Source organism: Mycetocola manganoxydans (assembly GCF_003667545.1).
Classification (GTDB): Bacteria; Actinomycetota; Actinomycetes; order Actinomycetales; family Microbacteriaceae; genus Mycetocola_A; species Mycetocola_A manganoxydans.
Genome location: NZ_RCUV01000001.1, coordinates 228369 through 286039 on the forward strand (window position 1 = coordinate 228369; position 57671 = coordinate 286039).

Below are 57671 nucleotides of genomic sequence, written 5' to 3' on the forward strand. Positions count from 1 at the left end.
TGCAGGAGAGCACACGCGCCGAAACGCGCGCCGTGCCACAATCGGAGCATGACCGGGCGACTGATGCTCCTCGACACCGCTTCGCTGTATTTCCGCGCGTTCCACGGACTCCCTGACACTTTGCGGGCGCCGGATGGCACTCCCGTCAACGCTGTGCGCGGGCTCCTCGACTTCATCGCCAGGCTCGTGACCGATTACGAGCCTGACGCGCTCGTCGCCTGCTGGGACGACGACTGGCGGCCGGGCTGGCGAGTTGAGCTCATCCCGAGCTACAAGCAGCACCGCGTCGAAGAGTCGCGGACCGGTGCACCGGATGTGGAGGTCGTCCCCGAACTGCTCGTCGCCCAGATCCCACTCATCCGCAAGACCCTCGACGCCTTCGGCATCACCATCGTCGGTGCCGCGGATCACGAAGCCGACGACGTCATCGGGAGCCTCGCAACACAATCGAAAGGCCCGGTCGACGTCGTCACAGGTGACCGCGACCTTTTCCAGCTCATCGACGACGCAACAGACGTCCGGGTCATCTACACGGCTCGCGGGATGAGCAAGCTCGAGGTACTCACCGAAGAAACCGTCCGTTCGAAGTACGGGATCTCATCGCACCAGTACGCCGACTTCGCCGCGCTCCGCGGGGACACGTCGGATGGCCTGCCCGGGGTCGCCGGTGTCGGCGACAAGACCGCGGCGGGGCTGCTCAGCACGTTCGGTTCCCTCGACGCCATCGTCGCTGCGGCCGCCGAACCGGGAAAGGGGATGTCGGAATCCGTCCGCGCGAAGATCCTCGCGGCATCCGATTACCTGCGTGTGGCGCCGACCGTCGTTGAGGTGGTTCGCACCCTCGATCTCGAGAAGCCGGACGCCAGGATCCGGCCACTTGAGACCGAATCCCTGACAGCGGCTCGGCAGCTCGCCGCCGAACTCGGGCTCGGAGGAGCGGCAGAACGCGCACTTCGTGCCCTCGGCAATGAGCCCTAGCGCGTTCAGAGAACGTCGTCGCGCCCTGAGAGCTTGAGCGCGTCGACGACACTCTTGACGCGCTGCGCGTTGGCGCTGGTGGTCACGAGAAGCGCGTCCGGGGTATCGACGACCACGATGTCCTTCACCCCGATGAGGCTGATCACGCGGTTGCTCTGACTGACGACGATTCCGCTCGAAGCGTCCGACAGCACCCGGGCGTTCTCCCCGAGGATCGCGAGGTCGGTCTTGCGTCCGCCCGAGTTGAGCTTTGCGAGCGAGGCGAAGTCGCCGACGTCGTCCCAGTCGAAGTGACCAGGCACGACAGCGAGCCGCCCGGCGGCAGCGGCGGGCTCAGCGACGGAATAGTCGATCGCGATCTTCGTCAGCGTCGGCCAGATCCGGTCGACAGCGGGGCCACGGGTGGCTGGGTCGTCCCAAACGGATGCCAGCTCCACCAGTCCGGCATGCAGCTCCGGCTGATTGCGCTTCAGCTCCTCGAGGAGGACGTCGGCGCGGCTGATGAACATGCCTGCGTTCCACAGGTGCGCCCCACCCGACACGTATTTCTTCGCGGTGGCGAGGTTGGGCTTCTCGACGAACGAGTCGACGAGGAGAGCTGACTCGGCACCGGTGATGTCGAGGGGGGAACCGCTGTGGATGTAGCCGAAGCCGATGGCCGGTTCCGTCGGCTGGATGCCGATGGCCGTGATGTACCCGGCGTCGGCGGTGGCGACGGCTTGCGTGACGGCCGCACGGAACAGCCGGTCACCCCGGATGACGTGGTCGGCAGCGAATGAACCGATGATGACATCGGGTTCACGGTTGACGAGGATCGCGGCGGCCAGGCCGATCGCGGCGGAGGAGTCGCGGGGGTCGCTCTCGAGCACGACGTTGTGGTCGGCGAGGTCAGGGAGCTGGGTTTCGACGGCTGCACGGTGCGCCCGGCCGGTCACGACCATGATGCGCTGCTCACCGGACAACGGAGCCAGCCTGTCCCAGGTCGCCCGGAGAAGTGTGCTGCCCGATCCGGTCAGGTCATGGAGGAATTTCGGAGCATCGGCGCGTGACAGCGGCCACAGCCTCGATCCGATTCCGCCGGCTGGGATCACACTGTAGAAGCGCTCAAGGGGACTCGTCATGATCCCCAGAGTAGCGGCAGGGCCGACCGGCGCCAGCGAGGCTCGAACTGTCTCGACGTCAAGATGCTTAGGTTCCCCTTACCGGCGGAGTGAAGCCCCGTCAACGTAGACTATTCAGACGCGCCGTTGTGACGCACGACCGTTGTCGCCAGCGGCCGAGAAGGCTTCAAACAGGGAGGGCCGTTCGTTGTCAGTGAAGACTGCTAGAACACCACCATTGGATTCGACCACCTCGCCACGCCCCGCGGGTACGCTGTACCGCGGCCGCGAGGGCATGTGGTCCTGGGTACTGCACCGCATCACGGGCGTCGCCATCTTCTTCTTCCTCCTCGTTCACATCCTCGACACCGCGCTCGTCCGGGTATCCCCCGAGGCGTACAACGCGGTCATCGGGACCTACCAGACCCCGATCATGGGCCTCGGTGAAGTCGCTCTCGTCGGTGCGATCGTCTTCCACGCCTTCAACGGTCTGCGGATCATCCTCATCGACTTCTGGTCGAAGGGCACGAAGTACCAGAAAGTCATGTTCTACGTCGTGATCGCCCTCTGGGTCATCACGATGCTTGGCTTCACCCCCCGTCACCTCATCAACGTCTTCAGCCACTAGGAAGGGGAGAACGTCATGTCGCAAACCCTCGATGCTCCCCGCACCCCGGTCCGTCCCGCCCGCAAGAAGGGCGTGAACTGGGAGAAGTGGGGGTGGATCTACATGCGCGTCTCGGGCGTCGTGCTCGTCGTGCTGATCTTCGGCCACCTCTTCATGAACCTCATGGTCGGAGACGGCGTCAGCGCCATCGACTTCGCTTTCGTCGGCGGCAAGTGGGCGTCTCCGTTCTGGCAGTGGTGGGACGTGGCCATGCTGTGGCTCGCGCTCATTCACGGCGGCAACGGCATGCGCACCCTCGTGAACGACTACGCCCGCGGCCCGAAGCTGCGCGCAGCGTTCAAGGTCGCCATCCTCGCGTCCGTCGCGATCCTGATCCTCCTCGGCACGCTCGTCGTCTTCACCTTCGACCCCTGCCCTGTCGGACAGCCGGCCGACCTCCTCCCTTCGTTCTGCGCTGCGTAACGACTAACTGAACATTTTGGATGCATCTGTGACTCAGGACCCAAGCGACTCCACCATCATCGATGGAGTGCACTACCACCAGTTCGACATCGTGATCGTGGGAGCCGGTGGAGCCGGCATGCGCGCGGCCATCGAGGCAGGGCCGGGTGCGCGGACCGCGGTGATCTCGAAGCTCTACCCGACGCGGTCCCACACGGGAGCCGCGCAGGGCGGCATGGCTGCCGCTCTCGCGAACGTCGAGGAAGACAGCTGGGAATGGCACACGTTCGACACGGTCAAGGGCGGCGACTACCTCGTCGACCAGGACGCCGCTGAAATCCTCGCGAAGGAAGCCATCGACGCGGTCATCGACCTCGAGAACATGGGTCTGCCGTTCAACCGCACCCCCGAGGGCAAGATCGACCAGCGTCGTTTCGGCGGGCACACCTCCGACCACGGTAAGGCGCCCGTTCGTCGTGCCTGCTACGCGGCGGACCGCACGGGCCACATGATCCTGCAGACGCTGTTCCAGAACTGCGTCCGTCTCGGCATCAACTTCTTCAACGAGTTCTACGTGCTCGACGTCATCATGAGCGACGTCGACGGTGTCGAGCAGCCCGCCGGCGTCGTCGCCTATGAGCTCTCCACCGGTGAGCTCCACGTCTTCCACTCCAAGGCGATCATTTTCGCCACAGGCGGCTTCGGCAAGATCTTCAAGACGACGTCCAACGCGCACACCCTCACCGGTGACGGCGTCGGCATCATCTGGCGCAAGAAGCTTCCGCTCGAGGACATGGAGTTCTTCCAGTTCCACCCGACCGGTCTCGCCGGTCTCGGCATCCTTCTCACCGAGGGAGCGCGCGGCGAAGGCGCGATCCTCCGCAACGCGAGCGGCGAGCGGTTCATGGAGCGCTACGCCCCGACGATCAAGGACCTCGCACCGCGTGACATCGTCGCCCGCTGCATGGTCAAGGAAGTCGCCGAAGGCCGCGGCGCCGGGCCGAACAAGGATTACGTCTACCTCGACTGCACGCACCTCGGCGCTGAAGTCCTCGAGACGAAACTGCCGGACATCACCGAGTTCGCACGCACCTACCTCGGTGTCGACCCGGTGACCGAGCCCGTTCCGGTCATGCCGACGGCGCACTACGCGATGGGCGGCATCCCGACCAACGTGAAGGCAGAAGTCCTGCGCGACAACACCACCGTTGTGCCCGGGCTCTACGCCGCCGGTGAGTGCGCGTGCGTCTCCGTCCACGGCTCCAACCGCCTCGGCACCAACTCGCTGCTCGACATCAACGTCTTCGGCAAGCGCGCGGGCAACAACGCCGTCGAATACGTTCAGACGGCGGAGTTCCTCCCGCTTCCTGAAGACCCGGCGAAAGAAGTACGAGAGACCATCGAAGGCATCCGTGCCAACGCCGGAGGAGAGCGCATCGCCGTTCTGCGCCGCGAGCTCCAGGAACAGATGGACATGAAGGCGCAGGTGTTCCGCACCGACGAGTCTCTCGCCGAGGTCACCGAAACAATCCACCAGCTGCGCGACCGGTACCGCAACATCTCCGTGCAGGACAAGGGCCGCCGGTACAACACCGACCTGCTCGAGGCCGTCGAACTCGGCTTCCTGCTCGATCTGGCCGAGGTCGTCGTCTTCTCCGCACGCAACCGCAAGGAAAGCCGTGGCGGACACATGCGCGACGACTACCCGGATCGCGATGACGAGAACTACATGAAGCACACAATGGCGTACCTGACCGGCGACCCGCTCTCATCGGATGCCGCCGATCACATCCGCCTGGACTGGAAGCCCGTCGTCATGACGCGTTACCAGCCGATGGAGAGGAAGTACTGACATGTCGACAGCCGTTATTGACGAAGCTGCTCCGGCTCCGACGCCCGAGGTCATCGAGTCGTTCACCGTCACCGTGATCATCCGTCGCTTCGACCCCGAGGTGGACGAACAGCCCAAGTGGGTCGACTATGACGTCGAGATGTTCGCCACCGACCGCATCCTCGACGCGCTGCACAAGATCAAGTGGGAGCAGGACGGGTCGCTGACGTTCCGCCGCTCGTGCGCCCACGGCATCTGCGGCTCGGACGCGATGCGCATCAACGGCCGTAACCGCCTCGCTTGCAAGACGCTGATCAAGGACCTCGACATCTCGAAGCCGATCTACGTCGAGGCCATCAAGGGTCTCCCCCTCGAGAAGGACCTGATCGTCGACATGGACCCGTTCTTCGAGTCCTTCCGCGAGGTTCAGCCGTTCCTCATCCCGTCGTCGAAGCCCGGCGCAGGCAAGGAGCGGATCCAGTCCGTCGCCGACCGCGCGCGGTTCGACGACACCACCAAGTGCATTCTCTGCGCAGCATGCACCTCGTCCTGCCCGATCTTCTGGACCGACGGCCAGTACTTCGGGCCGGCGGCAATCGTCAACGCCCACCGCTTCATCTTCGACTCGCGCGACGATGCGGCCAAGGTACGTCTCGACATCCTCAACGACCAGGAGGGTGTCTGGCGTTGCCGCACCACCTTCAACTGCACGGATGCCTGCCCACGCGGCATCCAGGTCACCCAGGCGATCGCAGAGGTCAAGCAGGCCATCATGCGCGGCAAGCCATAACGTATCGCTTCACTGAGCCCTCGCCCTTTCCGGGCGGGGGCTTTGTGCTGTGCCCCGCGGTGTCAGCCGCGCGCCGCTGCGCGCGCCTCGGCCGGAGTCGAGGCGTCGAGGACCCTCACCGCGAGCGCTTTCGCGTGCTCGAGAGTGTGCTGGCGCAGTTCGGTGCGCACATCCGCGAGCGCTGACGGCGCCATAGACAGACTCGTTGCCCCGAGTCCGACGAGCACAACAGCGAGGAGTGGATCCGCTGCCGCTTCGCCGCACACGCCGACAGCTCGCCCGGACTGGGTTCCCGCTTTGCCGATGAGCTGGATGAGTCGCAAAACGGCAGGGTGCCAGGGATCCTGATAGGAGGCGACGGTCCCGAGCTGGCGGTCGGCCGCGAGTGCGTACTGGGTGAGATCGTTGGTGCCGATCGAGACGAAGTCCGCGATTCCGAGGACCTGCCCTGCCATCAACGCGCAGGAGGGGACCTCCGCCATGACTCCGGCGACCGGGATGCCGTGCGAGCGGGCGAGAGTGACGAAGTATTCCGTTTCGGCCGCGTCTGCGACCATCGGCGCCATCACCCCGACCTCGGCGTCGGTCTCGGCGGCCGCCGCGGCGATCGCCGTCAGTTGGTCCCGAAGGATGTGTTCGTGCGCACGGGTCGCCCTGAGTCCGCGCATCCCGAGGGCCGGGTTGTCCTCGTGTCCGGTGGTAAGGAAGGCGAGCGGCTTGTCAGAACCGGCATCGAGTGTGCGCACGAGGACCCTCTTGCCGCCGAACGCCGCGAAGACCGTACGGTAGTGCTCCTGTTGTTCGGCGACGGTCGGTGCTGATTCCGCGCCGAGGAAGAGGAACTCGGTGCGGAACAACCCGACCCCTTCGGCTCCGCACAGCAGCGCATCTGCGATGTCCGAAGGACGGCCGATGTTGGCGAGGAGTGGGATGGCTGTGCCGTCCGCGAGTTTTCCTGGACCGGTCGGAGCCGCAACCCGGCGCGCGGCGAGCCGGCGCTCAGCGGCGGCGATGTCGTCAGGCGACGGGTCGACGGTCACCGTTCCGTCCGATGCGTCGAGAAGTACCGACGTCTCGTCTGCGAGCGTCGCGGCATCCGTCACCCCGACGACGGCGACGATGGCCTTTGAGCGGGCGAGGATCGCGGTGTGCGACGTCGGCCCTCCCCCGATGGTGATGAGCCCGAGTACTTTCGTGATGTCGAGCGACGCTGTGTCTGCGGGCGCGAGGTCGTGGGCGATGAGGACGAACGGATGGTCCACCTCTGGCACTCCCGGGGCAGCAACGCCGCGCAGCCGGGCGATCGCGCGCTGGGCGACGTCGCCGAGGTCGGCCGCGCGTTCCGCCATGTACCCGCCCATCGAGATGAGCATCTGCTGGAAACCGTGAAAGGCTTCGAAGACGGCACGTTCCGCCGTGCGGCCCGTCGAGATCCGCGATCGGATGTCGTCGAGTAACGCCGGGTCCTGGGCCATCATCGACTGGGCGTCGAGAACGCCCTTCGCCTCGCCCCCGGCGCGGTCTGCCCGCTCCGAAAGATCGACCGCCACGGCCTGCAGCGCAGAGACCGCGCGGGAGAACTCCGTCTCGGCGTCGGCGTCGCGATGTTCGGTCCCCGGCTCAGGGATGGGGTCCGGCATGCGGACCACCGGGCCGTGCGCGATGCCACGCCCAACTCCGACTCCCTGTAACCGCATGGGACTCCTTCCGGATCTCCTCGACCTTATCGCGGGCGCCCGCTTCCGGAGGTCAGCGCCGCCGCGTCCGCAGGGATCGCAGCGAACTGGCGGCACGGAACCGTTCTCGTCTCGTACGGCCCGTTCCGAGCGACCTTCTGAGATCCTCGACAGCAGCCCAGACCCGGTCGGCATCCTCGTGGCTGGGGCGCTCGGTCGAGAAGGTGGCACGGTCGGCAACGGATGCCAGAGCAATGGCCCGCTTACCGCCCACGGCAGCGGCGACCTCCCGACGCGTGGACGACGGCGGCGCTTCCAGCCCGTAGTCGAGCGCGGTGTCCTCGAACTCCTGCCAGCCACCCCGGATCCGGTCGGCGGGGTGCACCCGCTTGCGCCGCAGCGCCCTGCGCCGAAGCTTGGCGGCGATCACGGCGAGGAACGGCCCAGCGATGACGGCGACCAGCAGCAGGATCCCGCCCGCGACCTGGGCAATCCGGAGGAGCGTCGCCAGGAACGGATTCAGCGACTCCTCCTCGGTCTGTTCGCTCTCGGTCGGCGGAGACTGCTCGATCTCTTCATCCTCGTCCTCGACGGGCGGTTGGACGATCGCGGGTGGACGCGCGACGAGCTGCGGCTCTTCCGGTTCTTCCTCGGGGATGTCCCGGACGGCAGGCACGGGGTCGGCTGTCCACCAGCGACCCGATGAATCCTGTACTTCGATCCATGCGCTGATGTCCTCTCCCGTGAGCGTGACGGAGCTCGCCGGCCCCTGGTCCGTAGCGAGGAAACCGACGACGACACGGGCGGGGAATCCGAGCTCGCGCGCCATCAGTGCGGCGGCGACAGCGTACTGCTCCGCATCTCCGACCATCGGTTTCGCGGTGAGCAGCTCGTCGATCCGGTCGATTCCATGGCCTGATCTGCTGGCGGGTTCGTCCTCTTCGAGCCCGTGACTGATGTATCCCTCGGTTTTCAACCCGTCGAGCATGGCGACGAGCCGGGCGCCGTCACCCGAAACCCCTTCGGTCCACGTCTCCAGACGGTCGGTGAGGGATTGAGGGACGTCGTCGAACCGCGGCAACTCGGCGGTCCCTGGCCGGAGCTCCCTGAGGGCCGCATCCGACGGAGTGGGGGTGTCGACCGAATCGAGCCGATAGCCGTCTCCCGCGGCCAGCCCGCCGACGACCGCGCCCGTCCCCGTCACGTCGTTGTAGAAGAACGATGCTGTGAGCGCGTCGCTGTTCGCGCCGCTGAACCGGATCTCCGCAAGCTGGCCCGCTCCCGGCAACCAGATCCCCGAGTAACCCGAGATCGAGACGGTCATCGACACACGTTCTCCGAGGGCCGCCTGCTCCAGCCGGTACGGGACGCGCACGAAGGTGCCTGACGCGCTTGAGGCATCCGGCGTTCCCACGCTGTAGACGACTCCGTCATAGCTGTCGAGGGTCGCCAGCCGCACTCTCCTGTCCTGGGGCAGACCGGTGACGGTCAGGAGCGGCTCGTTGACAAGATCCGATCGCAGGAAACGCCGGAACGCCGACAGTGGGCTGGGGTAGTCCCTCGGATTGAAGGCCTGCTCGATTCGAGTCCGGAGTACGTCCCTGTCCGACGAAGGGGGAAGAGCGGATGCCAGTACGGCGCCGCCGCTCACGGCGATGGCCAGAATGATGACCGAACTCACCGTGCCGACGACGGCGGCCCGGCGGCGTTCCCGCCGTGACGGGCTGACGCTGGCGACAGCCACGGCGTGTTGGCGGAGGAGCGCCCGGTGCCGAAAGCCCCGCAGCCAGATCAGCCAGCCAAGCAGCAGAACGAGAAGACTCAGCCCGATCGCGAGCGGGAACCAGGATTCCTCGCGGCCGAAGGCAATGCCGATCACGAGCAGCAGGATCGGGGCGAGAACGGCGACTTCCCCCCGGCTCACCCGCAGGGCGAGTGAAATCGTCAGCGTCGTGGTGCCGAGAATCGCGAGGAACGCCGGGATCAGGAGACCCTGGTAGGTGCCCACCGGAGCGAGGATGGTCACCAGCTCTTTCCAGTCTTCCGCCGTGCCCCTGACGAGGTCGAGGAACGCCTGCGGCTGCGGAAGGATACCGGGGCCCATCCGCTCCGGCATGGTCAGCGGGACACCGGCGGCGAGATACACGATGATCGCGAGGAAGATGACCAGGACTCCGTGGAGCCGGAACAGCCATCCGGTGAGCGCCACCAGGGTGCCGAGGACTATTCCGCCGATCAACACGAGCACGAATTGCGGCGTCTGGTACACCGGCCACCAGACGCTTGCAGCGACGGCGACCGATGCGACGGCGAAGAGCACCGACACGAGGACCGGAATGGGCCGCCGGGTCACGCCGTCGCCCTCGCCATCGACTGCTGGAGGTCCTCGAGATATCCAATGGTGAGCACGGTCAGTTCCCCCGCGTGGCGAGTACGGGGTACGACGTCAGGGTCGCAGATGATCGCGATGACGTGAACCCCGACGGGAAAGTGCCTGGCCGCCTGACGCAGGGTGGAAATCGACACCGCAGCACCGCAGACGAGGAAGGCGAGGGAGACGCCGGAGATGGATGCCGACGCGACGCGCGCGAGGTCGGCGAGAGGGAGGGCGGTCTCGGACCGGTCGACGCCGCTGAGATCATCGAGAAGCCGGGACCCTGTCACCGCGGCGAACTTCTTCACGGCGAGAAGTCGTTTCTTCGCGAAGTCGGGGGTGGACTCGCTGGCGACAACGGAGATGGTCCGTCCGTCGCGGATGGCTCGGACGCCGAGGGAACCGACGACGCTGACGGCCATCTCGAAGTCGTCATCGCCCGCATAGTCTTCCTCGGCGAGACTGAGCCCGATCATCAGGTGGCTTCGTCGAGTCTCCTCGAACTGCCGGACCATGTACTGACCGGTCTTCGCGGTGCTCTTCCAGTGGATGCTGCGAAGCTCATCGCCGGGGCTGTACTCGCGCAGCGCGTGGAACGAAACGTCGCTCGACGTCAGGTCGCGGGTCGGTGTCCCCTCGAGGTCGCGGACGAACCCCATGCTGAGGCTCGGGACGGAGATGGTGCGAGGGTGAACGAACAGGTCGATCTGCTCCTCCCACTGCCGTTCTCGCCGAACGAGGCCGATCGGGTCGGCGCGTACAGCCCGGACGGGGCCGACGGGAATGACCCCGCGGTGCAGCGCGGGAACCGAGAACAGGTCCTCGTACCGGCCTGACGGGGTAAGCACCGGGACCTGGAAATCGGCGAGCCCCTCCCCCACCGGCACTTCGATCCTGGTGCCGGCGAGGAGCCGCCTCGTCGGATTCGTCACGGTGAGTTGCCCCACCGCACTTTCTCCGGTGACCACGCGGTTCACGGGGACCGAGAGCGAGGCGTCATGCGAGGTGCGACCGATGAGGAAGGCGGCGGCGGTGACGATCACGAGCAGCCCGGCCCAGCCGATGGCGACGAGTTCTTCCCACCCCAGTCCGTAGCCGAGCAGGAACGCGAAAGCGACGGCGCACCCGATCGCCCAGCCCAGCGGGGTGACGACAGCGGTTACCGCCGCCCACGCGCGACGCACAGTGCGTCGCATCCGTCGCCACGACCTCACCAGGGCGACAACGACATCGGCAAGGACTCCCTCCCGTGAGCCGACCAGCCGGGTCCTCGCATTCACGATCTGGGTTTCGCCCAGAACGGTCGGAGCGTCAGCGCGGGAGAGGCGAGAACCGTTTCTCCGCGTGGCCGCTCCTCGGTCGCTCTTCTTGACCATCGCGGCCTAGGCCACCTGGCTGTCGCTCGGCGGCGGGGTGTCGATGAGCACCTGAGCGATGACGTTCGACGGATTCACGCCGTCGAACTCTGCTTCGGGGTCGAGGATGAGGCGGTGGGAGAGCACGGTGTCTGCGAGCGCCTTCACGTCGTCGGGGATGACGAAGGAACGGCCCGAGACAGCGGCAAGCGTCTTGGCACTACGGATGAGAGCGAGGGCGCCGCGAACGCTGGCACCCAGACGGATCTCCGACGCCGTCCTGGTCCCCTCGATGATGCGGGCGACGTAATCGTTGATCGACGCGTCGACATGCACCGTCGTCGCCAGTCGGGTCATTTCGGTGATCGTCGCAGCGGATGCCACGGGGCTGAGCACTCCGTCACCGGCGGCATCCGACCCCTCGAGGATCCGGATCGTCGACTGGTGATCCGGATACCCGATCGACGTTTTCATGAGGAAGCGGTCGAGCTGAGCCTCCGGGAGCCGGTACGTACCGGCCTGCTCGATCGGGTTCTGCGTTGCGATCACCATGAACGGGGAGCTCACCGGGTGGGTCACACCGTCGACGGTGACGTGCTGCTCTTCCATGACCTCGAGAAGCGCGGACTGGGTCTTCGGACTGGCGCGGTTGATCTCGTCGGCGAGGACGATGTTGGAGAAGATCGGGCCGCGGTGGAACGCGAATTCGCCACTGCGCTGGTCATAGATGCTCACGCCGGTGATGTCGCCTGGCAGGAGATCGGGGGTGAACTGCACCCGGTTCGAGGTTCCGGCGATGCTCTCCGCCATCGCGCGAGCCAGGGACGTCTTGCCTGTCCCAGGAACGTCTTCGAGGAGCAGATGCCCGCGGCTGAGCAGGGCGGTGAACGACAGCCGGATGACATGGCTCTTGCCGAGGAGGACCTGCTCGACGTTCTCGACGAGCTGGTCGCAGACCCCGGCGAACCAGGTCGCCTGTTCGGGCGTCATCGTCATCTGGCGGGCCTCTCCCGGTTCGGTTCGTTGGGTTGCGGGTGCAAAGACCATCATGGCGTGAAATACCTCGTGGTGAATGTCTCCCCGTTCACGGTGACCGTGACGTTCAACCAGGCCTGGCCGTCGGCAGGCGGAGCGCTCAGGATGCAGGAGTTGGTTCCGGCGGTTCCCTCGATGGTCGCGTCGTTGACGGCGCCACAGGAGTAGCTGGCGGCGTATGCACCGTTCGGTGGATTGCCGGTCCAGGTCCAGGTGGCGGTATCGCCCGAGTAGCTCCGGCCCTCCGGAATCAGCGTGATCGACGGCGCAGGCGCCGTCCTGTCGAGAGCCGAACCGGAGAGTCGGAGGTCTCCGTACTGGCTCACGGCCCTCACCTCGAACGACACGGGCTGTCCGAACGGCGCACCGAGGATCTGTCTGGGGTAACCCGACCCGCTGAAAGGCTGCCATTCCCCTCCTGGTGAGCGAATTTCATAGCTATAGCCGCCCGGATTCACCGCGGAGACGAAGTAGTCGCGAACGGTTTCTGTGGAGTCCGTCCATTGCATAGCGCCAACAATGTCGGTCACGGGTGGAGGTGTGGGCCGGAGAGTGGCGCTGACCGTCTCGGTCGCGACGCATCCGGCCTTGTTGAATCCCCAGACAACGAAGCGGTAGGAACCGTCAGCTGCGGTGAGATCCGTGAAGGTCGTGCTGGTGGTAGCTGCCCCCAGCTCGCGGGGGCCTCCGATCCCACCGCCCGGCGGAGAAGGCGAACCGGGCGCGGGGGACGACACGGTGCACGGGGTCGGGGTGGCGTCCGGTGCGAGCATCTGTACGTAGTAGCCGCCGATGGCATCCCCGTTGCCGCTGAATGGCTCCCAGCTGACCGTCGCTGTCCCTCCCGTCGAATCGGCATTCACGGAGATTCCACCGGCGCGGGGCTGTCCGTACGGAGTTCCCGAACCAGACGAGGAATTCCACGTCGACAACGCGGGGTACGAGTCGTTCCGGGCGGACACCGTGAACGGCACCGGGTTGCCGTTTGCCAGGCCCGTGACCTCTGTCGAGCAGCGCGACGCAGAGCAGTTGCCGGCGAGAACAGTGACCGGCGCTCCCCCGCCCACGGTCACGACATACGATTTCACCGAGCTTCCCCGCTGCGGGGTGACGGTGTCCCAGCCGATGCGGAGTCCGCCGTCGAGCGGCGCCGCCGTCAGCCCGCCCGGAGCTGCCGGCACGACATCGGACCACACCGGGTCCACAAGTCGCTGCGGGTCCGACGCCCCGACCGCGTTGACAGCCGACACCTGCGCCCGCACCGCGTTGTCACGCCCGTTGCCGGGTGTTCCGACCTCGCACGTGGTTGCCGAGCACACCGTGGTGCCGAGCGATTCCCCGGAGCCTGCACGGAAAAGTTCGACGTTGAAGCCGGTAAGCGGTGAATTGTTCGACGCGCCCGGTTCCCACGCCAGGGTCACGGTGCGGTGACCGAATCCGGTCATCCGCACATTCGTGACGGGCTCAGGCCGATCCTGGACCGAGATCCGGACCGTGCCCCACGCGAATCGCGACGGATCGTCCGTGGCATCCGCAACCTGGTACTGCAGCGTCGCGTCCGTTGGCGCGGCGTCCGCGGCGACGCTCACGCTCAACCGGCTGTTGTCGGCGCTCGGCGAGACGACGACTCCGGCGGGCAATGCGCCACCCAGCCCCTGGACCGCGACAACCCGGAGCGGCGTCGACGGGAACGGGTTCGTCGCCGCGTCGTTCTCGAGGACGTCGATCACCTCGGTCGTCCCGCGCTGCACGACCGCCGAATCCGCTGCTGGCACGGCAATCGGTCGCGTCGATGGTGTCACATCCAAAACGAGGCGCCCTGCTTCGCCCTCGTTCACGGCATCCCGAACGCCGATGAGGATGCCCGTCTTCGCCCCGACGGCGATGGACGGGTCAGCCGTCAGCTCGAGCTTCTGACCGGAGATCGACGCGCTGAAGCCCTCGGGTCTCGGATCGAGGATCGAGTAGCTGAGCTCGTCCAGGTCATCGGCGTACGGGTAGGTGGTCAGCCTCGACAACTCGATCGTCTTCTTCTCGCCGGGCTGGAACTCGAGAACCCCACCGGCAAAAACGGGGGGCTGGTTCTCGCGCGGCGTGACGTCGAGCGGCAGAACGATGGTCGCGATGCGCCCGGCAGGATCGGTCGCGCTCGACCCGTCGGTCACCTCGAACGAGATCGACGCCGGGCCGAAGTAGCGCTCAGCGCTCGTGTAGCGGATGGTGTCGTCATCGACCACGAGGTCTGCTCCGTTGGCGTGTGAGGCACGGACCTTCGCGGCATCGGTCAGTCGGACGCTCTTGCGGCCGACGGCCAGGACGTAATCGTTGATGTCGATGGTGACCGCCTCGCCGCTCACCACTGAGATCGGCTTGGTGCCCGGCCGCAGCTGCGGCAGCGCGTCGTCGAGCCCCGGAACCCAGATGAACGCGATCGCGCTGATGCTCGCGTCATCCGGACGACTCACCTGGAACGGAATGATCTGCGATCGAGCGGCGACCGGCACACGCACCCGTTTGCTGTCGAGCACTTCGGCGCCGCTGTTCTCCCTCGGCAGCGAGACGTCGAGCCGCGACACGGATCCTTCGGCGAAGAAGACGCGCGACAGGACATTCACGTCGACGCTCGACCGCTCGAGGATGTCATCGAGAGTGAGGACGATGTCACCGGGGACAGGGCGGGCAAGCGGAGCGTCATCGCGAGTGATGACCGTGAGGAAACTCGTCGACGTGTTGCCCCACTTGTTCTCGATCTCGTAGACGAACCCGAATCGCCCCTCGCCCTCCGGCACGCTCACCCGCACGAGATCCCCATCGACCTCTGCTGTCGCCCCCTCCGACATCGGGTCGACGGATGTCACGGACAGTTCCCCTCCGTCCGGGTCCGAGTCGTTGAGGAGAACCTGTACGGCAATGGTCCGGTCCGGTCGGGAGATCACCTCATCCGGCATGGCGATCGGCATCCGTGACCCGTCGAGCTTCGCGCTGATGCCCACACGCACCGTCCCGGTCGCCTGGCTGCCGAGCGCGTCGATCACCGTGTAGTCGAAGGTGTCCGTGCCGGTCGAATAGGCTCCCGCCTGGTAGTCGAACCAGTCCTCACCCGAGTCGACCACAGCGCCTTTGCCCGGGTTCGATGCCTGCCCGACGAGCTGCACCGAATCACCGTCAGGATCTATGCCGGCCAGGGGGATCGAAATCCGCACACGCTCCCCGCTGAGTACCCTCGCGGTCACGTTCCCCGGGACAGGAGCAGAGTTCGATGCGGCATCGACCTCACGCACGTTGAGCGTCACCTGGGCATCCGCCCACTGACCGTCTGGGGCGACCGCCCGGTAGCTCGCCGTGAAATTACCCGGCTTGTCCGGTGCGAGGTAGCGGAGCACCCGCCCCGAGGCGAAAAGCAGTCCGGAATCGGCGGGCAGTTTCACGCTGAGAGCCGGGCTCAGGGTCAGTGTGTCACCGTCCGGGTGGGTGTCATTGCGGAGCACCGGGATGTCGATCGCGTCGCCCACGCGAACGGAGATCGTATCCGGGTACGCCACGGGTGGCTGGCGTACCTCCGGCGTCGGGATTTCGACGACGGTCACCGTTCCCCGGGCTTCCGACGTTCCGTTCGAGACCAGGTAATTGAACGAGACCGGAGCATCCAGCGGTACCGTCAGCGTGACGCGGAGGATCCTCTGCTCCAGGATCTCCACCTGCAGGCCGGAGTCCTCGGGGACGTTGAGCACCCCGGTGACGACGAGCACCCCACCGGCGGGATCGAAATCGCCGGCGAGCACGTCGACGCGCTCCGTGCTCTGTTCCCTGATGTACGCGGTGTGCGGCACGGTCACCGGCGGTGCGCCCGGTTCAGGTTGCGCCTTCACCTCGATCCGGACCGTCCCGGTCGCCGTGCGGTTGCCGTCGGTCACCGAATACTCGACGTTGTGCGTTCCAGCCTCTGAACTCTGGAAGCGGAAAGTCCCCCCGTCGTAGTCCGGCGTGATTGTCGCTCCGGCTTTGGCCGGAACGTTGGCGAGTCGGAGCGGTCCGGACCCGCCGCGGACGTGCGGGAGCGGAGAGACCAGAACTTCCTGCCCTGCGTAGGTGACCACGGGGAACGGTTCGGTGATGATGGGAACTTCACCGGGTGCATAGACCGTCACCGCGAAGCTTCCGGCACCGTCAGCGGAGCCGTCGGAAACGGCGAGCGCTATCTCCTTCATCGATCCACCGAGACCGGCGTCGGTGTACACGAGGGTGCCGTCTGGCGTGTACTGGACCTGGTCGGGGGCGGGGATGCTCGCGGACTTCAGGTAGAACGGGTCACCGTCAGGGTCCACCCAGTCGCCGAGGGTATCCGTGGTGAGCCGACCGCCGGCGGCGACAGAGGCTTTCGATTTGCGTACCTGCTCCGGTGGTCCGTTTTCGTTCTCTGCCCGCACGGTGAGAGTGACCGTCGCCGTGGACGTACCCTTGCGCCCGTCGGTGATCGTGTAGTCGAATCGCGCCTCGCCCGTGGCATCCGGTGAGAGCGTCACCTGCAGTTGCTGGGCGTTGTTGACGAGGTCGAGCCGCCCGAAGCGTTCGTCGATGGCGGTGAACGAGTCGACCATCAACACGTCGCCGTTCGGATCGACATCGTTGAGCAGCACCGGCAGCGGAGATGTCTTTCCCGGCCGGACCCCGAAAGCATCGTCGACGGCGGTCGGAGGTAATTGCGTCTCCTCGAACTCCGGGGGTGTGTCCTCCTGATTGTCGTCGACCTGTTGCTCGTCCTCATCGACGTTGAGCAGTTCTTCCCAGTTGTCGATCTCCTCGTTGGCGGCCTGGACGGCCCACGACATCCCGGTGGCCGAGTCGTTGAGGACGACGTGAGAGTCGTTCACGCGGAATTCGAGAGCACTGCCATCGCGGCCAAGGGAGGTTTGCTCAAGCTCTGCCCCGCACCGTGTGAACACGGCGCCGTCGGCCCACGCCGCGTAGTCGCAATCCCCGACGGTGACCGGCCGGGCAGGAACCCCCTGGGCTTCGATGGCGAAATCCGTCGGCTCACCTCCCGAGAGAGGCACGGAGAGAAGCCGGCCGTTCGCACCGACCAGTACGGCGGCACCGGAGGCCGACGGCTGCGGGAGAAGCGCGTCCTCAGCATCTCCCAGATCGACACCGACGCCGTTCACGATCAGACGATTGCTCACACCGTCGAGCAGCACCGGGTCGGTACCGACCGAAGTCAGCTGGAATCCGCGCGCGTCGGCATCGACGGATACTTGCGTCGTCGAACTCACGGTGTCCTGCCCATGCGCGACGCGGTAGATCTCACCGGCTTCCGGCGAGAAAGCGAACACGTCACCCGATGGTGCCGCTGAAACGATGGAACCAGGACCGAACGACAACGCCGGTTCGGACTCGGCGTCGAAGGTTTCGAGCTCGTCGACCGGGACCAACCAGATGTCACCGTCGGCGTTCACCGTGACTCGGTCGCCCGCGAGCTGGACGTCACTCAACCCTGACGGCAGCGGCACGCTCTCGACGACGTCGGCGGTCGCCGGGTCGACGATCGAAAGCGTCGATTGCGCCCGGTCGACGACGAGGACTGTTTCACCCTCCTGCACAACGTCGAGTTGGTCGCTGCCGGCGGGGATACCCGCGTTGAGTTCGAAAACCTGGGTGTTGGCCCGGCCGACTGCTTCGCGGGCATTGTTCACGACCCACACCGCACCGTCGCCGAGATCGAGTTGCTGCGCTCGGTAGCCGGTCGACACAACGGCAACGCCGGCGATGAGCGCGCAGATTGCGGTGCCGCTCGTGAGGGTTGCGATCAGGGAACGGCGCGAGCGGAGCCACTGCCGGAACATCAGCCGCTGCCCTCGGGCACGTCGACGCACTTCTCGGCGCTGGGCGGTCCGACCTTGCCGTCACGGTTCACGAGCACGGTGATACAGACCTGCTGCCCCCCTGCCCCCCTCACCATGAACTCCGACGTCCGCTGGATACTCGACGCGCCACCGGACTGACGGATCTCGTAGGCATCCGTCATCTCGAGACCGGGGTCCTGCCAACTGAACCGCACGCTCGAATCCTCGACCTCCGCCGCAATGTTGACGACGGTCGGGATGTCGCTCGCGGGCGCCAGCCGGAGGACCACGAAGATCGTCGTCGCGGCCAGGACGACGACGAGCGCGGAGCACGCCACGATGGCCCACACGAAGGACCGGTTGATCTGGGCCGCCTGCCGCTGTGGGCTCCGATCCTCGGTCGGTGTGGCTTCAGCGACAACAGCCCTGGTCGCCCCCGGCTGTCGGTGGACGTCCTCGGGCGTTCGCCTGCGTCTGCGCCCCGGTTCGACGGTACGGATCGGGGTGACCCGCGTGCGGTCCTCGACGTCGTGAATGGGGCCGAAAGCCCACTCATCGACAGCGACGTCTGGCTGCGTCGCCGGAAGAGACAGCTCCGCTTCGACCGCCTGCAGTTCGCGGATGAGTTCCATCGCCGATTGTGGTCGGGCCTCCGGCCGACGCGAGAGCGCCCGAACGAGTATCCGTTCGAGCCGCTCGGGCACATCGTCGCGTCCGATGGGCTGCGGCTTACCGCGTGTCGCGCGGGATACGAGCTCTGCGGAGGTGTTGCTCTGCCACGGAATCTCGAACGGTGCGCGCCCGGCGAGCAGCGAATAGATCGTCGCCGCGAGTGACCATACCTCGCTCGCCACCGTTCCGTTCGTCTCGCTGTGCAGCACCTCAGGAGCCGACCAGGGGATCGACATCCCGACCGTTTCGTCCGGGTTGGACTCCCCGACGGACCCGGCGATCCCGAAGTCGCTGAGCACGGGGTTGCCGTACGCGGTCATGAGGATGTTCGACGGTTTGATGTCACGGTGCAGGACGCCGGCACGGTGGGCCGTTTCAGTCGCGCTGGCAATCTTGATCCCGATACGAAGAGCCTCGGACACCGAAAGCGGCTCGTCCCGGTAGCGCTGACCGATCGACGACGAGCACAGTTCCATGACGAGATACGGCCGCCCGTCGGCCGCGACGCCGGACTGATAGACGGTCAGGATCGCCGGGTGGGCGCTCATTTGCGCCATCACGTCGGCCTCAGCCTGGAACATCCGACGGACGTCAGCTGTCACGTACTCGCTGAGCATCACTTTGACGGCCACCTGGCGTCTGGGACTGTCCTGTTCGTACAGGAAGACGTCCGCGAAGCCACCGGAGCCGAGGATGCGGATGAAGGAGAAGCCCGGCAATTGCGGAGGCAGCGAGGGAAGACGCCTGGCCATGGGGCTCTCCCTTCACTGAGAACGAGGCGGAGGGGAGGCTCGGTGTAGAGAACACTCGCCCCTAACCTTCCCAGTCTAAACGGCCATTCGAGGGACCTATACCCCCGGCCAGGGGGGCAAAATCTCGATGACGTTCCCGTCTCCGATATCGATGAATGTGCCGGGGACGACGACGACGGACTCCCCCTGGCGCAGGCGACGCCAGTGGCCCTGCGGCGGGATGACGGATGTTCCGTTCGTCGACTTCAGATCGGTCGCCACGATCGAATCACCGATCTGCTTGATCTCGAGGTGAGTCGCGGACACCGATTTGGAGCCTGAGACGACGGGGACCAGTCGTGACGGGTCGGGGAGCGGGATGCGGGGCTGGCGAGGGTTGCGGCCGAAGTAGTGCACGGCATCCAGCGGGTAGGCCTGACCGCCGTTGATCCGGAAGCCGTACAACAGGGTCTTCGGGTCGTCAGGAATGAGGGGTGCTTCGCGAAGGACCGTCTCGTCCCGGATCGGCGGCGCGATGTCGCGCCTCAATACCGTTTCACCGTCGTGTCGCATGGCGGGGTCGTCCTCCGGCTGCACCCGGTGGGCGGGAGGCCGGATCACCGTGTGCGTCTCTGCGGGCGACGGGTGGAAGTGAGGAGGTGATTGCGGAGAGACAACGGCCGGCGGAGGAGTCTGCGCGGGCGCTGGAACCGCTGCTGCCTCGCGCGCGCCATCCTGTGCTGCATCGAGGCCCGCCAGAACTCCGGGCGCGGTCCAGTCGATACGGTTCGCGACGATGACACCCGAGGCAAGGGGGAACGACACCCCGGAGACCGGCGCTCCCGGCTCGCCAGTCAATCCGCCAGCGGCGACAGCTTCGACGCCGCTCAGTTCGTCGCGGCGCCAGTCCTTGTCGCCACTGGTGATCCGTTTCCAGGACCCGTCGGCGTGCGCGTCGACGACGGCCTCGCCATGGACGAGGACCTTCACCGTCGTGCGGTCTCCCTCTGCCCGTTCCATCGCGACGAACGAAGCGGGTTGCCCGCCGGACATGTTGGGGATGACCCGGAGCGCGTCGTCAAACGTCGCCGCGGCAGATGTCACGAGGGTCCAGAGTTGCTCGACGATCGCGGGTTCGGACGGGGTACGCAGCGCAACGAGAAGTCGTTCCCCGACGATGTAAATCCATGGCGTGCCCGCGTTCGTCATCGCGTAGCGGTAGCTGGACGGCTTCTCTCGTTCTGCTGTGTTCACTGTGCCCCTCAGAAAGTTCGTGCGAACTCCACCCCCATTGCGGGACCGCGCACATTGCCTCCTATTCTGCCCCCTGCCCCCATTCGGGTCGAGTCGCTTGTCCAAATCGGCAACGCAGAGCGCCTGGTTCCGCTGATCTAAGCTGGATTCATGTCATCCGCCGCTCCCGTTCGTATCGTCTCCGTCAACACGAACGGAGTCCGTGCCGCCTTCCGCAAGGGCATGGGCGAGTGGCTCGACCGGGCGAACGTCGACATCCTGGCGCTGCAGGAGGTTCGCGCCGCAACGAGCGACCTCGAGGGACTGTTCGGTCCCGAATGGGACATCCTGCACGACCCGGCCACCGCGAAGGGCCGGGCCGGAGTTGCGCTCCTCAGCCGGTCGAAGGCGTCGATCCACCGGGTGGAACTCGGGGCTGCTGAGTTCGACAGCGCCGGACGCTGGCTCGAAGCGGACTACGAGGTCGGCGGGTCGATCATCACCGTCGTCTCCACCTACGTGCACTCCGGCTCCGTCGACACTCCCAAGCAGGTGGAGAAATACACTTTCCTCGATGCCATGACCGAACGGATGCCGCAGATCGCGAAGCACTCGGAACATGCAGTCATCCTCGGCGACCTCAACGTCGGGCACCGCGAACTCGACATCCGGAACTGGAAGGGTAACGTCAAGAACGCGGGCTTCCTGCCACAGGAACGCGCGTACTTCGATCGGTTCTTCGGGGCAGAGGGTGAAGAGATCACCGGCGTCGACGGATCCGTCGGACCCGGCCTCGGCTGGGTCGACGTCGGCCGGAAGTGGGCGGGCGAGGTCGACGGACCGTACACCTGGTGGTCGCAGCGCGGCCGCGCTTTCGACACGGACACCGGTTGGCGACTGGACTACCACGTCGCGACTCCTTCCCTCGCGGCCACGGTTGTCGACTATCGGGTGGATCGGGCTGCCAGCCACGCTGAGCGCTGGTCCGACCACGCCCCCGTCATCGTCGACTACGCCATCTGAGCTCGCGGACGCGAGCCGTCCGACCACCTCCCTCAAGCATCTGCGGATCATCCGCGACCCTCTTCCATCCACACAAAGGATCACCCCCATGACAAAGCCCGTCCTGTTCTCCGGAATGCAGCCCTCGAACGATTCGCTTCATCTCGGCAACGTCGTTGGCGCGCTGCAGCAGTGGGTCGCCCTGCAGGAGGAGTACGACGCCTACTACTGCGTCGTCGACCTGCACGCCCTGACCAGTTCGCCCAACCCGGACGAATTGCGCGCCCGCACCCGCTCGACCGCTGCACAGTACATCGCGGCAGGCATCGATCCGGCGAAGAGCACGCTCTACGTGCAGTCGCACGTGCCCGCTCACGCTCAGTTGTCCTGGGTACTGAACAACATCACCGGGTTCGGTGAGGCCGGCCGCATGACCCAGTTCAAGGACAAGTCGGCGCGGTTCGGAGCGGACTCGACCACCGTCGGGCTGTTCACCTACCCCGTGTTGATGGCCGCCGACATCCTGCTCTACGACACCAACGTCGTTCCGGTGGGAGAAGACCAGCGCCAGCACCTCGAATTGACGCGTGATCTCGCCGGTCGGTTCAACAGCCGTTTCGGTGACACCTTCGTGATCCCCGAGCCGATCATCCTCAAGCAGACCGCCAAGATCTATGACCTGCAGAACCCGACCGCGAAGATGTCGAAGTCGGCCGAGAGCGAAGCCGGCCTGATCAAGGTGCTCGACGACCCGAAGGTCAACCAGAAGAAGATCATGCGGGCCGTGACCGATGACGATGCGAGCATCCGGTTCGATCGCGACGCGAAGCCGGGTATCTCCAACCTCCTGACGATCTTCTCCGCGATGTCCGGGTGGGCGATCGACGCGATCGTCGACGAGTACGCCGGCCGTGGCTACGGTGACCTGAAGAAGGGTGTCGTCGAGGCGGTTCACGCTGTCTTCGAGCCGATCCGTGTGCGCACGCTCGAACTGCTCGACGACCCGGCTGAACTGGACCGTCTGCTCGCCGTCAACGCCGAGAAAGCGAACGCCGCCGCCGAGAAGACCCTCGCCATCGCCTATGAGCGGGTCGGATTGCTGCGCCGCTGAGCTCTCTCGAGCGGCGCCGGTAGGCTGACGGGATGGATGTCCTGCGCCTGGAAACCGAACGTTTGATCCTCGATGTGCCCGTCGAGCGTGACATCCCGTTCATCTATGCGTACTGCCAGGACCCGCTGATCCAGCAGTTCACGACTGTGCCGCAGCCATACTCGCTCGCCGACGCCGAAGGGTTTCTCCGCGAGGTCGTGAACTCGGGCTGGGCAACCGGAACAGAACTCACCTGGGCGGTCCGCCGCAAGACCGAGCCGACCATTGTCGGCGTCGTCTCTCTCCGGGACTGGAATGCCGGTCAGGTCATGCTCGGTTTCTGGCTCGGGGCACCGTGGCGGGGGCAGGGATACATGCCGGAAGCCGCTCGCGCTGTCACCGACTGGGCCTTCACGGGAGAGTGGGACCGCGGTAGCCGGGCACCTGAGACCACCGTTCTCTGGGAGGCTCTCGTCGGCAATGTGAGTTCAGCTCTCGTCGCCCAGCGCATCGGTTTCCGCTACAGCGGCGTCGCACCCTCGTCGATTCAGAGGGCTGGCGTATCGACATCAAGTCACCACGCTGAACTCGCCGCCGAAGACCGCCCCGGGCCTGCCGACGGCTGGCCGGCAGAGGTGTTCGTGCGATGAAGGCGCTTGCCCTCTTCGACCTCGACGACACCCTGATGGACCACCGCGGTGCCGTGTCGCGTGGCATCCTGCGCCATGTCGAAGCCTCAGGCGTGTTCGCGCTCGATGACCGGGAACGATCGGTCGCGCTCTGGCATGAACTCGAGGATCGTCACTACCACCGGTATCTCTCGAAGGAACTGACCTTCGCCGGGCAACGGCGAGCCCGGGCGACCGACTTCGCTGCTGCGCATGGCGTCACGCTGTCCGACGTCGAGGCGGACGCCTTCTTCGACACGTATTTCGAGAGTTACCGCGGCGCCTGGGAGCTGTTCGATGACGCCCTCCCCTGCCTCGACCGCCTGGCCGCCGCCGGAGTCCGCCTCGGCGTCATCACGAATGGCGAGCTCGACTACCAGCGGGTCAAGCTCGATCGCACCGGGCTCGGTGACCGGTTCGAGCACGTCGTCGCTTCCGGTGCCGTCGGAGTCGCGAAGCCGGATCCCGTGATCTTCGAGCGGGCGTGCGCCCTCTTCGACGCCGACCCGGCAGACGCCCTGTACGTCGGAGATCGGCTGTTGACGGATGCCGTCGGCGCGGCATCCGCTGGACTCGACGGTGTGTGGCTCAATCGATTCGGTGACGACATCGTCGTCGGCGGAATCGGCCACGGCAGCACGGTCCGCGACCCGTTCGAGCTTGCCGAGGAATCGGGCGTGCGGACCATCGCCAGCCTCGCCGACCTCTGACGCGACTCGCGAGTCGCCCAAAGGATCACTGCCGCAATCGATCGGGCCCAAAAGGTCGCTCCCGCAATCGATCGGGCCCGAAGGGTCGCAGACTCTCGACCCGAACGACCTTTCGGGACCGATCGATCGTCGCGCACGCGAAAACCGGGCCCGCCCTCCGAAGAGAACGAGCCCGGCTGTCGTGGATGGGGTTACTGCACGTCTTCGTCGACCCAGTCGAACGACTTGGTGACGGCCTTCTTCCACAGGCGGATCTGACGGTCGCGGTCTCCCTCGTCCATCGAGGGTTCCCAGCGCTTGTCTTCCTGCCAGTTGCCGCGCAGGTCGTCGAGGTTCTCCCAGAAGCCGACGGCGAGTCCTGCAGCGTATGCCGCACCGAGCGCCGTGGTCTCCGCGACGACCGGCCGGACGACCGGCACATTGAGGATGTCGGCCTGGAACTGCATCAGGGCGTCGTTGGCGACCATGCCACCGTCGACCTTGAGCTCGGTGAGGTCGACACCGGAGTCGGCGTTGACCGCATCGAGGACCTCGCGGGTCTGGAACGCCGTCGCCTCGAGCGCTGCCCTGGCGATGTGTCCCTTGTTGACGAACCGGGTGAGACCGACGATGACACCGCGGGCTTCCGGACGCCAGTATGGCGCGAACAGACCGGAGAACGCCGGGACGATGTAGACCCCGCCGTTGTCGTCGACCGTGGTGGCGAGCGTCTCGACCTCGGGCGCACTCTTGATGATGCCGAGGTTGTCGCGCAGCCACTGGATGAGCGAACCGGTCACAGCGATCGATCCCTCGAGCGCGTAGTGCGGCTTGGCGTCGCCCAGCTTGTAGCCGAGGGTCGTGAGCAGACCGTTCTTCGAGTGAACGATCTCTTCACCGGTGTTGAAGATGAGGAAGTTACCGGTCCCGTACGTGTTCTTCGACTCGCCGGTGTCGAACGCCGCCTGGCCGAACGTGGCCGCCTGCTGGTCGCCGAGGATGCCGGCGATCGGCGTCTCGCGGAGCAGGCTCGAGCTGTGCGCGTGCCCGTAGACCTCGCTGGAGGACTTGATCTCGGGGAGCATCGACTTCGGCACGTTGAACACCGAGAGGATCTCGTCGTCCCACTGCAGGGTTTCGAGATCCATGAAGAGCGTCCGGCTGGCGTTGGTCACGTCGGTGACGTGCACACCGCCGTCGGTGCCGCCGGTGAGGTTCCAGAGCACCCAGCTGTCGGTCGTTCCGAAGAGGAGGTCACCGGCATCCGCCTTTTCGCGGGCGCCGTCGACGTTCTCGAGGATCCAGACGATCTTGGTCCCGGAGAAGTAGGTCGCGAGAGGAAGGCCGACCTTCGGCTTGAACCGCTCGACGCCGCCATCTGCGGCGAACCGGTCGACGATCGACTGCGTGCGGGTGTCCTGCCAGACGATGGCGTTGTAGACGGGCTTGCCCGTGGTCTTGTCCCAGACCACAGCCGTCTCGCGCTGGTTGGTGATGCCGACGGCCGCGATGTCGTGGCGGGTCAGGTTGGCCTTGGAGAGCGCCTGCCCGATGACCTCACGGGTGTTGTTCCAGATCTCCATCGGGTCGTGCTCGACCCAGCCTGCCTTGGGGAAGATCTGCTCATGCTCGAGCTGGCCGGTCGAGATGATCGATCCGGACTTGTCGAAGATGATCGCGCGGGAACTGGTTGTTCCCTGGTCGATTGCGATGACGTAATCCGCCATGGGTAACTCCTTTGTTGGCAATGCGTTGTATTACAGGGGGATGCCGGCGACGAGTGCCGCCGCCGGCATACTTCGGTCAGGCGCCGACGGTCGGAAGAAGGACGAGCGAAGCCCAGCCGGCGATGGCACCACCGAGCAGCGGTCCGACGACGGGAACCCACGCGTAGCTCCAGTCGCTCGACCCCTTGTCCTTGATCGGGAGGATGGCGTGGGCGATGCGCGGAGCGAGGTCACGTGCCGGGTTGATGGCGTAACCGGTGGGTCCACCGAGCGAGATACCGATCGCCACAACGACGAGGGCAACAGGCAGGGCACCGAGAGCAGCAAGCCCAGGGGTGTCGCCCTGTCGCCCGAAGGAGATCACGGCGAAGACGAGCACGAACGTGCCGACAACCTCCGTGATGACGTTCCAGGCGTAGCCACGGATGGCAGGGCCGGTGGAGAAGACAGCGAGCTTCGCGCCCGCGTCGTCCGACGCGTCGAAGTGCTGCTTGTACGTCACGAAGACGAGGACTGCACCGATGAACGCACCGAGCATCTCACCGCCGAAGTAGGTGAAGGTCGACGCGAAGTCCACCGCGATCCCGGGAACGAACTCGTCGATCCCCGAGGTGATGAGCCCGACGGTGACGGCGGGATTCAGGTGCGCTCCTGAGAGATACGCGGCGAGGACACCGATGTAGACCGCAAAGCCCCAACCGAAGTTGATCAGGAGCCAGCCGCCGTTGAAGCCTTTCGTCTTCGCCAGCACGACGTTGGCGACCACGCCACCACCGAGCAGGATCAGGAGCGCCGTACCGACGACCTCCGAGAGAAAGATAGAACCTAAAGTAACGTCCACGTTGACCTTCCTTGCTTATGTTGTCTGGGCGAGACGCCCTGACCGGTGATGGTTTTCAATCCCCTGTGCAACGTATCGACCTTTGTCAGGGTGAAACAAGAGGGTCGAGTGAGAATGCGTGCAGATTTGCCCAGCTCACCGGAGCTTTTACGCGTCAGTGACCACCGGACGGGTGTCAAACTGCACACCGTGCACAGTTCGCAGGGTCGCCCTGGCAGCCGCGATCTCGGCATCCGCCTGCTCGCCTGTCCAGCCGAGCGCATCGGCGAGGAGAGGCGTGAGCTCTTCGAGGAGTGCGCTCGTGACCCCACCGGTGAACGCGATGCTCGTGCGACGCTGCAGCAGGTCGAGCAGGTGCACGACGTGCTCGGTTCGGATCAGGCGGGTGATCTCCTGAACGCTGTAGTCGGGGGCGGAGACGAGTCGATCCTCACCGGCCTCGCCGAGTTCCTCGATGATGCCGGTGGCGCGGGTTCCGTAGCGTTCCATCAGCTGGGTCGCACGCGCCCGGCCGACCTCGCGGGAATTGTCTGCAAGCCAGACCTGCATCGCGGCATCCGTCGACGGGAACCCGGCTCCGCCACCGATCGGCATGCCGACCGTCGACACCGTGCGCTCGGCGCCGAGCAACGCGAGCGTCTCGGTCGAGAGGTGCTCGGCGAGGGCGCGGAACGTTGTCCACTTGCCCCCGACGAGGCTGAGCATCGTTCCCGCACCGAGCGGCGTCGGAACGATTCGGTAGTCGCGGGACACGAAGCCAGGTTCGAGATCACCGTGTCCCGGCAGAGGACGGATGCCGCTGAAGCGGTAGACGATCTCATCACGGCTCACCGAAATGGACGGGAACACGTGCTTCACGAGATCGAAGAAGTAGTCGACTTCTTCTTCGGTGCACACGGCGGGCTCGGCAGGGTCGGCGTCGATGTCGGTCGTACCGACCATGACTTTTCCCTTGAGCGGGTAGATGAGGACGATACGGCCGTCCTCGTGCTCGAAGAAGATCTCCCTGCCGCCGGTCGCGGCGAGCAGGTCGGGGTTGTCCAGCACGATGTGTGAACCCTTGGTGCCGCCCATGAGCGAGCTGTCCTGCCCGAGCGCGGCGTTCGTCAGATCCGTCCACGGTCCGGAGGCGTTGATGACGACCTCAGCATCGAACGCGAACTCGTCGCCGCTCACGCCGTCGCGGAGAAGGACGGATCCGCCCTCGAAGCCAACCGCTTCGACATAGTTGGCTGCACGGGCGTGCGGGCCCGCGTCGAGCCCGTCGCGCAGCACGTCGAGAGCGAGTCGCTCCGGGTCGTGCACCGATGCGTCGAAGTAGGTGGCCGTGTACTTGAGGTCGTCGTTGAGCTTCGGCAGTGCGGCGAGCGCCTTCTTCTTTCCGAAGAACCTGTGACGGGGAACGGTTCCGCCGTCGCGGGAGAAGAAGTCGTAGAGGGTGAGTCCGACCTTGATGAGGAGGGCACCGCGCTCCTGAGGCTTACCCGACTTGTGGGTGAGGAACCGAAGCGGGGCAGAAACGATGCCGGAGAACGTGGAGAAGATCGGCACCGTGGTCTCGAGAGGCTTCACGTAGTGCGGCGCGATCTTGAGCAGGCCGTTACGCTCGGTCACCGACTCCTTCACGAGGCGGAACTCGCCGTTTTCGAGGTATCGGATGCCGCCGTGGATCATGTGGCTCGAGGCCGCTGAGGCGCCGGAGCAGTAGTCGCCACGCTCGACGAGGGCGACGTCCACGCCCTGAAGCGCGAGGTCGCGGAACACGGCGAGCCCGTTGATGCCTCCGCCGATCACGAGGACCCGGGCGTTCGGCCGGTTGCGGAGAGTGTCGACGGATGCCCGCCGGTTGCCTGGCTGCGTTGCTGGCTGCTTCATGGCGCTTGTGCTCCTTCTTGTCGACGGTTCGGGTGCTTATCGGCCCAGGTGGGAGCATCCGTGTCGCGTCGGTTCTCGTCTCCAGTCGATTGTTCGGGTATATTCACCAACGTGCAAACCCGATGCACAAACGTGCAAGGAGTCCCGAACCATGAGCCCGTCCAAAGCTGCCCAGCTGAACCCGAAGACGCGAGACGCCCTCACCGCGGCGCAGCTCTACTACCTGCAGGACCTGACGATGGATGCCATCGCCCACGAATTGCACACGTCCCGGTCGTCGGTCTCCCGCCTTCTCGGTCACGCCCGCGAGACCGGGCTGGTCGAGATCCAGGTACGTTCACCCCTCGACATGCCACGCCAGCTGGAGGGAGACATCCGGGCACAGTTCGGTATCACGGCCCATGTCGTTCCCGTCCCCGACCAGACGAGCGACGTCGAACGGCTCGACCGGGTCGCCTTGTCTGCTGCACGGATTCTCGGCGGCTTCATCGACTCCAACATGTCGCTCGGCGTGGCGTGGGGGTCGACGATGAGCGCGCTGTCGCGGCACCTGCTCTCCAAGGCGACCCACAACTCCACTGTCGTGCAGCTCAACGGTGCCGCGAACCCCCGCACCACCGGCATCCTCTACGCGAGCGAGATCCTGCAGCGCTTCGGATCCGCCTACGGCGCGACGGTGCAGCAGTTCCCCGTTCCTGCTGTATTCGATGACCCGGCCACGAAGGCGGCGCTCTGGCGCGAGCGCAGCATCAGCCGGGTGGTCGAGATGCAGAAGACTCTCGACACGATCGTGTTCGGCCTCGGCTCTCCCTTCGCGGGAGTGCCGAGCCATGTGTACATCGGTGGCTATCTCGACGACGACGATTTCGCGCAGCTCCGCGCGACCGGCGCCGTCGGCGACATCGCGACGGTGTTCTACCGCGAGGACGGCTCGAGCGACGGCATTCCCCTGAACGACCGATCGAGTGGACCGAGCCTCGACGTGCTCCGCGGCATCGCGCGCCGGGTGTGCGTCGTTTCTGGCGAGAGCAAGCTCCAGACGCTGCGCGGCGCACTGGCTGCCCGGCTCATCACCGACCTCATCGTCGACTCGGGAACCGCCAGGAAGCTTCTCGCCGGCTGACGACGCGGGACGACCCGTGCATCGAACGTCACGCACGGTAAGGAATATCCCCGGTGTGAGCGCGTTGAGCCTACGATAGACACAACGAATAACGTGCTCCGGGGTCGGTGAGAGTCCGAACCGGCGGTGACAGTCCGCGAGTCGCGCCCAGCAATGGGCGTGATTGAGCCGGTGAAATTCCGGTACCGACGGTTATGGGTTGGGATGTGCAAGCATCCCGGCTCGAGTCCGGATGGGAGGCAGCACGCGTGGAACGGTGCATCTGCGGATGCCCGTTGCGCGACCGTTGACGGCGCCCGCGCACCGCTCGCGGCACCCCGGAGCTCGTTCCACGACGAGAGAGAATTCCATGGGCGTGAGCGACACGACCGAATCGCACGAGCATCCCGAAGCACGGGTGAGCACGGCGATGTTCGCCGACGCGATGCGCCACGCAATCGAACTTGCGCACCGCGGTCCATCGCGGGGCGTGAATCCGCAGGTGGGATGTGTGATCCTCGACCCGGACGGCACGATCCTCGCCGAGGGCTGGCACCGCGGCGCGGGCACCGCTCACGCCGAGACGGACGCGCTCTCCCACCTCGCGCCAGGGGCAGCGACCGGCGCAACCGCCGTCGTCACTCTCGAACCGTGCAACCACACGGGACGAACGGGGCCGTGCGCGCAGGCACTTCTCGACGCGGGGGTCTCCCGTGTCGTCTACGCAGTCGATGATCCGGGCCACCACTCGAGCGGCGGAGCCGAGCGACTCCGCCAAGCAGGAGTCGACGTTGTGCCAGGAGTGCTGCGGTCTGCCGGTGAAACGCTGCTCGGCAGCTGGCTCGTCGCCGCACGCCTCAACCGGCCGTTCGTCATCGCGAAGTGGGCCCAGAGTTTCGACGGGCGCGCGGCAGCGACCGATGGCTCCAGCCAGTGGGTGACCGGCCCGGACGCCAGGGCAGACGTCCACGCGAGGAGAGCGGCGGCAGACGCCATCGGTGTGGGGACCGGGACCGTGCTCGCCGACGACCCCGCCCTGACCGCACGCACGGCATCCGGAAGCCTGTACCCGGCACAGCCCATCCCCGTGGTCTTCGGTCACCGTGAGGTACCGGAATCCGCGGCGTTGAGGACCCATCCGCGCCCTGTGGTTCGAGTCACTGGAGACGACCTCGCCGCCGATCTCGCCGGCTTGCGGGAGAGAGGCATCCGTTCGCTGTTCCTCGAGGGTGGGCCGACGCTCATCAGCCGGTTCATCGCGCTGGGTCTCGTCGACGAGTACCTCATCTACCTCGCGCCGATGCTCCTTGGCGGCGAGCGGACCGCTCTCACCGACATCGGCGTCGGCTCCATCTCTGACGCCCGCCGGCTCGCCGTCGACGGCGTTCACACTCTCGGCGACGACCTGCTGGTCATCGCTCACCCGAAAGGACACGCCTGAAAATGTTCACCGGAATCATCGAGGAGATCGGCGAGGTCGTCGCTGTGGATCGAACGGCGGATGCCGCCCGGCTCACGGTCCGCGGGCCCATCGCGGTCACCGGCGCGAAGCACGGCGACTCCATCTCGGTCTCGGGCGTGTGCCTCACGGTCGTCGACCAGACACCGGACTCATTCACCGTCGACGTCATGGCCCAGACCCTCGCCATGTCGACGCTCGACGGCGTCGCACCGGGGCGCCTGGTCAACCTCGAGCGGGCAGCAGAAGTGGGTGACCGGCTGGGCGGGCACATCGTCCAGGGGCACATCGACGGTACAGCCACCGTGCTGGCGATCACCGAGGGCAGCGCCTGGCGCGTCCTGAGGTTCAGCCTCGCCGACGACCTCGCCCGGCTCGTCACCGACAAGGGCTCGATTGCGATCGACGGAACGTCGCTGACAGTGAGCGCCGTCTCCTCCGCGACCGAACCGGAGCAGTGGTTCGAGGTCTCCCTCATCCCCGAAACCCTGACAGCGACGACCCTCGGCGCGCGAGCCGTCGGCGACCGCGTCAATATCGAGACAGACATCCTGGCTCGACACGTCGAGCGTATGCTCGCCCTCCGGCTCGCCGGAGAACGGATGCCGGTGGCAACGACCACCGACGGAAGGAGCGACGCATGAGCCTCGCAACAATCCCCGAAGCACTCGACGCCCTCCGGCAGGGCAAACCGGTGCTCGTTGCCGACGACGAAGGGCGCGAAAACGAGGGCGACGTCATCCTCTCGGCCGAACTCGCGACCCGCGACTGGGTCGCCTGGACCGTGCGAAACACAAGTGGGTACATCTGCGCGCCGATGACCAACGACATCGCCGACCGGCTGGAACTGCCGATCATGGTGAGCGACAGCCAGGATCTGCGCCACACCGCGTACACGATCACCGTCGACGCGGCCGACCGGATCACGACGGGCATCAGCGCTGCCGACCGCGCGCACACCCTCCGCGTTCTCGGCAGCCAGGACGCCGAGCCATCCGAGCTCATCCGCCCCGGTCACATCGTGCCGTTGCGCGCTGTCGACGGCGGCGTCAGGCAGCGAGCCGGCCACACCGAAGCCGCGGTCGACCTGATGCGGCTCGCCGGCCTGACCCCGGTCGGTGCGATTTGCGAAGTCGTCGACGACAACGGGGACATGATGCGGTTGCCTGGCCTCATCGCCCTCGGCGAGCGCGACGGGCTCCCGGTGATCACCATCGCGGCCCTCATCGAGTACCTGAACGAGCAGGAGAACGCGCCTGCGGCATCCGTTCTCCCCCGGACTGTTCCCGACGAGCCGGAGGACACCGACGTTCCCGCGTCTTCCCCGGTTGTCTTCGAGGTCGAGACGACGGTGCCGACGACGCACGGCACGTTCCGGATGCGCGCCTACCGCGACCGCAACACCGGTGCCGACCACGTGGCCATCCTCGCCGGCGACTACACCGCGCCAGGTGCGCTCGTCCGTGTGCACTCGGAGTGTCTCACCGGCGAAGCGTTCGGATCGCTCAAGTGCGAGTGCGGCCCTCAACTGGACACCGCTCTTGCCGCGATCCAGCGCCACGGTGGCGTCGTCGTCTACCTCCGCGGCCACGAGGGCCGCGGCATCGGACTGATCAACAAGCTCCGTGCGTACAAGCTGCAGGAAGACGGCATGGACACCCTCGACGCCAACCTCGCGCTCGGCCTCCCCGCTGACGCCAGGAGCTACCTCGCGGCGACAGCGATCCTCACGGATCTCGGCTTGACGAGCATCCGTCTGCTCACCAACAACCCTGAGAAGGTCCGCCAGATCGAGGAGTACGGCGTGACCGTCACCGAGCGGGTTCCCCTCGTCGTCGGCGTCGGCGCCTTCAACGCCTCCTACCTCGAAACCAAGCGTGACCGGATGGGTCACGAATACACCCCGACAGCACTGACGGCCTCAGGCCAGGAAAGCAGGACGACATCATGAGCGGTGAAGGCTCCCCCGACCTCGACATCGACGGCACCGGACTCGACATTGTGATTCTCGCCGGGCACTGGCACGAGGAGATCAGCAACGGCCTCATCGCCGGGGCGACCCGCGCGCTCGAGGAGAGCGGAGCATCCTTCCGTCTGCTGCGCGTTCCGGGCAGCTTCGAACTTCCGGTTGCGGCGAAGGCCGCCCTCGACGCCGGCGCCGATGCGGTCGTCGCACTCGGCGTGATCATCCGTGGCGGAACACCGCACTTCGAGTTCGTGTCGGATGCAGCCACCTCCGGCCTCACGCAGGTCGCGATCTCGACGGGCAAGCCGGTCGGCTTCGGGGTGCTCACCCTCGACGACGAACAGCAGGGCCTCGACCGAGCCGGGTTGCCCGGGTCGAAGGAGGACAAGGGGCGCGAAGCCGCAGAGGCCGCTGTCGCGACCGCCGTGCTCCTCCGCGAGTTGCGCGGCTAAGCCCGTTGTGGGCGGGGTGCGTCATTTCGAACGCACCCCGCCCATTTTTGCGCCCGAGAAAACTGCGCGTAAGGTGTGAAAGTCGCGCCACAAGTGCGGCAACTCACTATTGTTCAGCTCTTGGGGTGGCAGACGCGACCGGCCCGCGCCTCCAAGTGTTTCCGCTTCACGACGAGAAAGCACCATGTCAGTCTCAGCCACCACCACTCCTCCGGCTCCGGCCAACCCGAAGTCACGCGTCATTCTCGCGTCGCTCGTCGGCACGACCATCGAGTTCTACGACTTCTACGTTTACGCGACAGCCGCCGTCCTCGTCTTCCCCTACCTCTTCTTCCCCGCGGGCAACGAGACGACCGCTCTGCTGTCGTCCTTCGCGATCTTCGGTGCCGCCATGGTGGCCCGCCCGCTCGGTGCCGTCTTCTTCGGTCACCTCGGCGACAAGGTCGGACGCAAGACAACGCTCGTCGCTGCCCTGCTCACCATGGGAATCGCGACGTTCCTCATCGGCCTCCTGCCGACCTACCTCGTCATCGGCTGGTTCGCCCCGCTGCTCCTTGTGATCCTCCGTCTCGCCCAGGGCTTCGCGCTCGGCGGCGAGTGGAGCGGTGCAGCGCTCGTCGCGACCGAGAACGCCCCCGTCGGCAAGCGTGCCTGGTACGGCACCTTCCCCCAGCTGGGCGCCCCGATCGGCTTCATCATCGCCAACGGGCTCTTCCTCATCATCGCGTTCGCACTGCCGTCGGACGACCCGTCGCGCCCCTCTGACGCCTTCCTCGACTGGGGCTGGCGCATCCCGTTCCTGTTCTCCGCCGTCATGGTCATCGTCGGCCTGTGGGTGCGGCTGAAGCTCGTCGAGAGCGAGGCATTCACCAACACGGTCAAGGCGGGCAAGGTCGTCAAGCTGCCGCTCAAGCTCGTCTTCAAGAGCAACTGGCGCGAGCTCATCCTCGGCACGTTCTTCATGCTCGCCACCTACGTGCTTTTCTACCTGATGACCACGTTCTCGCTGAGCTACGGCCGCGCACCGATCGACCCGGCAGAAGGCCAGCAGCCCGGCCTCGGCTACAGCTACAACACCTTCGTGCTCATGCTCATCGCCGGTGTCGTGTTCTTCGGAATCTTCACGCTCCTCTCCGGACCGTGGGCCGACAAGTTCGGGCGTCGCAAGACGCTCATCATCGTCACATCGGGCATCATCGTCTTCGGTCTGCTCTGGGTGCCGCTCCTCGGCGGTGGTTTCGTCGGCGTGATGGCGTTCCTCATCATCGGCTTCAGCCTCATGGGCATGACCTTCGGCCCAATGGGCGCGCTGCTGCCCGAACTGTTCCCGACGAACGTGCGCTACACCGGTTCTGGTATCTCGTACAACGTGTCGAGCATCCTCGGTGCTGCCGTCGCACCGTTCATCGCCGTGTGGTTGTGGGCGATGGCTGATGGAAGCCCCTTCCTCGTCGGCATCTACCTCGCCGTCATGGGCGTCATCACGCTGATCGCGCTGATCATCGGCAAGGAGACCAAGGACATCGACATCGACCGCTAGTCGCCGTTCCTTCTCACCGGATGCCGTTCCTCGCCACGCGAGGGACGGCATCCGTCTTTCTGTGCCGCCTCCCGCCTACGTTTTCACTCACTCCGGACCAGAACATCCGGCATGCCGAGTGAATCCGTCCGCACCGGGTGAAAACGTACCCTGCCGCACGCACAGCCCGACGGGGCGGCGTCAGAAGGCGCTGATCCCGGCGCCGATGAGGCTCACACCGAGCACAAGGTAGAGCACGGCGAGGACGGTAGCGCTATTGCGGCCCATCCAGTCGCGCAGCTCGATCAGCGGCCTGCGCCACGCGTCGACCGCTGCCATTCCGCCGACAACCACGACGAGCATGCTCGACGCGGCGATGAGCACGAAGACCAGAAGCACGAGCATGACTTCGCGAAACTCGAAGGTCGCACCACCGATGGTCAGTCCTGCACCGATGGCCAGGGAAAGGTTCTTGGGGGCGAGGGCCGCGAGGCCGAATCCGAGCGCCAGGCCCTGCGGCACCGTCATCGTGTCGAGGGCGGCCACCCAGCGCGGCAGCACGGGCGCCCTGCCCGGCTGCGGCCTGAGTCGCCACTCGCCCGCGGCGAGGTAGAGGAGAAGCCCGCCGAGAACGAGCAGGAGCGTGCCGCCGACCGGGCGGGAGGCATTGCCCGAGCTTTCCGGCAGAAGCCCCGCGAGGATCGTGATGACGAGCACAGGGAGGATCACTCCCAGCAGCCAGCCCCCGAGGAACCCGAGAGCCGCAGCGTTGCCGCGCGGCGCAAGCAGAAGGGTGATCACCGCGAGGAGTGGGATGGGGCTGAGAGCGATACCGAGCGCACTCGTGAGAATGTCGCCGATGATCGATCCCATACTGCACTCCTTTGAATCGGATAGGGCCAGCATAATCCCGCACCACCGACGCCCGTATGCGACGCTTCGACTGTCAACGTCGATTGACAGTACTACCGTTGTCAACTACTGTTGACGGCATGAGCTCAGAACCGATCGGAACCCTGGCCGCCGAGGCAGGATCGAACGATCCGTACACCGCCCTCCGCGCGATCGCTAAACTTCGTACAGAGCTCGATCGCGCTGAGGCGGTCGCCGTTCGCCGGGCTCGCAACGCGAATTCCAGCTGGCAACTCATCGCTCTCGCACTCGGCGTCAGCCGCCAGGCCGTACACAAGAAGTACGGCCGCAAGTAATCCCACTCGCTTTTCCGATAACCCTGAGGAATACGGATGTCATCTCCTTCTGCCACGCGCCCGGCACGTCGCTCGCCGTTCGCGAAGCCCCGTGCAGAGGATGGCCCGCGCGCCCGCTTCTCCGAGCTCATCCCGTATCTCTTCGAACACAAGAGAGTGCTGTGGTTCGTCATCGCGCTGAGCATCGTCGGCTCAGCAGCCTCACTTGCGCAGCCGCTCCTGGTCAGCCAGGTCATCGGCGTCGTGGAACAGGGCGCCTCTCTCGGTGGCCTCGTCTGGGCGCTGATCGCGCTCGTCGTGATCTCAGGCATCATCTCCGGGTACCAGCATTATCTTCTTCAGCGCACCGGTGAGGGCGTCGTGCTCTCCAGCCGTCGCCGACTGGTCGGGCGCATGCTGAGCCTCCCCATCTCTGAGTTCGATACCCGCCGCACCGGCGACCTCGTCTCTCGCGTCGGCAGTGACACGACCCTGTTGCGCGCCGTTCTCACCCAGGGCCTCGTCGAAGCCGTGGGTGGCACCATCACGTTCATCGGTGCCCTCATCGCGATGCTCATCATCGATCCGGTCCTCCTCGGTCTCACCTCGCTCGTCATCGCCGTGTCGATCGTCACCGTTGTCTTGCTCTCCACGCGCATCCGGGTCGCCAGTCAGCGAGCCCAGGCCAAAGTGGGCGACCTCGCCGCGAGTGTCGAACGCGCCATCAGCGCCGTCCGCACCGTCCGGGCATCCAACGCGACCCAGCGCGAAGTTGCGACGATCGACGCCGACGCCACGGGCGCGTGGAGCATGGGAATCCAGGTCGCCCGGATCTCCGCCCTCGTCGTTCCGGTCGCCGGCATCGCGATGCAGGTGTCGTTCCTCGTCGTCCTCGGCGTCGGCGGCTTCCGCGTCGCCAGCGGCGCGATCACGATCGCGAGCCTTGTCGCGTTCATCCTGTTCCTGTTCATGATGATCATGCCGCTCGGCCAGGCGTTCGGCGCCATCTCAGCCACGAACCAGGCACTCGGTGCGCTCGGAAGGATCCAGGAGATCATCAACCTTCCACTCGAGGACTCAGCGGATGCCGAGATCGCGGCATCCGTTCGCGCCCCGGGTATTGCGAGCCCGGACGCCCCCGCCGTCGAGTTCGACGACGTCGTTTTCGCGTATCCGACCGGTGCCGAGAAGGCCGAAGCTGCCACGGACCTCGAGACGGCTGCAAGCGACCTCCTCGATCAGCGGGAGGACGCGGCGGATGGCGTAGGTGACCAGCGGGCGCGTGAACCCGGCGAGCCCGTCCTTCGCGGCGTGAGCTTCACGGCGGCACGCGGCCAGCGCACGGCCCTCGTCGGCCCGTCCGGCGCAGGAAAGTCGACGATCCTCGGACTCATCGAACGGTTCTATGACCCTGAGGCCGGTGCGATCCGTTTCGGAGGGGTCGACATCCGCACGATGCCGCGCACGACCCTCCGCGCCCAGATCGGCTATGTGGAGCAGGATGCGCCGGTGCTCGCGGGATCCCTCCGCGACAACCTGCTTCTCGCCTCCCCCGACGCGACCGACGAGGACTGCATCCGCGTCCTCCACGCTGTGAACCTCACCGAGGTGCTCGACCGCAACCCGCAGGGCCTTGACGCGGCCGTCGGTGAAGACGGCATCATGCTCTCGGGTGGCGAGCGCCAGCGGCTCGCCATCGCCCGGGCCCTGCTCGCGGCACCGCCGATCCTGCTGCTCGACGAGTCAACATCATCCCTCGACGGGGTCAACGAGCAGAAGATGCGCCTCGCGATCGATGCTGTCGCGGAAGACCGCACGCTCATCGTCATCGCGCATCGGCTGTCGACGGTGGTCGACAGCGACTCGATCGTGGTTCTCGATCATGGACGCGTCGTCGGGACAGGTACGCACTCGGAGCTCGTGGCATCCGTCCCGCTCTACCGAGACCTCGCCAAGCACCAGTTGCTCGTCTAGGCCGGGCTCAACTCACCTGGCGGGAACGAGCCGCCCATTCGATGCCATTCGTGGCCTGCTCACGGGTGAGCGACGTGGTCCCTCCGCAGTTCGAACAGACCACGGCGTAGCGGCGGGAGATCGTGAACAACGGCACGAAGAACAGCGAGAACTTGGTGGCGCGCTCATACACATCCTGTGCCGCTGACATCCGGCAGTACTCGCAGATGAAGGTCACGGTGACGAGCACCTTGTCGCGGAGCGTCGTGCCGAAGAGAAGAAACATGTGCCGAGTGTATGGACGCCGCTTCGGATCAGTCAGGGGCTTGCGCTTGTCCCCGGAACGACCGCGACGTACACTCGGTTGAGCGATAAAAGAACCCGCCGTTCGATTATGGAACGCGGATGCCGTCTCGCCCGAATTTTCCACAACGAAGTGAGGAAGCCCGTGCAGTTCCACCACCACGGATACGTGTCCACCGACCCGCGCATTCTGCCCGCCGCAGGGGTGGGTATCGATCGACCCGAGGAACTCCCCGACGAGGTCGACGTTCTCATTGTCGGCAGCGGGCCGGCCGGAATGATCACAGCCGCCCAGTTGTCGCAGTTCCCCGGAATCACGACCCGGATCGTGGAACGCCGGGGCGAACGGCTTGCGATCGGGCAGGCCGACGGCATCCAGGCGCGCAGTGTCGAGACGTTCCAGGCGTTCGGATTTGCCGAGCGGATCATCCAGGAGGCGTACCAGATCACCGAGATGGCGTTCTGGAAGCCCGACCCGGCCAACCCGTCCCACATCGTCCGCACCGCACGCGCGGTCGACGACCCGATGGGGATCAGTGAATTCCCGCACATGATCGTGAACCAGGCGCGTGTGCTCGATTACTTCGCCGAGGTCATGGCCCACTCGCCCACCCGGATGACCCCGGATTACGGCTACGAATTCCGCGGCCTGACCGTGAACGACGCGGACGACTACCCGGTGACCGTGACGCTCGGGCACACGACGGGTGAGCGCACCGGGGAGGATCGGGTCGTTCGGGCGAAGTACGTCGTCGGTGCTGACGGAGCCAGGAGCGGTGTGCGTCAGTCGATCGGATGCACCCTCGCCGGCGACCAGGCGTTCCACGCGTGGGGAGTCATGGACATCCTCGCCGTCACCGACTTCCCCGACATCCGGACCAAGTGCGCCATCCAGTCGGAGTTCGGGAGCATCCTGCACATCCCTCGCGAGGGCGGCTACCTGTTCCGCATGTACGTGGACCTCGGTGAGGTCGACCCGGACAACAAGGGCGCGATCCGCAGCACGACGATCGAGGAGATCATCGCTAAGGCAAACGACATCCTGAGCCCGTACACGCTCGACGTGAAGAACGTCGCCTGGCACAGCGTCTACGAGGTGGCCCACCGCCTGACCGACCGGTTCGACGACGTGCTGCCCGAGGAGATCGGAACGCGGACGCCCCGGGTCTTCATCACCGGTGACGCCTGCCACACGCACAGCGCGAAGGCGGGCCAGGGCATGAACGTGTCGATGCAGGACGGCTTCAACCTCGGCTGGAAGCTCGCCCACGTCCTCGAGGGGCGCAGCCCGGAGAGCCTCCTCAGCACCTATTCGGCCGAGCGCCAGGTCGTCGCCAAAAACCTCATCGACTTCGACAAGGAGTGGTCGAGCCTGATGGCCCGCAAGCCGGAAGAACTCAAGGACCCGGCCGAGCTCGAGACGTTTTACACGAGCACCGCTGAGTTCCCCGCCGGTTTCATGACCCAGTATGAGCCGTCGATGCTGATCGGAGAAGCGACCCACCAGGACCTCGCGACCGGGTTCCCGATCGGCAAACGGTTCAAGTCTGCTCCCGTCGTCAGGGTCGCAGACACCAACCCGGTTCAGCTCGGGCACCACCACCGCGCTGACGGACGGTGGCGCCTCTATGCGTTCGCCGACGCGGCACGACCGGGCGAGGCATCCGGGGTGTCGACATGGGCGGACTGGCTCCGGAACTCGCCCGAGTCTCCCCTGCTCGTCCACACCCCGAGAGACGCCGAGGTCGACAGCATCTTCGACGTCAAGGTGGTCTACCAGCAGCCGCACACGGAGATGGACATCGGCCGGGTTCCCGAGGTCTTCCTGCCCCGCGTCGGGCCGTTCGATCTGATCGACTATGAGAAGGTCTATGCCACGAACCCGGAGAGCGACATCTTCGAGCTTCGCGGGATCGATCGTGCGGGTGCCGTCATCGTCGTGCGGCCGGATCAGTACGTGGCCCACGTGCTGCCGCTTGACGCGACAGAGGATCTGGCCGCGTTCTTCCGCCAGAACCTGCTGCCGCGATAACCGTCACACTGCTGAGGGCGATGGGGTCACCCGTCGCCCACGACTCCGGCCAGGTTCGCTTGTGAACGACGGAGTTCCCGGACATAGCGCCCCGGTGTCACACCGGCGACCGACCGGAACTCCGTCGTGAGGTGGGCCTGGTCGGTGTAGCCCAGGTCCGCGGCGACAGTCACGATGTCGGCATCCGTCGTGGAGAGCCGCCGGACGACCTCCTGGAGCCGGATGCGTCGCGCGACTTCGTTTGGCCCACGGCCAAGTGTCTCGCCCAGCGCGCGTTGCAGCGTTCGTTCGCTCGTGCCCAGTTCTGCGGCGACCGCGCGACCGGTCCTCACCCGAGGGCTTGCGACGAGAGCGTCGACGGCCCGGTTGGCGAGCTGCTGCATCCCGGTAAGCGGCCGCTCGGCGAGATGCTCACGGATACGCGCGTCGGCTTCGCGCGAACGCTCCCCTGCACCGCTGACCTTTCGGAGGAGTTCGAATGCTCTCTCATCGAGGTCGGCCGTCAACTCGCGCTCGGGAGCGAGCGCCCTCGCATCGAGCCCGGAGAGCACGGCGAGTCCCGCCGGACGGAGCCGGATCGCGAAGACCGACCCGGAACCCGTGATCACGCGGGACCAGGCCTGTGGCCGAACCGCAGTCACGACATACGGCGCGGGTACGTCGCCTTCCTCGACGCTGAGCGTGATTGCCGGGTAGTCGACGATTCGCTGCTCGATGGCGTCACCGGCAGGGAGCCGCCATTCCACGCTCCAGTACGTGTCGACGACGTCTGACAGATCGGCGGCGGGGCTGATCCACCGAGCCGAGAATCGCACGAGATTGTGCGGCTCGAGCACCCCGGAACGCTCGGAGACTCCGATGTGTCGTGCGAGCGGGTCGGTCATCTGGCGCAAATCTACAAGACGCGGAACCGGCGGTCCCTGATGCTGGAACAATGACGACAAACTACCGCAACACCTTCATCTCCGTCGCTCCGGATTGCCCAACACCTGACGCCGAAATCCCCGCCGCGGGTGCGAAGCCCACGGTCGCCGCCCTCCAGTTCGCGCTCATCTCGGAGCATCCGTACGAGTTGACCTCAGATGAGATCCTTTTCGAGGTCCATGCCACGCGCTCTGGGATACCTGATGCCGACCGTGAAGAGGCGTGGGCTTCGTTCTTCGCGAAAGACCAGGCGTGTCTGAGAGCGTCACCCCTCGCGAAACGCTACGGGTGGGGGTTTCACCACGACGCGGAGGAACGGGTGGCGCTCGTCGCGCTCGGTACCGACGAGTACGCGGCGCTGTCGGCCCGGAACGACCTCGTGCAGAAGGCCGCGATGCGTTCATCGCGAGCCTGAGGCACCCTCCCCTGACGGAGCCGCCGCCGCCGAAAACCTGGATGCGAGCTGCCGGAACGCGTCCTGGAGCTCTGGCGGCTCGACCACCTCGAGATCGGCATCGAAGCGACCGAGCGAGGCGGCGAGCGCCACCCACGACCAGGAGCCTGACCGGTACCGGCACAGCTCGGGCCCGACCTCGTCAACGGTGCCGTCACCAGCGAACGGGCGCACGGATCGCGCCGGCAGCGAAATGAGCACGGTCCCGACGCACGGCCATTCGTCCGCCCGTTCCGACCCCTTGAACCGGGCGGAAACAAATGCCCGAACGTCGCCGCCGGGAATCGGTCGGGGCTCGAACCGGGGACCGGTGGGTGTCCGGGTGGTGATGCGGTCGGCGCGGAAGATGCGCCAGTCGTCGCGCTCCAGGTCCCACGCCACCAGATACCAGCGCCCTCCGGAGATGATCAGGGAATGCGGCTCCACCCGACGAGGAGGGGGCTCCATGGCGTCCCCGGAATCGTTCGCGTAGTCGAACCGGACAACCGCACGCGCGGCGATCGCGCCGGACAGCGCAACGAGCTCATCGGTCGAGACCGGGCTGGCATTCGCGTGTTGCTCGGGGAGCGCGGTGAATCGCACGGCGTCGAGACGGTGCCGCAATCGTTGTGGCGTCACCTGCCTCACGATGGTCAGCGCCCGCAGAGCGGCTTCCTCAACGCCCGCACCCGCGGTCGTCGCCGCTTGCAGCGCAATGCTGAGCGCGATGATCTGGTCGTCATCGAAGAGAAGCGGCGGAAGCTCGGTTCCGGCCGAAAGCCGGTATCCCCCATCCGGACCTTTGCCGCTTTGGATCCGGTACCCCATCTCTCGCAACCGGTCGATGTCGCGCCTCAGGGTCCGCGGATGCACTTCGAGACGCTCGGCGAGCAGCCGGCCGGGCCACCGACGTTGTGTCTGCAGCAGCGACAACAACAGCAACAGTCGCGAGGGAGGAGTCATACTCCCAATCTATTTTGAGTAGAGGGCCGAGGTTGTCCTCTACTCCGATCACAGTGGTGTTCAGCCGGTGAGGTCCATCGGCTGACAGTCACAAGGAGCACCATGCCCGTACACACCACCCCCCACCTCAACTTTCGCGGCGACGCCCGCGAGGCACTGGAGTTCTATTCCTCGGTCTTCGGCGGCCAGCTGATGGTCATCACGAACGAGGACGCACAGAGCGTCGAGACACCTGACGAAGCGCACCAGGTCAAGTTCGGTCAGGTTCTTGGCGACAATGGCTTTCGCATCATGGCGTACGACGTTCCAGCGAGCGTTCCATACGACCGTGGCAACGCTTCGTTTTTCGTGTCGATCCGGGGCGAATCGACCGAGGAGATCTCCGGTCTCTGGACACGATTGACGGAGGGCTCGACAATTCTCGACGATCTCGCGCCGTCCTTCTTCTCACCGGCATACGGGATGCTCTCGGATCGGTTCGGGGTCACGTGGGTCCTCGACGTCGAGGTCGCCTACAACCCGGCCTGAGCTGGATCCTCCGGCAGAAGCCGCGGCGGTCACCGCCCGTATGCGCGCCGCACACTGTCGGCACCAGCGCGGAGCCGCTCGGCGATCTCGGCTTCGGGACGGGGCAGCGCGACGTGGATGACCGCGATGGATGCTGCGGGCTGGCCAGGCAGCGTGAGGGGCACGGCGACGGACTTCAGCGACGGCACGACTTCATCCGAGCTCGACGCGTACCCGCGCGCCCTGCTCTCGACGAGTTCGGCGCGCAAGTCGTCGCTGACGTCGTCCGGCCACGCGCTCTCGGGGACCCCGAGCAGGATCGCCTTGCCGGGTCCGCCGCGACTGGTGGGATGCCGGTGGCCCGGCCGGTAGGACACGACGGCGACGCTCTGCCTCGGCATCGCGCTGACCAGGGTGACCGCTTCGCCGCTGTCGAGGCGCACGGCGAGCAGGCACGTCATGCCGAGTTCATCGGCGATCTCGTTGAGCACGGGAAGCGCTGCCTGCTGGAGGTTCTGCGCGACCCCGGAGGTCAGCGCGGCAAGGCCGGCACCCAGGGCGACCAGTCCCCCGTCGTCACGGGTCACGAGGTCGTGCGCCTCGAGCGTGCGCAGCAGGCGGTATGCGACCGACCGATGCACACCGAGTTCGCTCGCGAGTTCGCCGATCGAGAGGTTGCGGCCTGTCGCGGCCAGGATTTCGAGCAGTCGGATGCCGCGGCTCAGAGTCTGGGATCCCGCCTGAGATCCAGCGTCTGTTGCCATGAAGTCGAACCTTCCGCCGCCGCGAGCACTCGCCCGCTTGTTCGATATTAGGACAGTGCGCTCGAATAGTGCGGATCACACAGAAACACCGCGAGGTGCCGGGAAGTGTTCCGAGACATCCCGCCAAGGTATCTCAGAGCACTTCCGGGCACCTCGCGGTGCGCTGGCGTCGTCAGGTCATTCGTCAGGACATACGGAGCCGGTATTTGAGCGACGCGAGTTCGGCGTGAAGCGCCGGTGGCACCTTTCGCCCGAATGTCTCGAAGAATTCCTGCGTCAGGTCGGCCTCGGCGAGCCACGAATCGGCGTCGATCGCGAAGAGCTTCTCCAGCGCGACGTCCGTGACATCCGTGCCATCGATGTTGAGGTCGCCTACGGCCGGGATTCGACCGATCGGGGTCTCCTGAGCCGGCACCTGGCCCTCGATGCGGCGGACGATCCACTCGAGCACACGGGAGTTGTCGCCGAAACCAGGCCAGAGGAAGCTGCCGTCGTCGTCCTTGCGGAACCAGTTCACCTGGAAGATTCGCGGCGCGCGGTCGAACCGCAGCTTCTGCCCGACCGTGAGCCAGTGACCCCAGTAGTCGGCCATGTTGTAGCCGCAGAAGGGAAGCATCGCGAACGGGTCTCGGCGGAGTTCGCCGACAGTTCCCTCGGCGGCGGCGGTCTTCTCGCTCGAGATCGTGGCTCCCATGAAGACTCCGTGGCTCCAGTCGGTCGCTTCGACGACAAGGGGAACGTTGGTGGCGCGGCGTCCGCCGAAGAGGATGGCGTCGAGCGGCACCGCCTCCTCCCAGTCGTCCGCGATCTGCGGGCACTGCGCCGCGGCGACGGTGAAGCGGGAGTTCGGGTGGGCTGCGGGTCGGCCGGAGTCCGGCGTCCAGTCGTTGCCCTCCCAGTCGATCAGGTGTCCGGGGGCCTTCTCGGTGAGACCTTCCCACCAGACGTCTCCATCATCGCGCAGGGCGACGTTGGTGAAGATGGTGTTGCCCCAAAGAGTTTCGACGGCCGTGACGTTCGTCGTCTCACCGGTGCCGGGAGCGACGCCGAAGAATCCGGCCTCCGGGTTGATCGCCCACATCCGGCCGTCCTCGCCTGGGCGGAGCCACACGATGTCGTCTCCGAGCGTTTCGACGCGCCAGCCGGGGATGGTTGGGCGAAGCATAGCAAGGTTGGTCTTGCCGCAGGCCGACGGGAACGCGGCAGCCACGTGGTACTTCTTGCCCTCGGGCGAGATCACCCGGACCAGCAGCATGTGTTCGGCGAGCCAGCCTTCGTCGCGACCGATGACGCTCGCGATCCGCAGGGCGAAGCATTTCTTCGCGAGGAGAGCGTTGCCGCCGTAGCCCGATCCGTATGACCACACCTCACGAGCCTCAGGGAACTGGACGATGTACTTGGTGTCGTTGCACGGCCAGGCCACATCCTCGTCTCCGGGGGCGAGCGGGGCGCCCACCGAGTGCACGGCCTTGACCCATGGTGCTCCCCCGGCGATGAGGTCGGTCACCACTTCGGACGTGCGGGTCATGATTCCCATCGACAGGACGGCGTATGCGGAGTCTGTGATCTGAACACCGAGCTGCGACAGCGGCCCCCCGACCGGTCCCATCGAGAACGGCACGACGTACATCGTCCGGCCGCGCATGCTGCCGGCGAAGACTCCATCGAGCTCTTCGCGCATCGATTCCGGGTCCTGCCAGTTGTTCGTCGGGCCGGCGTCGTCTTCGCTCTCCGAGCAAATGAAGGTGCGGGACTCGACCCGGGCGACGTCGCTCGGCGCACTGCGGGCAAGGTAGCTATTCGGCCGCCATTCCGGGTTGAGCTTGATGAGTTTGCCCTCGGCCACCATTTGTTTGGTCAGCAGGTCGCTCTCGCGCTTGGAGCCGGTGCACCAGACGACGGAATCCGGCTGGGCCAGTGCGGCGATCGAGTCGACCCAACTCCGCAAGTCCTGAAGCGGGTCGGATGCCACGGGCGTCGCGTCGGGAAGGGCTGCGCGCGTCGAGGAAGGAGCGACGAGGTCATACACCGGCGCGGGGGCAATGGGGCTCTGTGCGATCTCGGTGTCGCGGTCGATTTCTGCGATGCTCATGTGCTCTCGGCTCCTCTGCGCTGGGGTGTCTGATTTCAGCATGATGCAGGATTAGCAAGACCTTCCCGCACAGCCTCTGTTAAGAAACGGGATATTTACGATAATGTGAAGGAATGAACCGCACCGGCTCCGACCTCTCGACTCTCGGGCATCGCATCCGTCACTTCCGCACCGCGCGCGGTCTCACGCTCGACGACCTCGGTGAACGCGTCGATCTGGCGGGGAGCCAGCTCTCACTGATCGAGAACGGCAAACGCGAACCGAAGCTGTCGATGCTGCAGTCCATCGCCGCTGCCCTCGGCGTCGAGCTCACCGACCTGCTCGCCGCAGAGCCACCGAATCCCCGCGCGGCGCTCGAAATCGAACTGCGGCAGGCGCAACAGCGCCCGTTGTACACCGAGCTTGGCCTTCCGTCGGTGAAGCCGACCAAGGGAATGAGTGACGAGGCGCTGACCGCCCTCGTCGGCCTGCACCGGGAGCTGCAGCGCAAAGCGGCCGAAGCGATCGCGACTCCGGAGGAGGCTCGGCGAGCGAACACGGAACTCCGCGAGTGGATGCGCGATCGGGACAACTACCTGCCCGAGATCGAGGAACTCGCCGAAGAGAAGATCCACACCGCCGGACACGTTCGCGGAGCCGTCACGCACCGCACGGTGAGCATCATGGCCGAGCAACTCGGCCTCGACCTCATCTACGTCAATGACCTGCCGCACTCCGCCCGCAGCGTCACCGACCTCGAGAACGGCAGGATCTACCTTCCGCCCGCGTCGATCCCCGGAGGCCACGGCCTGCGGTCGATGGCACTGCAGGCGATGGCACACCGGTTGCTTCAACACACCCGACCGACGAGTTACGCCGCCTTCCTCCGGCAGCGCCTCGAGATCAACTACTTCGCTGCCTGCTGCCTGATGCCGCAAAAGGCGGCCGTCGATTTTCTCACCCAGGCCAAGAAGGACCGGAACCTCGCGGTCGAGGACTTCCGGGATGCTTTCGGAGTGACCCATGAGGCGGCGGCGTTGCGGTTCACGAACCTCGCCACCCACCACCTCGACATGCCGCTGCACTTCCTCCGGGTGTCTGAGGACGGCTCGCTCGCCAAGGGGTACGAGAACGACGGTCTTCCCCTCCCGATGGATGTGACCGGCTCGATCGAGGGGCAACTCGTCTGCCGCAAGTGGAGCGCGCGGAGTGCGTTCGAACGCACGAACCGGACCACCGAGCTCTACCAGTACACGGACACCCCCGCCGGAACCTACTGGTGTGCGACGCAGACCGGAACGACGAGTACCGGCGAATTCTCCATCTCCGTCGGCGTTCCGTTCAATCAGGCCAAGTGGTTCCGCGGCCGGGAGACGACCACCCGCGCGGTGTCATCATGCCCGGACCCGTCGTGCTGCCGCCGGCCGCCGAGTGACCTCGCCGAGCGGTGGCTCGGCAAGGCGTGGCCGAGTGCGCGACTGCACGCCCACGTGTTGTCACCGCTGCCGAGCGGAACGTTCCCCGGTGTCGACGACAACGAGGTGTACGACTTCCTCGAGCGGCACAGCGACGGGTGATCCGCACGCTCGACAGGTGCAGCCACCACGAAACAGCGTTGTGCGCCTGTTGACCGGAACGCTGGCGCAACGGTACCTGTTGAGCGAGAGAATAGGAGCATGCAGACCGCGATCCCTCCCCTCATTCTCGGAACGATGACCTTCGGAGATACCGCCGACGAGGCATCCGCTGCCGATCTTGTCCAGACAGCGCTCGACGCGGGAATTGCCTGGTTCGACACCGCCAACAGTTACAGCGATGGGCGAAGTGAGGAAATCCTCGGGAGCATCCTCGGCGCCAGGGACGACGTGTCGATCGCGACGAAGGTCGGCCAGCCGCAATCGCTCGTCGGCACCGAGAGCCTCCTCTCGGCAGGAAAGATCCGCACCTCGGTCGATGCAAGCCTGACCCGCCTCGGGCGTGAACACATCGAGATTCTCTACCTGCACAAACCGGACCGGTCCACCCCGCTCGAAGAGACCCTGACCGAGATCGCTGCCCTCGCCGCCGACGGCAAGGTCGGCGCGTTCGGCGTCTCGAACTATGCCGCGTGGCAGATCTCGGACGTCGTGCGGATCGCCGCCGAGGTCGGCGCTCCCCCTGTGCTGCTCAGCCAGCAGATGTACAGCCTGCTTGCCAGGAGGCTCGAGGACGAGTACGAGGAATACGCGACGACGACCGGCCTCCCGACGGTGATCTACAACCCGCTCGCCGGCGGGCTGCTGACCGGGCGATACCGTCAGGATGCCGACGCCGGGTCTGGGAGGTTCGGCGATGCCCGCAACGCGAGGGAGTACCGCGCCCGCTACTGGGACGACCGCATGTTCGCGGCGGTCGACGCGTTGACGGTCATCGCGGATGACGCCGGCATCCCGCTCGCCGAGTTCGCCCTGCGCTGGACGATCGGGCGCCCGGCCGTGCAGTCGGTCCTGCTCGGAGGCACTCGGGTGAGCCACCTGCGCGACAACATTGCGGCGTTCAACAACGGCCCGCTTCCGGCGGATGTGTCAGCAGCGGCGGATGCCGTCGGCGACGACCTGCGCGGACCGATGCCGGCCTACAACCGCTGACCCGCGGTGCTAGGGTCACGTCATGGTTGAGAAATCGCACGAAGAGAACCGTCACGACCAGCTGACGAGCGCGCCGGAGTCCACCGAGGCTGACGCCGCTCCCCGCATCGAGGTCAGCGAGGGCGAGAGCGGTGCGACGCGCGTCGACATCCGCGGCGACGCGGCCGTCCGGCCGAGCGATCCGACCGACTGACCCCGGCAGGCTCAGGAACCACCCTTCGACAGGCTCAGGAACCACCGCCCAGCGCCCACATCGCAACGGCACTTGCCGCTGCAACGTTCAGTGAGTCGATGCCGTGCTTCATCGGGATCTTCACCACGCTGTCGGATGCCGCGATCGCGGCATCCGTGAGCCCGTCACCTTCCGCTCCCAGCACGAGGGCGAGGCGTTCGTGGTCGCCACTGTTCACGTCGCGCAGGCTGACGGCATCCGCGGTGAGGGCGAGCGCAGCGACGTGGAATCCGTGCCGGGTGAGAAGTGCCCGAGTGTCGGCCCAGTCACCGACGCGAGTCCACGGAACCTGCAGCACGGTGCCCATCGAGACGCGGATCGACCGGCGGTAGAACGGGTCGGAACACCGCGGTGTGACCAGAATGGCATCCGCCCCGATCGCTCCCGCTGACCGGAAGATCGCGCCGACGTTGGTCGGGTCCGCGACGTCCTCGAGGATGACGACGCGGCGAGCGCCGGCCAGAAGTTGGTCCGGGTCGGGCAGCGGTGGACGGTGCATCGACGCGATGAGCCCGCGGTGCAACACGTACCCGGTGAGTTCGGCGAGCAGGTCGCCAGGGCCGACGAACACGGGAACGTCGAGGTCACCGAGCAGGTCGAGCGCGTCGTCGACGGTACTCCCGAGAGCCAGGACCGAGCGCGGGCGGTGCCCGGCGCGCAGAGCTCGTTCGAAGACGAGGAGCGACTCGGCGAGGTACAGCCCGTGTTCGGTCCCGCGCGCCTTCTTCAGGGCGACGTCGGTGGCGTGGGCGTAGTCCGCGAGTCGCGGATCAGCCAGGTCAGAGATCTCGAGAACGGGCACCGGGGAAGTTTACCGAGCGGAAGAGCGCACGACGGCGCTAGACTTCCCCCGTCAACAGCACGACGCTGGTGCGCTCGGAAAAGGGGCGCTGGACGATCCGACGGCGGGTCGCGAGACATATACGGATTCCATCTCCCTATATGCACTCGAAGGATCATCATGACCACCGTTGTCGCCCGCATTGCCGACGCTCTCGCCCCCTCCATCTCCCACGCTTTCGGCGTGATGGGCAATGGGAACGCCCATGTCATCGATGCCATCGGCCGTACCCCGGTGAGCTATATCGCCGTGCGCCACGAGGTCGCGACCGTCGCAGCGGCTGACGCGTTCTATCGCGCGAGCGGCAGGCTCGCCCTCGCCACCGCTACGTACGGCGCCGGTTTCACGAACACCATCACCGCACTGGCGGAGTCGGTACAGGCGGCGATCCCGCTCGTGCTCCTCGTCGGCGACGCCCCGACCTCGGGCGCCCGGCCATGGGACATCGATCAGCGCGCGCTTGCGGCATCCGTTGGCGCTCCCACGTTCACGGTCGGCCGAGCGGATGCCGGCCGGGTCACGATCGCCGCCATCAGCCACGCTCTCACCCACCGCACCGCCGTGGTGCTCGCGTTGCCTTACGACCTGACCACCGCTGAGGCGGAGGACGAAGGCACTCTTCCCGAACCCGCTCGGGCGATGCGAGCGGAACCTCGTGACCCGGAGATCGCGGCCGCGGCATCCGCCCTCTCCCGCGCACGGCGCCCGGTGATCCTGGCCGGCCGTGGCGCGTGGCTCGCCGGCGCCGGCGCGCCGCTCAGCCGCCTCGCCGACGCGACCGGAGCGCTCACAGCGACGACGGCGCTCGGCCGCTCGCTGTTCGAACGCCAGGAGTTCGACCTCGGCGTCGTCGGCGGATTCGGCCAGGACGACGCCATGGGCCTGATCGGCCGGGCGGACGTCGTGCTCGTCGCGGGCGCGGGACTCAACCAGTTCAGCACCCGATTCGGCACACTCTTCGCGCCGGACGCCACGGTGATCCGCATCGACGATCGCACCCCTGAAGCGCACCCGGCGGTCACGATCCCCGTGCACGGCGATGTTGCCCTGGCCGCCCATGCCCTGCTCGCCGCCCTTCCGCCTGCCGGTGCCAGCGACCCGGCCTGGCGCGAGACGCTGCTGACGGATGCCGCGCGGTTCCGCACCCGGGAGGACGGCGTCGGCATCTGCGAGGACGGCCGTCTCGACCCGCGCAGCGTCGCCACACACCTGGCCGGGATCCTCCCCGACGACCGCGTCGCGGTCTCGGACGGCGGACATTTCCTCGGCTGGTCGAACACCTACTGGGATGCCGCGTCCCCCAACCGCTGGCTGATGGTCGGCACCGCGTTTCAGACCATCGGGCTCGGATTCGGCAGTGCCGTCGGCGCTGCAGCTGCCCTCCCGGACTCCACCGTCGTGCTCTCCACCGGAGACGGCGGAGGGCTGATGGCTCTCGCCGACCTCGACACCGTCATCCGCACCACGCGAAAAGGCATCATCGTCGTCTGGAACGACGCCGCGTACGGTGCTGAAGTTCACGTCTACGGGCGGATGGGGATCGGCACGGGCCCCATGCTGATCGACGAAGCCGACTTCGCCGGGATCGCGCGATCTCTCGGCGGCCGGGGCGACGTCATCCGCTCCCTGGAGGATTTCGCCGGCGTGGAAGCCTGGCTGGCTTCTGGCGAGGACGGCGTGTACCTGCTCGACTGCCGCATCTCGCCGACCGTCGTCGCCCCGTATCAGGAGGAGATCTTCGACCACGCCCTGGAGCGCTGCCGCACGGAACCGGTTCGCTCCGGGCGGTGAGGGTCGGATATGGTTCGTATACGATCATCGCTGATCTCCCGGGCCCGCTCCGGAGGGATCCACCTCCCGAAAGGCTCGGAGCATGCTTGAAAAATCCGTCATCGACGGGATCGCCAATGAACTCTACGAGGCGGAGCAGTCGCGATCGACCATCCCGCGTCTGACCGCCCGGTATCCCGACATGACCGTCGAGGATTCCTACGCCGTGCAGAACGTGTGGAAGGAACGCGGCCTCGCCGCGGGCCGCCGGCTCGTGGGCCGCAAGATCGGACTCACGTCGAAGGTGATGCAGGTCGCGACCGGCATCACCGAACCGGACTACGGCATCATCTTCGACGACATGGTCTACGAGAACGGTGCGGTGATTCCGCACGACACGTTCTCGAACGTGCGAATCGAAGTGGAGCTCGCGTTCGTGCTCGGCAAGGACCTGTCCGGCCCGAACTGCACCCTCTTCGACGTCCTCGACGCGACCGACTACGTGATCCCTGCCCTCGAGATCCTCGACTCGAGAATCGAGATGCAGGGACGCACCATCGTCGACACCATCTCGGACAACGCGGCGATGGGTGGCATGGTGATGGGCGGCAACCCGGTCAGGATCGGTGACGTCGACCTTCGCTGGGTCTCTGCCCTGCTGTACCGCAACGAGACCATCGAAGAATCCGGCGTCGCAGCCGCCGTGCTCAACCATCCGGCGGCCGGCGTGTACTGGCTCGCGAACAAGCTCGCCCAGCACGGCACGAGCCTCCAGGCCGGCGAGATCATCCTCGCCGGCTCGTTCACCCGTCCAATGTGGGTGGAAAAGGGCGACACCGTCCAAGCCGATTACGGGCAGTTGGGATCCATCACATGCCGCTTCAGCTAGCCCCCACCTTCCGGGACGATCTGAGCGGCTCCGACCGGCCGCTCGTCGGCATGTGGGTCTGTTCCGGCAGCCCCCTCATCGCCGAGATCTGCGCCGGTTCCGGACTGGACTGGCTTCTCATCGACGGCGAGCACAGCCCGATCGGTCTCGAGTCCATCCTCGCCCAGCTTCAGGCCGTCGCCGGCTATCCGGTCACGCCTCTCGTGCGCGCCCCGTCGGGCGACACCGTGCTGATCAAGCAGTTCCTCGACCTCGGCGTGCAGAACCTGCTCGTTCCCATGGTCAACACGCGCGAGGAGGCGCGTCACGTTGTCTCCGCCGTCCGTTATCCCCCACGCGGTGTCCGCGGCGTCGGCAGTGCCCTCGCGCGCGCCGCCCGGTGGAACCGTGTCGACGACTACCTGGGTCGTGCTGACGAATACGTGTCGCTCTTCGTCCAGATCGAAACCGCGGATGCCGTAGCGAACGCCGCCGAGATCGCGAGCGTCGACGGCGTCGACGGCGCGTTCGTGGGACCATCAGATCTCGCGGCATCCATGGGTTTGCTGGGACAACAGGAGCACCCGGACGTGGTCGCCGCTGTCGAAAGCGCCATCCGCACCATCGTCGAGACCGGAAAACCGGTCGGCGTCAACGCCTTCAACCCACGAATGGCGGAACGCTACCTCGCCGCGGGAGCGACGTTCGTACTCGTCGGTGCCGACGTGGCCCTCCTCGCCCGCAGCTCAGAAGCACTCGCGGCCGAGTACATTCCGGCGGAAACGGACGACACTCCACGCGCCAGTTACTAGTCGCAGTACACGAAGGGAGGGCAGCCGCGCGGCTGCCCTCCCGTTTTTTTCGTCTTCGATCAGACGGTGGCCTTCGAGCCCTGGAAGTGGCCGACGGACTGAAGATCCTCATGATCGTGACCGAGCGGGATGCCGGTGCGGTCGCGCAGGATCAGCGTCGCGGCGAAGGCGACGACGGTGACGCCGGCGATGTAGAACGCGACCGAGATCGATTCACCGGTTGTCTGCACCAGGTACGTCGCGATCGTCGGCGCGAACGCGCCACCGAGGATCGCTCCGATCGCGTAAGTGATCGACACACCGGAGTAGCGGATCGACGCCGGGAACAGTTCGGCGAAGTACGCCGCCTGCTGCCCATAGGTGAACCCGTTCCCGATCGTGAACAGTGACAGCCCGAGGAACAACAGCCACACGTTGCCGGTGTTGACGAGCGGGAACAGCAGGAACACCGTGATCAGCTGCACGATCCAGCCGATGATGTAGGTGTTGCGCCGACCGATCCGGTCGGAGAGACCACCGGCAATCCATGTCATGATCAGCCACACGACCGCTGACCCCGTCACAGCGAGGAGCACGGGCGTGCGCTCGAGACCGACGAACCCGTTGGGATCGGTCGCATAGTTCTGGATGTAGCCCCCGGTCGTCATATATCCGGCGGCGTTGTTCCCTGCGAAGGTGAGGGCGGCGAGGATCACGAGGAGCCAGTGCTTCTTGAAGAGCTGGACCGCGGGCATCCGCGATTGTTCCTTGCGGGCTGCGATCTCCTGGAAGACCGGGCTTTCGTCGATCGTGCGACGCACGACCATCCCCACGACCACGAGAACGACGCTCAGCAGGAACGGCACACGCCAGCCCCACTCGAGGAACGCCTCACCGGGGGAGATCACGCCGGTCATCAATGCGAGGGTTCCGGAAGCCAGGAGCAGACCGATCGGAACGCCGATCTGCGGGAACGAACCGGCACGACCGCGACGGTCGCTCGGCGCGGTCTCGACAGCCATGAGCACGGCGCCGCCCCACTCACCGCCGGTGGAGAGTCCCTGCAGGATCCGGAGCAGAACGAGGATGATCGGCGCGGCGATGCCGATCTGCTGATACGTCGGCAGCAGACCGATGATCGTGGTCGCCGCCCCCATGAGGATGAGGGTGATGACGAGCATCGCTTTTCGACCGACCTTGTCGCCGTAGTGACCGGCGAGGAACGCTCCGAGGGGACGGAAGAGGAAACTCACGCCGACCGAACCGAACGACAGCAGGATGGCGATTTGCGGTCCGGCCGGCTCGAAGAACAACGTCGCGAAGACAAGGCCGGCAGCGCTCGCGTAAAGGAAGAAGTCGTACCACTCGATGGTGGTTCCGATGACGGTGGCGAGGGCCACCTTGCGTCGTTCGGCCGCGGTCCGCGGGTCGACTTGCCTGGGTTCTGTGGACATCGCTGGATGACTCCTTCGTCATGAACTCGCGCGGATTGGCGGGGTGAATACCCTCACCCCAGGATGATAGACCATATCGTATATCTTTGTAAGGGTCGTATTTGCGGCTCTTGCAATCCTCGTCCGATTGTATATGATTTGTTATACCGAGCTCGGTTCCACTTCAGACAAGGACGTCGATGACCTCTCCAGCCAGCCCGCTTCCCGGCAAGATCGTCGCCGTGCACCTCAATTACCGCTCCCGTGCCGAGCAACGCGGGCGCACCCCTTCCTTCCCCTCCTACTTCTTCAAACCGTCGTCGTCGATCGCGGCGACGGGTGGAACACTCGAGCGGCCCGCCGGCACCGAACTCCTCGCCTTCGAGGGTGAAATCGCACTGATTCTCGGCGAGACCGTTCGCCGGATCTCGCCCGAACAGGGCTGGTCAGCGATCAGCGGAGTCACCGCCGCGAACGACTTCGGTATCTACGACCTGCGAACGGCCGACAAGGGATCGAACGTGCGATCGAAGGGGGGCGACGGGTTCACTCCGCTCGGCCCGGAGGTGCTCCCCGCCGATTCGGTCGATCCTGGCGCCCTCCGCGTTCGCACCTGGCTCAACGGTGTCCTGGTCCAGGAGGACACCACCGATGGCCTGCTGTTCCCCTTCGGCCAGCTCGTCGCCGATCTCTCCCAGCTCATGACGCTTGAAAAGGGTGACGTCATCCTGACGGGAACCCCTGCGGGGTCGTCGGTCGCGCAACCCGGTGACGTCGTCGAGGTCGAGGTCGACAGCCCGAGCGCGGAGGGCTCTCGCACAACAGGTCGACTCGTCACGACGATCACGCAGGGCACGGATGCCTTCGGCGACTTCGGGACCCGGCCGAGCGTCGACGACACACAGCGCGAAGAAGCCTGGGGAAGCCGCGAGGAGGCGGGGCTCGCGACCGATCCCGCGTTCGAGCTCACCGAAGAGCTCACCGAACGGATCAACTCGGTCGGCACGGCGACGCTGAGTTCGCAATTGCGCAAGCGCGGCCTCAACAATGTGTCCATCGACGGGCTGCGGTCCACGAAACCGGGAGTCCGCCTCGTCGGGCGCGCCCGCACGCTCCGCTACATCCCGAATCGTGAGGACCTCTTTGCGTCACACGGCGGCGGGTACAACGCTCAGAAGCGCGCCTTCGACTCCCTCCAGCCAGGTGACGTGCTCGTCATGGAGGCTCGCGGCGAGCACGGAACCGGCACGGTCGGCGACATCCTGGCCCTGCGCGCGCAGGTGCGAGGGGCTGCCGGCATCGTCACCGACGGCGGTGTACGCGACCTCGCGGCCGTCGCCGCCCTCGATATGCCGACGTATTCCGCCGGCGGACACCCCGCCGTTCTCGGCCGCCGCCATGTCCCCTGGGACGTCGACGTCACCGTCGCCTGCGGCGGAACATCCGTGCAGCCCGGCGATGTCATCGTCGGTGACGACGACGGGCTGATCGTGATCCCTCCGGCTCTCGTCGAGGACGTTGTCCGCGACTCGATCGAACAGGAGCGGGAGGAGACATTCATCGCTGAGCAGGTAGCTCGCGGTGAAGGCGTCGATGGGCTCTACCCGATGAATGCAGACTGGAGATCCCGATACGCCGACTGGAAGGCATCCCGCGAATGACCGTCGCCCCCGCTACCCGCAGCAAGTCCGAGCTCTCCTACACCTGGATCCGCTCGAAGATCGAGGGCGGCGCTTTCGTTCCCGGTTACCGCCTCGTCCTCGGCGCGATCGCCAAGGAACTCGACGTCAGCGTCGTGCCCGTCCGTGAGGCCATCCGCAGGCTCGAAGCGGAGGGACTCGTCACGTTCGAACGCAACGTCGGAGCCCAGGTCGCCATGCTCAACGAGACCGGGTACGTCACGACGATGCAGACACTGAGCATTCTCGAGGGCGCAGCGACGATGTTGTCTGCACCCTTCATCACCGATGAGGACATCGCCGCAGCTCGCGCCGTGAACGCGAACATGGCTGACTGCCTGGAGAACTTCGACCCGCACCGGTTCACCGAGCTCAACCGCGAATTCCACTCGATCCTCTTCGAGCGCTGCCCGAACGACAACCTCCTCGATCTCGTGCACCGGGGCTGGAACTCGCTGAACATGCTGCGGGACTCGACGTTCAGCTTCGTGCCGGGGCGGGCGCACCAGTCGGTGGCCGAGCACGAGGGCATCCTGTCGCTCCTCGAAAACGGTGCAGACAGCCTCGACATCGAGCTGGCCGCTCGCGCCCACCGTACCCGCACGCTCGACGCGTTCACCGAATACCAGTCCACCCACAAACGTTCCCCCGTCCAGCCATAACTGCATCGGAGCATCCACCATGGCGCACTACATCCCCGAGAACCTTCCGACCCGGATCCAGCACTACATCGACGGTGAGTTCGTCGACAGTATTTCGGGTGAGACCTTCGACGTGCTCGACCCGGTGTCGAATGCGAACTACGCCACAGCCGCATCCGGCCAGAGCGAAGACATCGACCGCGCCGTCGCCGCCGCGAAGAAGGCGTTCGAGACCGGCCCGTGGCCGCGGATGCTCCCGCGCGCCCGGTCACGCATCCTCAACAAAATCGCGGATGCCGTCGAAGCGCAGGACGCACGACTCGCCGAACTCGAAACCTTCGACACCGGCCTGCCGATCACCCAGGCGCTCGGCCAGGCGCAGCGCGCCGCCGAGAACTTCCGGTTCTTCGCCGACCTCATCGTCGCCCAGGCCGACGACCACTACAAGGTCCCCGGTCGCCAGGTCAACTACGTCAACCGCAAGCCCAAGGGTGTCGCCGGCCTGATCACGCCGTGGAACACGCCGTTCATGCTCGAGAGCTGGAAGCTCGCACCCGCCCTGGCTTCCGGCTGCACCG

General features: G+C 66.1%; 48 protein-coding genes and 1 riboswitch (1 of these 49 only partly in view). Of the genes, 29 read left to right on the plus strand and 19 right to left on the minus strand.

Annotated features, from left to right (window positions below; translation table 11 throughout):
- The first annotated feature begins 48 nt into the window (after nt 1–48).
- Nucleotides 49–978 carry a 5'-3' exonuclease gene (locus D9V29_RS01050; RefSeq protein ID WP_121671464.1) on the plus strand — a complete coding sequence of 310 codons (930 nt, stop codon included), beginning with the start codon at nt 49–51 and terminating at the stop codon, nt 976–978.
- 5 nt (nt 979–983) lie between these two features.
- Here the strand turns inward: D9V29_RS01050 and D9V29_RS01055 are convergent, their stop codons facing one another.
- Nucleotides 984–2099, minus strand: a complete 1116-nt coding sequence (locus tag D9V29_RS01055; RefSeq protein WP_121671465.1) for a mannose-1-phosphate guanylyltransferase — start codon at nt 2097–2099, stop codon at nt 984–986.
- Nucleotides 2100–2373: 274 nt separating this feature from the next.
- Here D9V29_RS01055 and sdhC point away from each other — a divergent pair, with 274 nt between their 5' ends.
- Genes sdhC through D9V29_RS01075 form a run of 4 tightly spaced genes read left to right on the plus strand, consistent with a single transcriptional unit; the run spans nt 2374 to nt 5768 of the window.
- The gene (sdhC, locus tag D9V29_RS01060; protein ID WP_121671524.1) at nt 2374–2706 is read left to right on the plus strand and encodes a succinate dehydrogenase, cytochrome b556 subunit; all 333 of its coding nucleotides are present in this window, start codon (nt 2374–2376) and stop codon (nt 2704–2706) included.
- A 15-nt stretch (nt 2707–2721) separates the two neighbouring features.
- A complete protein-coding gene (locus D9V29_RS01065) occupies nt 2722–3168 on the plus strand; it encodes a succinate dehydrogenase hydrophobic membrane anchor subunit (RefSeq protein ID WP_121671466.1) in 447 nt (148 codons plus the stop codon).
- A gap of 28 nt (nt 3169–3196) precedes the next feature.
- The gene (gene sdhA / locus D9V29_RS01070; protein ID WP_121671467.1) at nt 3197–4999 is read left to right on the plus strand and encodes a succinate dehydrogenase flavoprotein subunit; all 1803 of its coding nucleotides are present in this window, start codon (nt 3197–3199) and stop codon (nt 4997–4999) included.
- Nucleotide 5000: 1 nt separating this feature from the next.
- Nucleotides 5001–5768, plus strand: coding sequence for a succinate dehydrogenase iron-sulfur subunit (locus D9V29_RS01075; RefSeq protein ID WP_121671468.1), 768 nt, complete (start codon nt 5001–5003; stop codon nt 5766–5768).
- A gap of 62 nt (nt 5769–5830) precedes the next feature.
- Here D9V29_RS01075 and ptsP read toward each other — a convergent pair whose 3' ends face one another.
- The 7 genes from ptsP to D9V29_RS01110 all read right to left on the minus strand — a co-directional run bounded on the left by ptsP (nt 5831) and on the right by D9V29_RS01110 (nt 20705).
- Complete coding sequence (ptsP, locus tag D9V29_RS01080) at nt 5831–7465, minus strand: phosphoenolpyruvate--protein phosphotransferase (RefSeq protein ID WP_121671469.1); 1635 nt, start codon at nt 7463–7465, stop codon at nt 5831–5833.
- A gap of 52 nt (nt 7466–7517) precedes the next feature.
- Nucleotides 7518–9797, minus strand: coding sequence for a transglutaminaseTgpA domain-containing protein (locus D9V29_RS01085; RefSeq protein ID WP_121671470.1), 2280 nt, complete (start codon nt 9795–9797; stop codon nt 7518–7520).
- On the minus strand, nt 9794–11194 hold the full coding sequence (locus D9V29_RS01090) for a DUF58 domain-containing protein (RefSeq protein ID WP_121671471.1): 1401 nt from the start codon (nt 11192–11194) through the stop codon (nt 9794–9796). The genes D9V29_RS01085 and D9V29_RS01090 overlap by 4 nt, the downstream gene beginning before the upstream one ends.
- A 6-nt stretch (nt 11195–11200) precedes the next feature.
- Nucleotides 11201–12169, minus strand: coding sequence for an AAA family ATPase (locus tag D9V29_RS01095; RefSeq protein ID WP_121671525.1), 969 nt, complete (start codon nt 12167–12169; stop codon nt 11201–11203).
- Between the two features lie 50 nt (nt 12170–12219).
- Nucleotides 12220–18048, minus strand: a complete 5829-nt coding sequence (locus D9V29_RS01100; protein ID WP_121671472.1) for an Ig-like domain-containing protein — start codon at nt 18046–18048, stop codon at nt 12220–12222.
- A complete protein-coding gene (locus D9V29_RS01105; RefSeq protein ID WP_121671473.1) occupies nt 18048–19472 on the minus strand; it encodes a serine/threonine-protein kinase in 1425 nt (474 codons plus the stop codon). Before D9V29_RS01105 ends, D9V29_RS01100 begins: the two co-directional genes overlap by 1 nt.
- Nucleotides 19473–19568: 96 nt before the next feature.
- A complete protein-coding gene (locus D9V29_RS01110; RefSeq protein WP_121671474.1) occupies nt 19569–20705 on the minus strand; it encodes an FHA domain-containing protein in 1137 nt (378 codons plus the stop codon).
- A gap of 150 nt (nt 20706–20855) precedes the next feature.
- On the opposite strand from D9V29_RS01110, the gene D9V29_RS01115 reads away from it, so the two are divergent.
- The 4 genes from D9V29_RS01115 (at nt 20856) to D9V29_RS01130 (ending at nt 24154) form a co-directional block, all read left to right on the plus strand.
- Nucleotides 20856–21707 carry an exodeoxyribonuclease III gene (locus D9V29_RS01115; RefSeq protein WP_121671475.1) on the plus strand — a complete coding sequence of 284 codons (852 nt, stop codon included), beginning with the start codon at nt 20856–20858 and terminating at the stop codon, nt 21705–21707.
- Between the two features lie 88 nt (nt 21708–21795).
- Nucleotides 21796–22797 carry a tryptophan--tRNA ligase gene (gene trpS / locus D9V29_RS01120; RefSeq protein WP_121671476.1) on the plus strand — a complete coding sequence of 334 codons (1002 nt, stop codon included), beginning with the start codon at nt 21796–21798 and terminating at the stop codon, nt 22795–22797.
- Nucleotides 22798–22829: 32 nt separating this feature from the next.
- Complete coding sequence (locus D9V29_RS01125; protein WP_121671477.1) at nt 22830–23426, plus strand: GNAT family N-acetyltransferase; 597 nt, start codon at nt 22830–22832, stop codon at nt 23424–23426.
- Nucleotides 23423–24154 carry an HAD family hydrolase gene (locus D9V29_RS01130; RefSeq protein WP_121671478.1) on the plus strand — a complete coding sequence of 244 codons (732 nt, stop codon included), beginning with the start codon at nt 23423–23425 and terminating at the stop codon, nt 24152–24154. The genes D9V29_RS01125 and D9V29_RS01130 overlap by 4 nt, the downstream gene beginning before the upstream one ends.
- Before the next feature lie 191 nt (nt 24155–24345).
- Here D9V29_RS01130 and glpK read toward each other — a convergent pair whose 3' ends face one another.
- The 3 genes from glpK to D9V29_RS01145 all read right to left on the minus strand — a co-directional run bounded on the left by glpK (nt 24346) and on the right by D9V29_RS01145 (nt 28576).
- Complete coding sequence (gene glpK / locus D9V29_RS01135) at nt 24346–25860, minus strand: glycerol kinase GlpK (protein WP_121671479.1); 1515 nt, start codon at nt 25858–25860, stop codon at nt 24346–24348.
- A 76-nt stretch (nt 25861–25936) separates the two neighbouring features.
- Nucleotides 25937–26701 (minus strand): MIP/aquaporin family protein, encoded by a 765-nt coding sequence (locus D9V29_RS01140; protein ID WP_121671480.1) that lies wholly within the window; start codon nt 26699–26701, stop codon nt 25937–25939.
- A gap of 147 nt (nt 26702–26848) precedes the next feature.
- Complete coding sequence (locus D9V29_RS01145; protein WP_121671481.1) at nt 26849–28576, minus strand: glycerol-3-phosphate dehydrogenase/oxidase; 1728 nt, start codon at nt 28574–28576, stop codon at nt 26849–26851.
- Between the two features lie 151 nt (nt 28577–28727).
- Between D9V29_RS01145 and D9V29_RS01150 the strand changes: the two genes are divergently transcribed.
- The 6 genes from D9V29_RS01150 (at nt 28728) to D9V29_RS01175 (ending at nt 35095) form a co-directional block, all read left to right on the plus strand.
- Nucleotides 28728–29699 (plus strand): sugar-binding transcriptional regulator, encoded by a 972-nt coding sequence (locus D9V29_RS01150; RefSeq protein WP_121671482.1) that lies wholly within the window; start codon nt 28728–28730, stop codon nt 29697–29699.
- Nucleotides 29700–29788: 89 nt separating this feature from the next.
- Nucleotides 29789–29949, plus strand: a riboswitch (FMN riboswitch).
- A 159-nt stretch (nt 29950–30108) separates the two neighbouring features.
- Entirely contained in the window at nt 30109–31119 is a 1011-nt protein-coding gene (gene ribD / locus D9V29_RS01155; RefSeq protein ID WP_229790420.1) for a bifunctional diaminohydroxyphosphoribosylaminopyrimidine deaminase/5-amino-6-(5-phosphoribosylamino)uracil reductase RibD, read from the plus strand.
- Nucleotides 31120–31121: 2 nt separating this feature from the next.
- Nucleotides 31122–31781 carry a riboflavin synthase gene (locus D9V29_RS01160; RefSeq protein ID WP_121671483.1) on the plus strand — a complete coding sequence of 220 codons (660 nt, stop codon included), beginning with the start codon at nt 31122–31124 and terminating at the stop codon, nt 31779–31781.
- Nucleotides 31778–33088, plus strand: a complete 1311-nt coding sequence (gene ribA, locus D9V29_RS01165) for a GTP cyclohydrolase II (protein ID WP_121671484.1) — start codon at nt 31778–31780, stop codon at nt 33086–33088. Before D9V29_RS01160 ends, ribA begins: the two co-directional genes overlap by 4 nt.
- Entirely contained in the window at nt 33085–33555 is a 471-nt protein-coding gene (gene ribH, locus D9V29_RS01170) for a 6,7-dimethyl-8-ribityllumazine synthase (protein ID WP_121671485.1), read from the plus strand. Before ribA ends, ribH begins: the two co-directional genes overlap by 4 nt.
- A 184-nt stretch (nt 33556–33739) precedes the next feature.
- Entirely contained in the window at nt 33740–35095 is a 1356-nt protein-coding gene (locus D9V29_RS01175; protein ID WP_121671486.1) for an MFS transporter, read from the plus strand.
- A 180-nt stretch (nt 35096–35275) separates the two neighbouring features.
- Here D9V29_RS01175 and D9V29_RS01180 read toward each other — a convergent pair whose 3' ends face one another.
- Nucleotides 35276–35947 (minus strand): GAP family protein, encoded by a 672-nt coding sequence (locus D9V29_RS01180; protein WP_183084867.1) that lies wholly within the window; start codon nt 35945–35947, stop codon nt 35276–35278.
- 119 nt (nt 35948–36066) lie between these two features.
- Between D9V29_RS01180 and D9V29_RS01185 the strand changes: the two genes are divergently transcribed.
- Both D9V29_RS01185 and D9V29_RS01190 read left to right on the plus strand, forming a co-directional pair.
- Entirely contained in the window at nt 36067–36282 is a 216-nt protein-coding gene (locus tag D9V29_RS01185; RefSeq protein ID WP_121671488.1) for a hypothetical protein, read from the plus strand.
- A 36-nt stretch (nt 36283–36318) separates the two neighbouring features.
- Nucleotides 36319–38235, plus strand: coding sequence for an ABC transporter ATP-binding protein (locus tag D9V29_RS01190; RefSeq protein ID WP_121671489.1), 1917 nt, complete (start codon nt 36319–36321; stop codon nt 38233–38235).
- Between the two features lie 7 nt (nt 38236–38242).
- On the opposite strand, the gene D9V29_RS01195 is transcribed toward D9V29_RS01190, so the two are convergent.
- On the minus strand, nt 38243–38500 hold the full coding sequence (locus D9V29_RS01195; protein WP_121671490.1) for a zinc-ribbon domain-containing protein: 258 nt from the start codon (nt 38498–38500) through the stop codon (nt 38243–38245).
- A gap of 162 nt (nt 38501–38662) precedes the next feature.
- On the opposite strand from D9V29_RS01195, the gene D9V29_RS01200 reads away from it, so the two are divergent.
- Nucleotides 38663–40549, plus strand: coding sequence for an FAD-binding monooxygenase (locus tag D9V29_RS01200; RefSeq protein WP_121671491.1), 1887 nt, complete (start codon nt 38663–38665; stop codon nt 40547–40549).
- 26 nt (nt 40550–40575) lie between these two features.
- Here the strand turns inward: D9V29_RS01200 and D9V29_RS01205 are convergent, their stop codons facing one another.
- Nucleotides 40576–41433, minus strand: a complete 858-nt coding sequence (locus D9V29_RS01205; protein ID WP_121671492.1) for a helix-turn-helix domain-containing protein — start codon at nt 41431–41433, stop codon at nt 40576–40578.
- Between the two features lie 50 nt (nt 41434–41483).
- Between D9V29_RS01205 and D9V29_RS01210 the strand changes: the two genes are divergently transcribed.
- Nucleotides 41484–41888, plus strand: coding sequence for a DUF6157 family protein (locus tag D9V29_RS01210; RefSeq protein ID WP_121671493.1), 405 nt, complete (start codon nt 41484–41486; stop codon nt 41886–41888).
- Here the strand turns inward: D9V29_RS01210 and D9V29_RS01215 are convergent.
- Complete coding sequence (locus tag D9V29_RS01215; protein WP_121671494.1) at nt 41874–42869, minus strand: helix-turn-helix transcriptional regulator; 996 nt, start codon at nt 42867–42869, stop codon at nt 41874–41876. The two genes, D9V29_RS01210 and D9V29_RS01215, sit on opposite strands and share 15 nt — an antisense overlap.
- Before the next feature lie 102 nt (nt 42870–42971).
- On the opposite strand from D9V29_RS01215, the gene D9V29_RS01220 reads away from it, so the two are divergent.
- Nucleotides 42972–43397, plus strand: a complete 426-nt coding sequence (locus tag D9V29_RS01220; protein ID WP_121671495.1) for a VOC family protein — start codon at nt 42972–42974, stop codon at nt 43395–43397.
- Nucleotides 43398–43426: 29 nt separating this feature from the next.
- Here the strand turns inward: D9V29_RS01220 and D9V29_RS01225 are convergent, their stop codons facing one another.
- Together D9V29_RS01225 and D9V29_RS01230 are read right to left on the minus strand one after the other, a co-directional pair.
- Nucleotides 43427–44140, minus strand: coding sequence for an IclR family transcriptional regulator (locus D9V29_RS01225; protein WP_121671496.1), 714 nt, complete (start codon nt 44138–44140; stop codon nt 43427–43429).
- 184 nt (nt 44141–44324) lie between these two features.
- Nucleotides 44325–46232 carry a phosphoenolpyruvate carboxykinase (GTP) gene (locus D9V29_RS01230; protein ID WP_121671497.1) on the minus strand — a complete coding sequence of 636 codons (1908 nt, stop codon included), beginning with the start codon at nt 46230–46232 and terminating at the stop codon, nt 44325–44327.
- Between the two features lie 113 nt (nt 46233–46345).
- Between D9V29_RS01230 and D9V29_RS01235 the strand changes: the two genes are divergently transcribed.
- The 3 genes from D9V29_RS01235 to D9V29_RS14835 all read left to right on the plus strand — a co-directional run bounded on the left by D9V29_RS01235 (nt 46346) and on the right by D9V29_RS14835 (nt 49031).
- Complete coding sequence (locus D9V29_RS01235; protein WP_121671498.1) at nt 46346–47788, plus strand: XRE family transcriptional regulator; 1443 nt, start codon at nt 46346–46348, stop codon at nt 47786–47788.
- 99 nt (nt 47789–47887) lie between these two features.
- Nucleotides 47888–48838: an aldo/keto reductase gene (locus D9V29_RS01240; RefSeq protein WP_121671499.1), complete on the plus strand. Its 951-nt coding sequence runs from the start codon at nt 47888–47890 to the stop codon at nt 48836–48838.
- A gap of 22 nt (nt 48839–48860) precedes the next feature.
- Complete coding sequence (locus D9V29_RS14835; protein ID WP_183084868.1) at nt 48861–49031, plus strand: hypothetical protein; 171 nt, start codon at nt 48861–48863, stop codon at nt 49029–49031.
- Between the two features lie 34 nt (nt 49032–49065).
- On the opposite strand, the gene D9V29_RS01245 is transcribed toward D9V29_RS14835, so the two are convergent.
- On the minus strand, nt 49066–49872 hold the full coding sequence (locus tag D9V29_RS01245) for a TrmH family RNA methyltransferase (protein ID WP_121671500.1): 807 nt from the start codon (nt 49870–49872) through the stop codon (nt 49066–49068).
- 159 nt (nt 49873–50031) lie between these two features.
- Between D9V29_RS01245 and D9V29_RS01250 the strand changes: the two genes are divergently transcribed.
- The 3 genes from D9V29_RS01250 to D9V29_RS01260 all read left to right on the plus strand — a co-directional run bounded on the left by D9V29_RS01250 (nt 50032) and on the right by D9V29_RS01260 (nt 53361).
- A complete protein-coding gene (locus tag D9V29_RS01250; RefSeq protein WP_121671501.1) occupies nt 50032–51702 on the plus strand; it encodes a thiamine pyrophosphate-binding protein in 1671 nt (556 codons plus the stop codon).
- Nucleotides 51703–51784: 82 nt separating this feature from the next.
- A complete protein-coding gene (gene hpaH, locus D9V29_RS01255; protein WP_121671502.1) occupies nt 51785–52570 on the plus strand; it encodes a 2-oxo-hept-4-ene-1,7-dioate hydratase in 786 nt (261 codons plus the stop codon).
- The gene (locus tag D9V29_RS01260) at nt 52555–53361 is read left to right on the plus strand and encodes an HpcH/HpaI aldolase family protein (protein ID WP_121671503.1); all 807 of its coding nucleotides are present in this window, start codon (nt 52555–52557) and stop codon (nt 53359–53361) included. The genes hpaH and D9V29_RS01260 overlap by 16 nt, the downstream gene beginning before the upstream one ends.
- A gap of 59 nt (nt 53362–53420) precedes the next feature.
- On the opposite strand, the gene D9V29_RS01265 is transcribed toward D9V29_RS01260, so the two are convergent.
- Entirely contained in the window at nt 53421–54794 is a 1374-nt protein-coding gene (locus tag D9V29_RS01265; protein ID WP_121671504.1) for an MFS transporter, read from the minus strand.
- 179 nt (nt 54795–54973) lie between these two features.
- Here D9V29_RS01265 and D9V29_RS01270 point away from each other — a divergent pair, with 179 nt between their 5' ends.
- The 3 genes in view from D9V29_RS01270 to hpaE are tightly spaced (at most 19 nt apart) and all read left to right on the plus strand, a layout consistent with a single transcriptional unit that may run on beyond the window.
- Nucleotides 54974–56434 carry a fumarylacetoacetate hydrolase family protein gene (locus tag D9V29_RS01270; protein ID WP_121671505.1) on the plus strand — a complete coding sequence of 487 codons (1461 nt, stop codon included), beginning with the start codon at nt 54974–54976 and terminating at the stop codon, nt 56432–56434.
- Complete coding sequence (locus D9V29_RS01275) at nt 56431–57114, plus strand: GntR family transcriptional regulator (protein ID WP_121671506.1); 684 nt, start codon at nt 56431–56433, stop codon at nt 57112–57114. The genes D9V29_RS01270 and D9V29_RS01275 overlap by 4 nt, the downstream gene beginning before the upstream one ends.
- A 19-nt stretch (nt 57115–57133) precedes the next feature.
- A protein-coding gene (hpaE, locus tag D9V29_RS01280; RefSeq protein WP_121671507.1) for a 5-carboxymethyl-2-hydroxymuconate semialdehyde dehydrogenase crosses the window boundary here: on the plus strand, nt 57134–57671 show its beginning. 995 nt of this gene lie beyond the right edge of the window; 538 of the gene's 1533 nt are visible here — the first part of the coding sequence; it begins with the start codon at nt 57134–57136; its stop codon lies beyond the right edge, outside the window.

Coding starts and splice junctions, on each gene's coding strand:
- D9V29_RS01050 (WP_121671464.1), top strand. CDS start 49: ATGACCGGGCGACTGATGCTCCTCGACACCGCTTCGCTGTATTTCCGC.
- D9V29_RS01055 (WP_121671465.1), bottom strand. CDS start 2,099: ATGACGAGTCCCCTTGAGCGCTTCTACAGTGTGATCCCAGCCGGCGGA.
- sdhC (WP_121671524.1), top strand. CDS start 2,374: ATGTGGTCCTGGGTACTGCACCGCATCACGGGCGTCGCCATCTTCTTC.
- D9V29_RS01065 (WP_121671466.1), top strand. CDS start 2,722: ATGTCGCAAACCCTCGATGCTCCCCGCACCCCGGTCCGTCCCGCCCGC.
- D9V29_RS01075 (WP_121671468.1), top strand. CDS start 5,001: ATGTCGACAGCCGTTATTGACGAAGCTGCTCCGGCTCCGACGCCCGAG.
- ptsP (WP_121671469.1), bottom strand. CDS start 7,465: ATGCGGTTACAGGGAGTCGGAGTTGGGCGTGGCATCGCGCACGGCCCG.
- D9V29_RS01090 (WP_121671471.1), bottom strand. CDS start 11,194: ATGGTCAAGAAGAGCGACCGAGGAGCGGCCACGCGGAGAAACGGTTCT.
- D9V29_RS01095 (WP_121671525.1), bottom strand. CDS start 12,169: ATGACGATGACGCCCGAACAGGCGACCTGGTTCGCCGGGGTCTGCGAC.
- D9V29_RS01100 (WP_121671472.1), bottom strand. CDS start 18,048: ATGTTCCGGCAGTGGCTCCGCTCGCGCCGTTCCCTGATCGCAACCCTC.
- D9V29_RS01105 (WP_121671473.1), bottom strand. CDS start 19,472: ATGGCCAGGCGTCTTCCCTCGCTGCCTCCGCAATTGCCGGGCTTCTCC.
- D9V29_RS01115 (WP_121671475.1), top strand. CDS start 20,856: ATGTCATCCGCCGCTCCCGTTCGTATCGTCTCCGTCAACACGAACGGA.
- trpS (WP_121671476.1), top strand. CDS start 21,796: ATGACAAAGCCCGTCCTGTTCTCCGGAATGCAGCCCTCGAACGATTCG.
- D9V29_RS01125 (WP_121671477.1), top strand. CDS start 22,830: ATGGATGTCCTGCGCCTGGAAACCGAACGTTTGATCCTCGATGTGCCC.
- D9V29_RS01130 (WP_121671478.1), top strand. CDS start 23,423: ATGAAGGCGCTTGCCCTCTTCGACCTCGACGACACCCTGATGGACCAC.
- glpK (WP_121671479.1), bottom strand. CDS start 25,860: ATGGCGGATTACGTCATCGCAATCGACCAGGGAACAACCAGTTCCCGC.
- D9V29_RS01145 (WP_121671481.1), bottom strand. CDS start 28,576: ATGAAGCAGCCAGCAACGCAGCCAGGCAACCGGCGGGCATCCGTCGAC.
- D9V29_RS01150 (WP_121671482.1), top strand. CDS start 28,728: ATGAGCCCGTCCAAAGCTGCCCAGCTGAACCCGAAGACGCGAGACGCC.
- ribD (WP_229790420.1), top strand. CDS start 30,109: ATGTTCGCCGACGCGATGCGCCACGCAATCGAACTTGCGCACCGCGGT.
- D9V29_RS01160 (WP_121671483.1), top strand. CDS start 31,122: ATGTTCACCGGAATCATCGAGGAGATCGGCGAGGTCGTCGCTGTGGAT.
- ribA (WP_121671484.1), top strand. CDS start 31,778: ATGAGCCTCGCAACAATCCCCGAAGCACTCGACGCCCTCCGGCAGGGC.
- ribH (WP_121671485.1), top strand. CDS start 33,085: ATGAGCGGTGAAGGCTCCCCCGACCTCGACATCGACGGCACCGGACTC.
- D9V29_RS01175 (WP_121671486.1), top strand. CDS start 33,740: ATGTCAGTCTCAGCCACCACCACTCCTCCGGCTCCGGCCAACCCGAAG.
- D9V29_RS01180 (WP_183084867.1), bottom strand. CDS start 35,947: ATGGGATCGATCATCGGCGACATTCTCACGAGTGCGCTCGGTATCGCT.
- D9V29_RS01185 (WP_121671488.1), top strand. CDS start 36,067: ATGAGCTCAGAACCGATCGGAACCCTGGCCGCCGAGGCAGGATCGAAC.
- D9V29_RS01190 (WP_121671489.1), top strand. CDS start 36,319: ATGTCATCTCCTTCTGCCACGCGCCCGGCACGTCGCTCGCCGTTCGCG.
- D9V29_RS01195 (WP_121671490.1), bottom strand. CDS start 38,500: ATGTTTCTTCTCTTCGGCACGACGCTCCGCGACAAGGTGCTCGTCACC.
- D9V29_RS01205 (WP_121671492.1), bottom strand. CDS start 41,433: ATGACCGACCCGCTCGCACGACACATCGGAGTCTCCGAGCGTTCCGGG.
- D9V29_RS01210 (WP_121671493.1), top strand. CDS start 41,484: ATGACGACAAACTACCGCAACACCTTCATCTCCGTCGCTCCGGATTGC.
- D9V29_RS01215 (WP_121671494.1), bottom strand. CDS start 42,869: ATGACTCCTCCCTCGCGACTGTTGCTGTTGTTGTCGCTGCTGCAGACA.
- D9V29_RS01220 (WP_121671495.1), top strand. CDS start 42,972: ATGCCCGTACACACCACCCCCCACCTCAACTTTCGCGGCGACGCCCGC.
- D9V29_RS01225 (WP_121671496.1), bottom strand. CDS start 44,140: ATGGCAACAGACGCTGGATCTCAGGCGGGATCCCAGACTCTGAGCCGC.
- D9V29_RS01230 (WP_121671497.1), bottom strand. CDS start 46,232: ATGAGCATCGCAGAAATCGACCGCGACACCGAGATCGCACAGAGCCCC.
- D9V29_RS01235 (WP_121671498.1), top strand. CDS start 46,346: ATGAACCGCACCGGCTCCGACCTCTCGACTCTCGGGCATCGCATCCGT.
- D9V29_RS01240 (WP_121671499.1), top strand. CDS start 47,888: ATGCAGACCGCGATCCCTCCCCTCATTCTCGGAACGATGACCTTCGGA.
- D9V29_RS14835 (WP_183084868.1), top strand. CDS start 48,861: ATGGTTGAGAAATCGCACGAAGAGAACCGTCACGACCAGCTGACGAGC.
- D9V29_RS01250 (WP_121671501.1), top strand. CDS start 50,032: ATGACCACCGTTGTCGCCCGCATTGCCGACGCTCTCGCCCCCTCCATC.
- hpaH (WP_121671502.1), top strand. CDS start 51,785: ATGCTTGAAAAATCCGTCATCGACGGGATCGCCAATGAACTCTACGAG.
- D9V29_RS01260 (WP_121671503.1), top strand. CDS start 52,555: ATGCCGCTTCAGCTAGCCCCCACCTTCCGGGACGATCTGAGCGGCTCC.
- D9V29_RS01265 (WP_121671504.1), bottom strand. CDS start 54,794: ATGTCCACAGAACCCAGGCAAGTCGACCCGCGGACCGCGGCCGAACGA.
- D9V29_RS01270 (WP_121671505.1), top strand. CDS start 54,974: ATGACCTCTCCAGCCAGCCCGCTTCCCGGCAAGATCGTCGCCGTGCAC.
- D9V29_RS01275 (WP_121671506.1), top strand. CDS start 56,431: ATGACCGTCGCCCCCGCTACCCGCAGCAAGTCCGAGCTCTCCTACACC.